The organism is Pseudarthrobacter sp. HLT1-7, from assembly GCF_059383435.1.
The window spans coordinates 54,760-110,713 of record NZ_JBWZCH010000007.1; the positions used below are offsets into that span (position 1 = coordinate 54,760).

Below are 55,954 nucleotides of genomic sequence, written 5' to 3' on the forward strand. Positions count from 1 at the left end.
ATGACGACGGCTTCCACCGCAGTGACATCCCGCTCCTGGGCAGCTGACCTGGCTGTTGGCGTTTCCGGCCAGCGGCGTACTACCACCATCACCGTCTGGTGGCTTTGGTGATTTTGGCTATCCGAAGAGGCATATGGCGAGTTTTCCGCAGAGCGGCCATGAGTCGGGGCGGGTGCCGCGGCTCGCCATCGATGTGTCGTCCAGGTTTGCCACCACGTCCGGGGACAGCCGCCGGACGCAGCCCGACGTTCCAGCCCAGTTACTCGGCTCCGGAACCCGTTTCCGAAAAAAGAAACCTCGGGATCCCGCGGCATTCCACGGGTGCCGGCTGGCGCGCGTGGAAGTAACTGGGCGGGAGCGTCGTGCCGGCACCGCGGAGTTTGCGCGGAACACTGCCGCGGGCCGTCATCTCGGCATACGCTGGCGAGGCACCCACCCATCCGAACCAGCCGCCCGGCACACCGCCACAGGAGACCGCCATGACACCCCACCATCAGCTCGGCCCGGTCGCCGTCGTCACCGGGGCCGGTTCCGGGATCGGCAGGGCGGTGGCCCGGCTCATGCTGGCCGAAGGCTACCGGGTGGCGCTGGCCGGCCGCCGCGGGGAACAGTTGCTCGAGACCGCCGCGGGCCATGCGCAGGCCCTGGCAGTTCCGTGCGACGTCACGGTGCCCGACGACGTCGAGCGGCTGTTTACCGCCGCGCTCCAGCGCTGGGGCAGGGTGGATGTGCTGTTCAACAACGCCGGCGTGTTCGGCCCCTCCGCCGCGGTGGACGAAATCAGCCTCGCGGACTGGGACGCGACCGTGGCCGTGAACCTGACCGGGTCCATGCTGTGCGCCGGGGCCGCGGTCCGGGCCATGAAGGCGCAGTCGCCGCGGGGCGGCAGGATCATCAACAACGGCTCGATCGCCGCGCACTCGCCCCGGCCGCGGACGGTCGCCTACACGGTCACGAAACACGCCATGACCGGGCTGACCAAGAGCATCGAGCTGGACGGCCGCGGCTTCGGCATCACCTGCGGGCAGATCGACATCGGTAACACCGCCACCGGACTGCTCGAGACCATCGGCGTCGGGGACGGGGCGCTCCAGGCAGATGGCGGCCGCCAAGTGGAGCCGACGTTCCCGGTCGCGGACGCCGCCCGTGCTGTGCTGTTGATGGCCGGAATGCCGCCCTCCGCGACCGTGGGATCCGTGCTGATCACGGCGGCCGGGATGCCGTTCATCGGGCGCGGTTAGCTGAACGGTCTTCCGCGGCGTGCCATCGCTTAGGGTTAGGTCATGACGGCTAATAAGGGGCTCGCGCTTTTCCGCGGATGGTTCGCGTTACTTGGCATGGTGGCAGTGGTTTATCAGCTGATATTCCTGAAGATGAATGTCTCCGGTTCCTCAGCGTGGAACTACTTCAGCTACTTCACCATCGAGTCCAATGTCATTGCCTTCGTGACGCTGGCCCTGGCGGGCTGGTATGCGTGGAGGGGGGCGAGCCCCCGATGGCTGGAACTTCTCCGTGGTGCGGCCATGGTTTACATGACTATCACGGGGATTGTTTACTCCCTGCTGCTGAGCGACGTAGAAGTCAATACGCCAATTCCCTGGGTGAATGTTGTCCTGCACTTCACGATTCCCACGGTGATGGTGATCGACTGGCTTGTGGACCTGCCCAGAATCCGGGTCTCGCTGCGTGAATCCCTGATCTGGCTGGCGTTTCCGCTGCTGTATCTGGTGTACAGCCTGCTGCGCGGGCCGATCGTTAACTGGTACCCGTACCCGTTCCTGGACCCTCGGGACAACGGCTACGCGTCCGTGGTGGTCATGTCGGTCCTGATCGGGATCGGATCCTTTGTCTTTGTTGCCATCGCCGCCTGGTCCTCGCGTTTGCAGAACGCCGTCCCGCACCCGGCGTCGGCGAGTCCCTCGAGCCTGGACCGGGCGGTTTAGAGCGGCAGCAGTCCGGACAGGTCGGCGCGCAGTCCCGAGGCCGCCACCTTGCCGGCGGTGACGGCGTCGGCCCAGCTCAGTTGTCCGCTGGCCATCGCCAGCCAGGTGGCGGCGTCGCACTCGATGACGTTGGGTGGGGTGCCGCGGGTGTGGCGGGGTCCCGCCACGCACTGCGTCACGCCGAAGGGCGGAACCCGGACCTCCACCGAGTTGCCGGGCGCCCGGGCGGTGACTTCCTCCAGGGAGTAGCGCACCGCCGTCGCGAGCGTGCTGCGCGGGAGGGGGGCGGCCGCTTCGGCGACTGCGCCGGTTCCCGTGGAGCCCGACGCCGGGGAGTTGGCTTTAAGCCACGCGTCCAGTGCAGCGCGGCCCTCGTCTAGAGCTATCCGCCGTCTTTGAACAACCACAAATCTTCCCTCCCGGCTATTGGCAATAGCCGCCACCGGCGGCATATTCCACCCTACGTCACCCGGCAATTCATCGGATGTTAATGAACTGAACGGCTTTCTGTCCTCAACATACGAAGCTGAGTATTTCGGCCCGAAGCGGGCGAGTAATGCGGGACCTGAATACAAGTGGAATCCGGCATTAATCACGTAGTCGATTTGCTAGCGTGGCTCGCTTTCGGACGGCCATGCTCGAAGTACAGCTCGCCGAAGAGACGGCAGCATTTGACGGCGCGGACGGCACCAGAAGGTGGATCGTGGAGCGCGGCACCGGATATCCAGCCGGGAATAATGGCAGTAATGGATCGAACGACATGGGGGATCACTCGCCTTTTACGTCCCATTTCTCGTTGGCACAGCAGTGAAGGTCCGATTATGCGTACTTTCGACATTTCGCAGAACTCCGCCCAAACGACATTCGACTGGTCCACTCTCAGCGACTTCTACGCCGAGGCGTCACCCTACTTCCCGGTTGCAATCGCCGGCGCCATTGTCTGGGGCCTCTGGCTCTACCGGTTCATTCTCTCGCACCGGGCGCGGCCAATTGTGTCGGATTTCCAGGCCGCCACCTCGGTGATCGTCCCGTCATTCCATGAGGATCCCGACATTCTTATGAGCGCGCTGGAGTCCTGGCGGCAGCAGCGGCCAAACGAGATCATCATTGTGCTTGACGTCGAGGATCTGGCGGCCTACGGTCGCATCACCGCGCTGGGGGACAAGACCATCCGGCCCGTCCTTTTCCACCACGTGGGCAAACGCTCGGCGCTCGGCGCCGGCGTGAGGCTGGCGAAATACGACATCCTGGTGCTCACCGATTCTGATACCTGGTGGAAACCAGGCCTGCTCAGGAACGTGCTGATGCCGTTCGCGGATCCGCGGGTTGGCGCCGTCGGAACGCACCAGAATGTCTACCAGCGGGACACCAGTATCTGGAGGCGCGTCGCGGACTGGATGGTGAACCTCCGGTACCTCGACTATGTGCCGGCCATGGGCCGTGCCGGGGCGGTGCCGTGCATCTCGGGGCGCACGGCGGTCTACCGGCGCGAAGCCGTTCTCCTGGTGCTGGAGCATCTGGAGAACGAGTACTTCATGGGACGGCGCTGCATCTCCGGAGACGACGGCCGCCTGACCTGGCTGGTTCTTGCCTCCGGCTACAAGACAGTCCACCAGTCCACCGCCCAGGCGTTGTCCATGTTCCCCGCCAGCTTCGGGGCATTCGTCAAGCAGCGGATCCGCTGGAGCCGGAACTCGTACCGCTGCTACCTGACGGCAATCGCCATGGGCTGGCTGTGGAAGGTCCCTTTCGTGACCAAGGTGACAGTGCTGCAGATCCTGCTGACCCCGGTCACCATGGGCCTGACACTCTTCTACCTCATCTTCAACAGGCTGGATCCGACCCCCCTCGGGTTCGCCGCAGCCGCGTGCTGGCTCCTCGTGGGCCGGGGTATCCGGGGCATCTCCCACCTGCGCCGGCATCCCAAGGATCTGCTGATCCTCCCTGTTGTGGCCCTGACCGTCATCCTCGTGGCCCTGCCGATCAAGGTGTATGCCTTCGTGACCATGAACAAGCAGGGCTGGCTCACCCGGCACGCCGACCAGACCGGCGGCGACGGCCAGGACGCCCAGAGCCTGCTGCCACGGGAGACCACGACATGAGGCTGACACGGCAGCCGGTGCTCGCCATCCTCGCGGTGCTTCTCCTGGCCGCGTCCGGCACCCTCATCCTCCAGGCCAACAACCTCTGGAACGGAGGCCCTCCGGACCCGGCGGGCCGCAACGAAATTGCGGCCAACGGCAATGTCCAGGGCGAGATCTACCCGGGCGATCCGGGCCGCGAACCGCAGCTGGTGGAGCGGGAATCAGAACGGCTCATCTACGTGCGGACGGTGGCCTCGGCGGCCCGGTGGCGGGTGGACGGGCTGGAAGGTGCCTACCGGCTCCGCACCGGTTCCGTTTACACCCTGGTGCTGCCGGCCCGGGCCGAGCCGTACACGGTGGCGGACCTCGGCCTGCTCACCCCCAGAGGATTCGCCCGCCAGGGGGACGGCGAGTATGTGCTGTCCGAAAACATCGTGGTGCTCCCCGGCGCGAACCTGTCGCTGCTGGCGCCCGCCGGCCCGGAAGGCCTCGACATCCGGCTGGAAAGCAACCGGGATAACTTCGTGTCCATCGTTGCCCTGGGCGGTTCACTCACCGTGGCCGGCTCGGACACGGCGGACGTCCGGCTCACCAGCTGGGACAGCACGGAGCAGGCGGTGGACACGAGCACGGCCGACGGACGCGCCTACGTCCGCGTCCTCGGCGGGCACGCCTCCCTGGCCCGCGCCCACATCTCCAATCTTGGTTTCTGGAGCGGCAATACCGGAGGCTTGTCGCTGACCGGAACGGACGACGTCGGGACGTTCCGGGGAGGTCCATCCGCCCCGCCGTCCGCCACCGAAGCCGAAGCCGACGCCGGCGGCGCGCGGGTGTTGCCGGAGGAGGCGCTGGCCGGCTGGGCGGCCAAAACGGAGCAGAACTACAGCCTGGTGACCGCGGGCATCGACGATGTGACCCTCGACGGCAACGCATTTGGCCTGTTCGTCTCGAACGCCCGGGACCTCGTCATTGAGGACACCGCCATCCGGGGGAGCCTGGTGGACGGCCTTGTCCTCCACCGGGCCGTGACCGACGCGGAGATCAGCAGGACAACATCTTCGGACAACGCAGTGGACGGGTTCACGGTGGGCAGCTCCACCACCCGGATCCTGCTCCAGGAAGTCACGGCGGAACGCAACGGACGCAACGGCATCTCGCTGGACGGGCGTCCGCTCGCGGACGGGCCCAACGCTGTCGGAACGGCCGTGCACTCCTACGGCGGAAACCGGGTTACCGAAAGCACTGTGGCCGGCAACGTCAGGTACGGGCTGGAGCTGAGCGGCGGCAGTAACCTGGACATAGAAAACAACGTCGTCGCGGACAACGAGGTGGGTGTGGTGGTCAACCACGGTGCCACGGGCGTGGGCATCAGCCGGAACGAGTTCAGGAACCAGTTGCTCCAGGCGATCGCCATCCGGGACGCGGACGCCTCAGCCGCGGTGTACCGGAATACGATCGCCGGAGGGGACACCGGAATCTATATCCGGGACGCGAAGGCCGACATCACCGCCAACACCCTGAGCTCCATCTCGAACCACGGCATCACGCTGGTGGGCGAGGTGGGAGGCACCCACGTGGCGGGCAACACTGTGGGCGGGGAGGGAAGCACCGCCATCTGGGCTGAGCACTCCACGGGTGCCACCTTCGCGGAAAACAACCTGCTCAGCTGGGCGCCCGCCTACACCGTGGAGCGGGTCATGGGCTCCGTCTTCCAGCCGCTCACCCTCGTCTGGTTCCTGCTTGGAGGCCTACTCCTGGCCACGGCGCTGATGAGGCGGAAGAAGCCGGCGCGGATCCGCAGTCCCTACGCGGACCGGGTGCCACTGACCTCCCTCAGTAAGGGATTCGTGGTCCCCGAGGACGTCGCAGGACTCCGCCCATGAGCGCGGCCAAGGTGGCCGGCCGGCGGTGGATTCCAGTGTTGGCCGCGCTCATCATACTGGCCATCGGGGCGGTGTTCTGGGCGGCCCTGAGTAACACCTGGGGCTCCACGGGCGGGACGGGCGGTGGCGGTGGCGGTGCCGGTGCCGGTTCCGACGGCGGCGGCGGTGCCGGCGGCGGCACCCCGGGGGCGTCGCCCTCCGCCGCGCCGGCAGGTGACTGCCCGCAGGCCACCGTCAGCGTCGCCAGCGCGACGGAACTGCAGGCTGCGCTCACGAATCCGGCTCCCGGAACCGTCATCGGCCTCGCCGGGGGCGTCTATCCGGGCAACTTCACGGCCACCGGCAACGGGACCCCGGAACGGCCGATCACCGTCTGCGGAACGCGTGGCAGCATCCTGGACGGCGGCCAGATCGACGACGGCTACGTCTTCCATCTGAACCAGGCGTCCCACTGGGTCCTCCAGGGGTTTACGGTTCGCAACGGCCAGAAAGGCATGATGGTCGATGAAACGACGCGCTCGGTGCTGCGCGGACTGTCCGTCAGCAACACCGGGGACGAGGCAATCCATCTGCGGAAATTCAGCACCGACAACAAGGTCCTGGACAATTCGATCAAGGACACCGGGCTGCGCAAACCGAAGTTTGGCGAAGGCGTCTATATCGGGACGGCGGAAAGCAATTGGTGCGACATCAGCAATTGCGAGCCGGACAAGAGCGACCGCAACGAAGTGGCCGGCAACGATATTTCCGGCACCTCGGCGGAATGCATCGATGTCAAGGAAGGAACGTCCGGCGGCGTCGTCCGCGACAACCGCTTTGACGGCTCCGCGATTGTCGGCGCCGACTCCTGGGTCGACGTCAAGGGCAACGGCTGGACCGTAGAAAACAACTCCGGGCGGAATTCGCCCCTGGACGGGTTTCAAACCCATGAAATTCTCGATGGCTGGGGAACCGGGAACGTCTTTAGGAACAACAGGGCCGATGTGAATGGTCCCGGTTTCGGGTTCTCGCTGACTCCGGTGCGCGGCAACATTGTCGAGTGCAGCAACAGCGCCTCGCAAGCAGGAAAGGGCCTCTCCAACGAGCCCTGCAAGTCCGTCTAGGGGTTGCGCTGAGGCCTGTTCAGGGTGAGCACGGGATGTTCGACAGGCCCCGTCCGGCGGCGCTGTCCTTGCAGCGGACGATATTGCCGAGGTCGCGGGACTGGATCCACACCTCGTAGCCGGGCACACCTCCCAGGACGGTGTTTGCGGAGAACACATTGTTCCGGCCCCAGCCGGTCAGGACGCTGTGAACCTGCAGGGCATCGAGCTTGGTGGTGGACCCGGAATTGCCCGTCACCGCGTAGCCGTTTCCCTTGACGTCCACCCAGGAATCGGCGGAGTTGGCCCCGGAGGTACCGGCATCGGAGAACGTGTTCCCGGTGACGGTGCCTCCGGTGGTTCCTTCCTTGATGTCGATCCCTTCAGCGGAAGTCCGGGAGATGCGGTTGTTCCTGATCAGGACCCGGTCCGAGCGGTCCGGCTCCGACGCCGAGCCCATCACTTTGGCCCAGTTGCTCTTCGCGCTGCCTACGTAGATGCCTTCGCCGAATCCCGGCTGTGCCAGGCCGGTGTCGTGGATCGCCGAATCCAGGATGGCGCCGTCGCTGCTGCCGGCGCGGAAGTGCACGGCCTCGTCGCCGATATTTCCGACGTCGAGGTTGCTCAGGACGGTGTGTGTCGAGCCGTCGAGGACGATTCCCTTGGCCGAGGTCGTGACGGAAAGGCCCGTGACGCGCCAATGGCTGCCCGTGATGTGCAGCCCGTAGCCGGAACCCGTTGAGCCGGAGCTGAGGACCGCCGCGCGGGAACCGGACAGCGTGACGGGGGCTTCGGGCGTGCCCGACGCAGCGGCGACGAACTTCCCCAGATACCGGCCGTCGTTCAGCTGGATGGTCTGCCCTGGCCGGGCCGCCGCCAGTGCCGCGGTCAGTTCATCGGCGGTGGACACGGTCACCGTGCCGCCTGGGGCGGGGGCCGGTGCCGGCGCCGGCACCGGAGGTGCCGTTGCCGCAGCCCGCGTCGGAGGGCCCACCGACGCCGTCGGGCCGCCGTCGGACGGTGCGGGGGCTTCGGGCGCCGACGTCCGGGGTTCGGCCGCCGTGGCGGGGGAGGTCCGGGCTGAAAGAACCGTGACGGGGTAGAGCTGGGCGGAGGGAATGGCGCCGAGGGCCAGCACCGTCACGCCGGTGGCAAGGAGGGGCAAGAGCTGCAGCGCGCGGAGCCGCAGCGCAGAGGGCCGCAGCGCAGAGGGCTGATCGGCATTCACCATGCTGCTCCGTCCGGTAGCAGGGTCTCCGTGGCAGGTCCCGCTGCCAGGGGTCGAAGGTTCCAACCACGGCATACCGGGGCCGGAACTATCCAGACTGCCTGATCCCGGTCCATGAGTCCAGCACTGGCCGGACCGTGACGCTAATCCAGCAGTGCCGAGACGGCGCGGCCGAGCCGGATTTTGCCCACCGGCCGGCCGCCGCCCAGCACGGGGTCGACGACCTTTTCCAGCACGCTTGCCACCTCGGGGATATCGACGGCGCCGGCAGCCGCGAGCAGGGTCAGCCCCACCAGCGTCGTCGCCCGGATGTTGCCGTCGAGGATCTTGACGGCAACGGACGCCCCGGTGGGGGTCGCCATCACTAGCACGCCCTCGGCGCCGATCTTCGCGAGGACGCCGAGGTCATCCATGACGATTGTGTTACATCCGCCCTTGCCCTGCACAGCCCACGGGTAGTCCAGCATTGAGGTGGCGATCGTGGCGGCGCGCGCATTGGAGTTCTTGTCCCCTGGGGCCTTGGCCAGTTTTGAGAAGGCACGGGCCAGCCCGGTCAGCGAGACGGCAGCGACGGGGGCGCCGCAGCCGTCGATGCCGAGGTGTGCGATACTTTCGCCGCAATACTCCTCGATGACCGAGCGGATGCTCTGCTGCAGCGGGTGGTTGGGTTCGAGGTAGCTGTGCGTATCCCAGCCGTTTTCGGTGCAGGCCCACAGGAAGGCGGCGTGCTTGCCGGAGCAGTTGAAGGCGAGCCTGGATTTGCCGCGCCCGGAACGGACCAACCAGTTCCGGGCGGTCTCGTCCTCAGGCCAGGCCGCGGGGCACTGCAGCTGCTCTTCCTTGACACCGGCGGCCTTGAGCATGCCCTCGACGACGTCCATATGGTCCAGCGAGCCGACGTGGCTGCCGCAGGCGATCGCCACCTGGGCGCCGCGCAGGGGGACGCCGGACTGCATCGAGGCGAGGGCCTGCAGCGGCTTGAGCGTGGACCTGGCGTAGATGGGGGTGGCGATGTCGCCAAGTTCGGTGACCACAGTGCCGTCGCCGGCTAGAACCACGGCGGAGCCGATATGGCGGGATTCGACGAAACCGCTGCGTTCTACCACTGCCAGTTCGACGGCGGACTCGACGGTGAAGGTGGCACGCGAATTCAGGGGCATGCAGCAAGTCTATGGTGCACTGCGGGGATACCCCGGCTATTCCACGGTCACCATGACGGACTGCCAGCCGGACGCGCCGTCGGGCACCGGATCCGCCCGCTTCTCCGTTTGCACTTCGCCGGTTGCATCGGTGGCGCGCGCCTTGATGTAGTGCGGGCCAGGGGTGGCTTCCCAGTCGAAGGACCACTGCCGCCAGGTGATGACGGAGGCCTCCGCGGAGAGTACAGCCTCGGTCCAGGGCCCGCCGTCGATCTGCACCTCGACCTTGGTGATCCCCCGGGTCTGGGCCCAGGCGGTGCCGCCAATGGCGACCTTACCGGCCGGGACCTTGGCGAAGGATTTTGGCACTTCCACCCGCGCCATGGTCTTGATCGGGCCGCGCTCGGACCAGCCGCGCTGCGTCCAGTAGGCCTTGCTGTCGGCAAAACGGGTGACTTCCAGGTCCACCACCCATTTGGTGGCGGAGACGAAGCCGTACAGCCCCGGGACCACCATCCGCACCGGGTAGCCGTGTTCGAGCGGCAGGGCCTCCCCGTTCATGCCGATTGCCAGCATCGCATCGCGGTCGTCCTGGAGCACCTCCAGCGGGGTGGAGGCGCTGAAGCCATCAATGGAGGTGGAAAGCACCATGTCGGCGCCGTCCTTGGGGCGCGCCATCTTGAGTACCTCGCGGATGGGCATGCCCAGCCATTTGGCGTTGCCGGCCAGGTTCCCGCCAACCGGGTTGGAGACGCAGGTCAGGCTGACGTGGGATTCGATCAGCTTTGCGTCCAGCAGGTCCTGGAAGCTGAGCCGGATTTCCTGCTCCACGAGGCCGTGGACGCGCAGTTCCCAGTCCCGGGCATTGATTTCGGGCACGCTCAGGGCGGTGTCGATCCGGTAGAAGTCTTTGTTGGGTGTGAGCCAGGGCGTGACGCCGGGTGCCGAGGACTGGACGCCGTCAGGCACGGGCGCGGCCGCGATCGCCGGGGCCGGAAGTTGCAGGGACTCGCGGGCCTGGGCCACATTGCTGCGGGCCGCGCTGAGCAGGCGTCCGCCGGTCGCGGCGATAGCTGATGCCGCGGCGGTGATTCCGGTCGCGGCGAAGAAGGCGCGGCGGCTGGTGGCGGGCCGGTCGGGTTCTTTGGCGGCAAGGCCGGCTTCCATGTCCGGCCACTGCCGCATCCGCCATAGCCGCGAGATCAGGAGCCGGAGCACTATCAGCCCGGCCACGGTGCCGATCAGCGAGGGGATCGCGTCCAGCGGCCGGACGCTGGCGCGCGTCACGACGCTGGCAGCGATGACGGCTCCCATGACGAGCACACCCGCGACACCGAGCGCCCACTTGCGGTAGGCCACCATGCCCAGCACGCAGGAGAGCAGCAGGATGGTCACCGCCATGCCGGCGAAGAGCGCGGCCTTGTCGTTGGTGCCGAAGGTGGCGATGGCGAAATCCTTCATCCACGACGGCGTGAAGTCGATAAAGGTCGAGCCGAGGGCGATCAGCGGGGTCGCCCGGGCCGTGAAGAAAGCGCCGATAAGTTCCGCAACGGAGAGGACAACGGCGGCCGCGGCCACGCCGGCCAGCGCGGCCAGCGCAGTGGGACCGGCAAGCCTATTCACGGGCTTCTGCGTGCGGTGCTTCTTCATACAGGGACTTCGTAACGGCCCGCCCCGCGGATTGTCCCCCCGTCCGCGGGACATGTCCATTCTTCGTGCCCGGGGGGTGGGCATGGTGGCATTGTGGCCGGTGCCGGCGGCCAGGGCTGGTGTCGTTTTCCGAAGTCATCTGCGCGAATGGCCAAAGTCGTCTGCACGGTCCACTACATGTCCGTATGGGAAACCCTCTACGGGACGGGTTCATCACTTTCGTCACCTGGCGTAGATAAGACCCCTGAAAAGAGCCGTTTCTGGTCGTATCACCCCACAAATTCGTCGTGCAAGGATGAAGGCATGACACTAAGTTCTGCCGAGTACCTGGCCATGGCTATCGGTGCCGCAATTGGCGGCGGTGGCGCGCGAATTCGAGGCGACACCAACAAGCCAGCACGGGGGCGACGTCGAGCAGTGGGCCATCATGGCCGTTCCGGGAACGCTCTGTTGGTCCGCAAAGAGACTCCGCACAGGAAGAATGCAATCCTTCGATCCGGAAACCCTGTCTTTACACGACGGCGAGGAGTCAAGACAACTATGCCTGCACAGAATCCCGCACTCTTTCCCTGAGCCCGTGAAGCTGGCGTTCCCGCTCTCGCATCCGATTTGGGGTCGGGACCGTGATGAGTACCATCCGATTTCGGCGGAGCAGCAGGACAACGACATCGTGCTCATCCTTCGTCACCAGAAAGCCAAGACAATTTCTAGGAAACTCCCGCTAGATGTACTGCGAGGACTGTCCGGATTGCGATGGTGCCGCTACTATCATCTTCGATGTGGTGCATGCCGATTTTTTCGGCAACACGGCGTGATGCCATATTGTCGGGATGAATGATGGTGACAAGCTGTTGCGCTTTGAGTTCTACGCGGGCGAAGTCCTTGCACGCCGCAGCTGCTTCGGTTGCGTATCCCTGTCCTTGGACGTCGGCGCGCACGTGGTAGCCAACTTCCAGCACGGGGCGGCCATTGACTTCCTGCCAAGTGAGGCCACAGTCGCCCACGAAAGTGCCGTCGAGGGTTTCCACGATCCAAAGTCCGTACCCGTGCTCGGCGTATTTCGCTTCATTCCAGGCAATCCACTGGGCCGCCTCGTCTCGGGTTTTGGGTGCGGGGTAATACATCATGACAACTGGATCACCGAGTAGTGCAGCCATGTTGTCGAGGTCTGCTGTCGTCATCTGCCGGAATCGAAGTCGAGCTGTTCCTTGGGGAATCACCCACGAAGTTTACAGTCGCGCCGTAAGCCGAGCGGCTAACGGACGACGTCGCTCGCGAAGAAGCTAACGATATCTGTGGCGAGCAGCAACGGTTCCTCCGTTGCTGCAAAGTGACCGCCTCGCGGCATGGGGCTCAACTCAACGTGCGCGTAGAGCCGCTCGATCCATTCTCGAGGCGGATCGCCTGCCGGATCTGTAAACACCGCCAGGCGGGTAGGCACGGTGACGCGCTCGCCTCTGCGGAGCGCCGGTGGGTCGGCCCGGTTGTCGGAGTAGTCCAGGATCGATGAGCCGATTGTCCTCGTCAGCCAGTAGAGGCTGATCATGGTGAGCAGTTGATCGCGATCGAAATAGTCTTCGGGGGCACTGCGAGCGTCGCCCCAGCTGATCCACTTTTCCACGATCCATGCAGCCAGACCCGCGGGCGAATCTGTGAGCGCCACGGCAAGGGTCGCTGGTTTCGTCGATTGAATCTGTTTGTACCCGCCTTCGTTCTCCCACCACCGATCGCTTCGTTCGGTAAAGCTGGTTTCTGCGGGTGAGAGTGGCTGATCTGGGTCGATGGGCGGTGAAATCTCCAGGTTGCTCAGATGAAGCCCGAGGAGTCGTTCTGGGTGTTGGATTGCCATCATTGTGACCACTCCGGAGCCGAAGTCGGTGCCACCTGCCGCGAAATGCGCGTAGCCGAGGCTCTGCATCAGATCATGCCATAGATGCGCTGTTTCGGCGTAGTTCCACGGCCGGTCATCTGGCCGGTCTGAGAAGCCGTATCCGGGAAGGGATGGAATGACGACATCAAACGAGGGCCCGTCAAGCCCATACGATTCGGGATCGACCAAGTAAGGAACGATCGGAAGATACTCGGCGAAGGTGCTTGGCCAGCCGTGACCCAGGATCATCGGAGTTCCGTCGCCCCTTGTAGCTCGAACATGAACGAAGTGGACCTTGGCCGCGCCTGCCTGCATGAGGAACTGTGGAAATGCATTCAGACGACGCTCCTGCTGACGCCAATCGAACTCCGTCGACCAGTACGAGCACAGTCTGCGAAGGTAGCCAGCATCGGTACCGAGCTTCCACCCACCGTCACCGCGAGGCTCCGGCCATCGTGTCAGTTCGACTCGGCGGCGCATCTCCTGGACCTCCAGGTCAGAGAATTCAACGAGAAAGGGCAGGGGCTCACTCATGATTACCAGCCTCTCACCGATGATGGTTTCCGCCAACGAGTCTGTCGAACCGTCGCGCAAGCGGAACCCTCCACGGGCAACCCGAGATTGACTGCGGATTCGGCTAGGCGATAGGCGGCCGCCGGGTGAGACCCATCGCGATGGTCCTGATCTGCGACAGTACTGTTTTCACCTTGGCGCTCTCTGCCGCCTATACCCGCAGTCACGGTGATAGCTTGCTCGAGCGGAGCCTTCCTGCACTTCCACCTATGCCTCGTCGTGGAGATCCGCGGATTCGATCCAGGCTTCCGCTGCCAGTAGGTGGTCGCGACTGACGGCGATGTCCAGGGGCTCGAACAGGAGCGGTTCCACACAAACTGACGCCGCCCATGGCGGGCTGCCGACCAGCCGGTGCGCGAGGATGAGGTCGTGGTCGGAGGTGAGTAACGGGGGCGGGGGGAAAGTTTTCTGGGCCCCGTCGAAATTATCCCGGGCATGACATTCGTCATGGGATTGGCACGTGTATCGCTAGAGATCTGATGATGTGGTGCACTGCCCGGATCCGTCCTGTCATCCCCATACTGGAAGGCATGGCCCAGGCCATTATCATCGACGTCGATAACCTTCGACGGACCTACCGCCCGGCCGGCCACGCGCCCTTTGTCGCCGTTGACGGTGTCAGTCTTTCGGTTCGACAGGGCGAATTTTTCGCCCTGTTGGGAACGAACGGGGCTGGGAAGACTTCAACTTTGGAAGTGCTTGAGGGGCTGGCTGTCCCCAGCTCGGGGACAATGAAAGTGCTGGGACGTGATCCCGCAAGGGAACGACGTCTTGTACGCCCGCGAACGGGAGTAATGCGGCAGGAAGGTGGGCTCCCCGCCGGATTGACGGTCACTGAGACCGCACGCATGTGGGCGGGGACATTATCCGTAGTCCGACTGGTGCCAGAAGCACTCGGACTCGTCGACCTGGGTCACCGGGCCGGAGCAACCGTCAAGCAGCTCTACGGTGGTGAAAGGAGGCGGCTCGACCTCGCTCTGGCCATTCTTGGACGTCCGGAGGTACTGTTCCTCGACGAGCCGACCGCCGGGCTGGACCCAGAGAGTCGTCCACGTACGTGGAGGCTCATTCGCGACCTCCTGGACTCGGGCACCACGGTGTTCTTGACCACCCACGACATGGCCGAAGCCGAGGACTTGGCGGTTCGCATCGCCATCATGCATCGGGGGCGGATCATCAGGAGTGGCACGCCGGCTGAGGTTTCCGGTGCACAACCAGCGCGCATCATGCCCGCTCAGCCTCCTTGGAGAAAGCCTTCTTGACCGTGGCAATCTCCGCTGAGGATTCGGACCACGCCGAAGCGGCGCTGCTACGTCGCAACTCAAGCGCCTTCGTCAGCCGGTCGGCATCCGCTTGTCGTTCGGTCTTCTTCTTTTTCTTGTCCGCCATGGCCGAAGTGTGACAGTGGCAGGCTAATGGTCGCTGTGAGTGACGCCAAGTGCATGCTAGGCGCGTTCCAGCCGTGCCGTCCTCGAGGTCCAACCCTGCTCGTGAAGTCGCTCAAACCCGTCGAGTAGGAGGTCGAGCGCGAATTTGAACTCAAATTCGTCGTCGCATCCTTGTCCGACCACAGAGTCGTCATCGTGCGCCGCCGCCATGGCCATCTGCACCAGATTCGGATACCGCACCGCCATCTCCCGCAGCATCGCGGAATTCTCCTCCGCCGGCACCTCCACCGCCTCCGCCTTCTGGGTTGCCGACTCGTCGAACAACTCCTGGGTGAACCCCCACATCCGACCCCCGATGGCGTGCATCATATGATGCACGAGATCGATCGAGAAGCCGCCAGCCAGGAACATGCCGGTGAACGAGTCCATGTAGTCGAGCACTGCCGGCGTCTTAGTAGTGCGCGACTCGATCGCCTGCCGCGCCCAGGGATGGCGCTGGAGCGCAGCCCTGGCGGAGAGCACCCTGAGCCGCACCGCCCTTTTCCAGTCGCCCCTGAACACGGGTGGATCGATCTCGCCAATGATCACCTCGACCATGCCGTCGAGTAGTTCCTCCTTGTTGGCGACGTGCTTGTAGAGAGCCATCGGCACGACACCGAGCTCTCGGGCAAGCCTCCTCATGCTGAGCGCCTCGATACCCACCTCATCAGCGAGTGAAACGGCGGCCTCGAGCACGCGGCTACGGTTCAAGCGAATGCGCCGCCCAGTGTCTAGCTGTTGAGTCATTCCCATCCCTCGCATTTCGTCCACGCTGTTCCCTTGACAGGAGTACAGAGTACACATTATCATGCTCATAAGGTGTACGCCGTATACCTCAATCGAATTGGGAGCCCGCATGAACGCGACAAACGATGATCACTCCCTGACGACAGCGCCCGTGACTGCCAGAGTGACCACGCCTGCGAAGAGGACGCTCCCGCGTGCCCAGTGGCGCGTGCCGACGGCCTTGATTCTCCTCAGCCTCATCCCCGTGATCGCCGGAGCCGCGCGTCTGACGGAGCTCTCAGGCGGCCCCGTCGCCACGCCGCAGAATGCGCGCTTCCTCGACTTCCCCTTCCCGGTGGTCGCTCACATCGTCAGTGTCACCGCGTACTCCCTGCTCGGCGCCTTTCAATTTGTTCCGTCGCTGCGGGGAAGGCGCAGCTGGCATCGCATCGCCGGGCGAATTCTGGTGCCTGCCGGTCTGGTCGCGGCACTGTCCGGAATGTGGATGGCCTCCTTCTCCGCCCTTCCGGCCGGCGATGGCGACCTCCTTCGCGTAATCCGGCTGGTCTTCGGCTCCGCAATGGCCGGAAGTATCATCCTGGGTCTCCTCGCGATTCTCCGCCGAGATTTCGTGCGACACAGTGCGTGGATGACTCGCGGCTACGCCATCGCGCTTGGCGCGGGAACGCAAGCCCTCATTCTCATTCCCAGTTCGCTGTTGTTCGATCGAATCGCCGAACTTCCCCGTGCACTGCTCATGGGCGCCGCCTGGGTGCTCAACCTGGGGCTCGCCGAGTTCGTCATTCGACGGCGTGCCCGGCTGGCGACCCGCCCCTCCACTCCCTTGATGCGAGCAGCCGAGTACCGACAGTTCGGACCCCCCGAGGTCGTCTCGGTTGTCACGACGTCCAGGCCTACGCCGAGCCGAAACGAAGTGCTCGTCAGAGTGCACGCGAGCACAGTCAGCGCAGCCGACCACCGAGCCCGAAGTCGGGATGTGCCACGCGGTCTGCGGGCGCTCGTCGCGTTCACGCTCGGCACCTTCCGGCCGCGACGGCGCATCCTCGGAATGGACGTGGCCGGCGTCGTCGAGGCGACGGGCGCGGACGTCACCATGTTCGCCCCTGGCGACGAGGTGATCGCAATGCTCGGTGCCAGATACGGCGGCCACGCTGAATACGTGTGCGTTCCGCAGGGCGGCGCCATCACCGCCAAGCCCCGCAACATGACGTTCGAGACGGCGGTGACCCTCGTCTTTGGAGGGATCACGGCACGCGGCTTCCTGAACCGTATTGCCCTCACGCCGGGTGACACCGTCCTCATCAACGGCGCCTCTGGCGCAGTTGGAACGGCAGCCGTACAGCTCGCCAAGCACCTGGGCGCGAACGTCACCGCCGTATGCAGCAGTAGCAACCGGGAAATGGTCACCTCACTCGGCGCAGACCGGGTGATCGATTACAGAGCAGTCGACTTCACCGCCGAGGCGAAGACCTACAACGTCATCGTCGACTGCGTCGGCAATACTCAGTTCGAGCGGCTCGAGGCCTCGATCGAGCCCGGCGGAGCACTCCTCTCGGTCATTACGGACCTCGAAGGACTGCTTCGGGCACGGGGACGCAGCCGAAAGAGCGGAAAGCTGGTCGCCACCAGCGGCGGCCCGTACACAGCCGAAAACCTGGCGTTCCTGGTCAACCTTGCAGAGACCGGCCAGTTACGGGCGATCAGCGACCACACCTACGAGCTCTCCGACATCGTTGACGCGCACCGCTTCGTCGACGCAGGGCACAAGAAGGGCAGCGTCATCCTTCGCGTCGCCAGCTGAAAGCCACGGGTGCGCCCCCGGCGCCGTTAGGCAGTGTCGACGAGGTACTGTACGGCCGCGCTCCAGTCATCCGTTGACTCGTCGTCGCGGTCGTCGTCCTCTTCACCGGGTAGGCCCAGGGACTCAGTTGCTGGCCGCTGCACGGAGCCACGGAACAGGCGCCGCCGGGAAATCACGTTGGCAGCGACGCTGGGGGCTTACCGGGACAGGAGCTTCTCGCCGTCGGGACGCAGCTGCCCGGTGGGCGAGACATGCCTGTAGAGGGTCCTGTCGGGTGATGCCGAGTTCGATGCAGAGGTCGCTAACCTTGGTGCCAGGCTTTCCCATAGAGGCCGTAGCGAGTCTGACTTTCGAAGGAATCATTTTGTAGGGGCGTCCGCCGCTGCGTCCGCGGGCACAGGCGGAAGCGAGGCCGGCAATGGTGTGTTCGGAGATGAGCTCGCGTTCGAATTCGGCGTGGCCGCGTCCGCGGGACATGTCCATTCTTCGTGCCTGGGGGCGAGTTCTAGTGGCATTATGTCCGGTGGCCGCGGCCAGGGCTGGGCATGTCCCGTGGCTCGTGAAGGGACTGGGCATGTCCAGCCGTGGTAACAGCTTAGGAGCCTGACGGGTCCGCAAAGTACCCTTGGGGACTGTGAAGGTACTTGTCATCGGCCCCGGCGGCCGCGAACACGCCATTGTCCGGTCCCTGCTTGCCGACCCGAACGTTTCCGAGGTCCACGCGGCCCCGGGAAACGCCGGCATCAGCAAACTGGTCCCCACACACGCGATCGACGCAAGCAACCCCGACGCCGTCGCCGCCCTGGCCACCCGGCTGACAGCCGACCTCGTGGTGGTCGGCCCGGAGGCACCGCTCGCCGCGGGCGTGTCCGACGCCGTCCGCGCGGCAGGCATCGCGGTGTTCGGCCCCAGCAAGGCCGCGGCCCAGCTTGAAGCCTCCAAGGCCTTCGCCAAGGAAGTCATGGCCGAGGCGGAGGTTCCCACCGCGATGGCGCGCGTGGCGTCCAATGCAGAGGAAGCCGCCGACGCCCTCGACACCTTCGGCGCACCCTATGTCGTCAAGGATGACGGGCTGGCCGCGGGCAAGGGCGTGGTGGTCACCAACAACCGCGCTGAGGCCCTGGCCCATGCGCAGAGCTGCTTCGATGCCGGCGGAGTCGTGGTGATTGAGGAATTCCTCGACGGCCCCGAGGTCTCCGTGTTCGTCCTCTGCGATGGCAGCAACACCGTAGCGCTCGCCCCGGCCCAGGACTTCAAGCGGATCTTCGACAATGATGAGGGCCCCAACACCGGCGGCATGGGCGCCTACACCCCGCTGGACTGGGCCCCGGAGGGCCTGGTCCAGGAAGTCATAGACCGGGTGGCCCAGCCCACGGTCAAACAGATGGCCCTCCGCGGCACCCCGTTCGTCGGCGTTTTGTTCGTCGGCCTCGCCCTGACCTCCCGCGGCACCCGTGTCATCGAATTCAACGTCCGCTTCGGCGACCCGGAAACCCAGGCCGTCCTGGCCCGGCTCAAGACCCCCCTCGGCGGGCTGCTTATGGCCGCTGCCAGGGGCGAACTGGACAAGGCCCAGCCGCTGCGATGGTCCAGGGAGTCGGCTGTCGCCGTCGTCGTCGCTGCTGCGAACTACCCGGACGCACCCCGCACCGGGGACCGGATCCGCGGGCTGAAGAAGGCCGGGTCCCTCGAGGGCGTTCACGTCATCCACGCCGGCACAAGGTTCGACGACGAAGGCAAGGTGGTGTCCGCCGGCGGGCGCGTTCTGGCCGTCGTCGCATTGGGAACCGATCTGGTGGAGGCCCGCGAGCGGGCGTACGACGGCGTCGAGCTGGTCCAGCTGGACGGCTGCCAGTTCCGCACCGACATTGGCGGGAAGGCGGCCCGCGGCGAGATCCAGGTGTTGAGCCCCGGGATCCCGTCCGCCTCGAAAGCAAAGGCACAACCGTGAGCGCAACCGAATTCCCGATGCCCAACGGCGGCCTCACTACCGCGACGCTGGATCTGCCTGGCTGGAAGCACATTTACTCCGGCAAGGTCCGTGACCTTTACGTGCCGGTGGATCAGTCCATCTCCGAGCGCTTCGGCCGGGAGTGCGTCCTGGTAGTGGCCAGCGACCGCATCAGCGCCTACGACCACGTGCTTGCCAGCGAGATCCCGGACAAGGGCCGCATCCTGACCCAGCTGAGCCTGTGGTGGTTCGAGCAGCTCGGCGTGGAGCACCACGTGCTCGCGTCCACGGTCGGGGGAGGCGTGCCGGCGGCGGTGGACGGCCGTGCGATGATCTGCATGAGGCTGGACATGTTCCCGGTCGAATGTATTGCCCGCGGCTACCTCACCGGCTCGGGCCTGGCCGAGTACAAAGAGTCCCGCACCGTGTGCGGTATCCCGCTTCCGGAAGGCCTGGTGGACGGGTCCCGCCTCACCGAGGCCATCTTTACACCCTCCGCTAAGGCAGCGGTGGGTGAGCACGACGAGAACATCAGCTACGACGCCGTTGTAGAAATCGTGGGCGAGGACATCGCGGCCCGGCTGCGGGAGCTGACCCTGGAGATCTACACCAAAGCTGAGGAAATCGCCCGCGGCCGGGGCATTGTCCTGGCCGACACTAAGGTGGAGTTCGGCTTCGACGCCGCCACCGGCATCATCACCCTCGGCGACGAGGTGCTCACCCCGGACTCCTCACGGTTCTGGGATGCCGCCACTTATGAGCCGGGCAGGGCCCAGCCGTCCTACGACAAGCAGTACGTCCGTGACTGGCTGACCTCGCCGGAGTCCGGCTGGGACCGGGCCTCCGCTGTGCCGCCGCCGGCGCTGCCGGCCGACGTCGTGGCCCGCACCCGCAGCCGCTACCTCGAGGCCTACGAAAAACTCACCGGCCGAGCGTTGGGCTAGGCGCGTTGGGTTAGGCGTTCGCCTGGGTCCCAGATGCGGCGGCGGCTTCGGCGCGGCGCCGGGCAAGCCTGATCTCCAGCACGGCGTCCATTGCCTGCTGGACCCGGTCCGAGGCCCCGGCCGCGCTGAACTCCTTCTGCGCTTCTTCAAGGTACGCGAGGGCCTCGTCGGATTCGCCGGCGGCCTTGAGCGCCCGGCCGAGCAGGAGCGCCACCTCACCGGCAGTGTGCCGGGCGAGCGTCCCGCGCTCGGCATGGATCTCCCGCAGTTTCTGCACAGCCGCGACGATGTCGCCGGTCAGGTAGAGCCAGCGGGCGCGGATGAAGGCAACCTCGAGCTCGTCTGCCCTGTTGCCGCCCACGATCGAGAGGGCCAGTTCCGCACGCTCGATCGATTGCAGCGTTTCAGGTTCCACGATTCCGGAGGAAAGGCGTACTGCAGCGGACGCCTTGTTGAACCGGGCCCAGAGGTCAATGTCGTTCGCGGGCGAGAGCAGCTTGGCGGCCCGCTCGTGAGACTTGATCCCCTCGGGGTAGTCGTGGCGCATGAAGGCGACGTTCCCGATGACCCAGGCTACCTCGCCGGCCAGTTGGGGCATGGACTGGTCATCAATCTGCGCGTTCATGTCCCGGCAGTACCGCCAGGCCTCCTCGAGCCTGCCGCTTTCGGCCAGCGCGCCGATCAGCGCACGCAGGGCGCCGATGATGAGAGTGGAGCCTTTGGGCAGCTCGGCGCAAAGGCGCACCGCTTCCTGCGCATGTTCGACGGCGGCGGTCAACTGCCCTTGGCCCTGCGAGGCGGCGGCAAGCATCTGCTGCGCTCTTACGCCAAGGCCCGCCGATTCCGCGGCCATGGGATGTTCCAGTAGGTGCTGGACGATGTTCTTGCACTCCTGCCACAGCCCCTGCTTGATCAGGCATTCGGCCTGCATGTAGGTCATGTTCCACCAAGCGCTGGTGTTCCTGCCCTCCTGGGCGATCCGTGCGGCACTCGCCGCGTGCGTCGCGGCTAGCGGATAGTCCCTCAGGTCCCAGGCCTGGCGGGCATACAGCCCGGCCAGCACGTATTCGGCGTCGCTGACGGACACCGGCTGGTTCCACGCCTCCAGTGCCTTGGGCGCGAGCTCGAGCCTGCGGGCGAGCTCCTCGATGACCACTGGCGTGGGTTCGCGGCGCCCGGTTTCGAGCAGCGAGATGTAGCTGGCCGAGTAAACGCCCCCGCCCAGCACCGCTTGGGTCAGGCCCCGTTCCAGCCGTTCCGCGCGGAGCTTCTCCCCAAATCCGTTCCCCACGGATACCTCCTAATTCCGGACATTCTTTGTACCGAATGCTTGACAGCCTCTGTGGAAATCATTTTACAATGTGTGTCAACAAGGGCAGTGCTGACTTGGTAAATGGACTCAACCCATATTGAGGAACTCTATGTTGAAGAAGATTGCAGCCGGCGCCGTCCTGGCGGGCGCCCTGGCTTTCTCCGCTGCGGCTCCGGCCGTTATTTCCGCTGGTTCCATCGCCGACAACGCAGGCATCACGGCTGTCGGCAACTGGCCGGACCCGATGCAAGCCCCCCAGGCGGTTGGCAACTGGCCGGACCCGATGACCTACTCCACCAACGTCGGCAACTGGCCGGACCCGATGTAAGCAGTACCTCTTTGGCAGCCCCGGGACACGTACCAACCGTGTCCCGGGGCTGCTTTTTGCCGCTTGCCCCGCAGATCGGGTTCACAAGAGCCGGGGTTCGCAAAAGTCGGCGCTTACTAAGGCGCGGGGTGCACACAAAAGAGGGCCTTCCGGTGGAAGACCCTCTTTCTGGCTGGTCGGGATGACAGGATTTGAACCTGCGACCTCGTCGTCCCGAACGACGCGCGCTACCAAGCTGCGCCACATCCCGATCCGCTGCTACAAAAGCAACTTCACAAGACTAGCCGATTGGTGCCCCGGATGCGAAATCGCCGCCGGCTTGCCGCTGAAACGCGGCGAAACGGCCGCGGAAAAACTCAGACGAGCGAATCCTTCCACGCCCCGTGCAGTTGCGCGAAGCGCCCGCCGCCGCCAATCAGATCCGCCGGCGATCCGTCTTCGACCACACGCCCGTCGTGGACCACAAGCACCCGGTCCGCGCTCTCCACGGTGGACAGGCGGTGCGCAATAATGAGCGCGGTCCGTCCGGGCCCGGCGTCGGTACCCTCGAGGAGCCTGGCGAGACCGCTCTGCACGAGGCGCTCGGAGGGGATGTCCAGCGAGGAGGTCGCCTCGTCCAGGATCAGTACCGCCGGCCGTGCCAGGAAGGCCCGGGCGAAGCTGATCAGCTGGCGCTGCCCGGCCGAGACGCGGCCACCGCGCTTGTTAACGTCGGTGTCGTAGCCCTCGGGAAGAGCCCGGATGAAGCCGTCGGCACCCACGGCCTCCGCCGCTGCCTCGATCTCCGCACGGGCGGCGTCCGGCCGCCCCAGGGCAATGTTGTCCGCGACAGAGCCGCTGAACAGGAAGGCCTCCTGGGTGACCATCACAACGTTCCGCCGCAGATCCGCCGTCGTGAGCTGCCGCAGGTCCACGCCGTCGAGTGTGAGTGAACCGGCAGAGACGTCGTAGAACCGGGCGATCAGCTTGGCGAGGGTGGATTTTCCGGCGCCGGTCTGCCCCACCAGGGCCACCGTCTGCCCGGCGGGGATATGCAGGTCCATCGGTGGGATGATCACCGGTCCCTCGCCGTAGCGGAACTCGACGCCGGTGAAGTCGATGGCCCCCTCTGCCTCGCGCAGGGCTACCGGGTTCTTGGGCGGCCGGACCGTGGGTACCTCCTCCAGCAGCCCGGACACCTTTTCGAGCGCCGCCTGGGCGCTCTGGAACGAGTTGTAGAACATCGCCATCTGGTCCACGGGCTGGAAGAAGCGCTTGGTGGACAGGATCAGTGCCAGCAGCACACCGACGGCGAGTTCGCCGCCGAGCACCCGGAAGCCGCCGAACAGCAGCACGACGGCGACGCAGACGTTTCCGATCAGCACCAGGCCGGGCTGGAAGACGCCGCTGAGGTTGATGGTGCGGACGGTCACCTTGCGGTAGTCCTCGGAGAGATCGGCGTACCGTGCGGCGTTCTCGCGTTCCTTGCGGAAGGCCTTGACCGCGCGGATCCCCGTCATGGTTTCGACGAAGTGGACGATCAGCCGGGCCGAGACCACGCGGGATTCGCGGAAGGCGATCTGGGAGTGCTTCTGGTACCAGCGGGCCAGGAGGTACATCGGCACACCGGCGGCCAGCAGAAGGAGTCCGCTGCGCCAGTCCAGCGCGAACACCGTGGCGGCTGTGAACACCATAAACACCAGCCCGGAGGCCAGCGAGCTGCCGCCGGAGTCCAGGAGCTCGCGCAACGCCTCGAGGTCCGAGGTCTGCCGTGCGATGATGCGGCCGGAGGTGTACTTCTCGTGGAACTCCAGGCTCAGGCGCTGGGTCTGCCGGAAGACCCGGACGCGGAGGTCCAGCAGCATGGCCTGGCTGAGCTTCGCCGTCGAGTTCACGTACAGGGCGGTGAGGGCTCCCGCCGCGACGGCGGCAGCGAGGTAGGCGACGCCGGCGAGCAGGAGCAGGAGGTTATCGCCTGCGCGCAGGGCAGGCAGGGCCCGGTCGATCCCGAAGGCGATCAGGGCCGGTCCGGCGACGCGGGCTGCCTGGGAGAGTACGACGGCGGCGATTGTGAGCCAGAACCGGCGGCGGACGGGGCGGATCAGGGAGCCCAGCAAGGCCAGCGAGCGACGCCTGACAGTCTTGCTTTCGCTCTTGGTCAGGTGCGCGTTGTCCTCGTTGGCGGTGCCGAAGGTTGCGCTGCTCATCGGGAAATCTCCTCCGCATTGAGGTCGGACAGTTCGGAGTCCAGCAGGTCCGTGTCCAGGTCCCGGGGTTCCGGGTCGAGGCTGGCGATCACGTGGCGGTAGTGGCTGTTCCCGGCGAGCAGCTCGGCGTGGGTACCGACGGCGCTGATCCGGCCGTCCTCCAGCAGCGCCACCCGGTCCGCCAGCGCGACGGTGGACGGGCGGTGGGCGACGATCAGGGTGGTGGTATCGGAGAGGACTTCCCGCAGCCGGGCCTCGACCAGTTCCTCGGTGTTGACGTCCAGGGCCGAGAGCGGGTCGTCGAGGACCAGCACTTTGGGCCGGGCAGCGATGGCCCGGGCCAGGGCGATGCGCTGCCGCTGGCCGCCGGACAGGCTCAGGCCTTCCTCGCCGATCAGGGTGTCCGGGCCCTCCGGCAGGGAGTACGCGAAGTGGGCCTGGGCGACGTCGAGTGCTTCTTTCAGGGCTTTCTCGCGGTCTTCTGCAAACGGGATGGGGGCTAGGCTGCCGGATGCTGACATGCCGGGGGCTGACGCGCCGGGGGCGCCGAGCATCACGTTGTCGCGGACCGAGCTGGAGAACAGGGTGGTGTCCTCGAACGCGACGGCGACTACGGACCGCAGTTCCTCGACACTGAACTCGCGAAGGTCCACGCCGTCGATCGTGATGGAACCGTCCGTGACGTCGTAGAGGCGGGGGACCAGCTGGAGCAGGGCGCTTTTGCCGCTGCCGGTGATGCCCACCAGTGCCATGGTCTCGCCCGGCCTGATGTCCAGGTTGATGTCCTTGAGGATCGGGGTGTCCGGGGCGTCCCCGTAGGCAAACGTGGCGTGGTGGAAACTGAGGGCGCCCTTGAGCCGGGCGGGGCTGCGCGGGTGGTGCGGGCTGGTGATGGTGTTCACCGAGTCCATCACCTCGAAGTGCCGGTCCAGCACACTCTTGGCGTTGAGGGCCATCGCCAGCAGCATGCCGCAGAACTCGACGGGGGCGGCGATCACGGCCGCCGTGGCGAAGAACGCCACCAGCGCGCCGATGGAAAGTTCGCCGGTGGAGGCCAGCAGAATCCCGACGACGAGCCCGGTGCCAAGGGCGAGTTCGGGAAGCAGTGTGACGACGAGGCTGAAGGCGGCCAGGTGCTTGGCTTTGGCAACCTCGGTCTGGCGGAGTTCCTCGGCCTGTTCATTGAAGTTTTCCAGCGCCTCGCGGCTGCGGCCGAACGCCTTAAGCACGCGGATGCCGTGGACGGACTCCTCAACCGTGGTGGCGAGGTCGCCGGCCTGGTCCTGGCTGCGGCGGGCCACCTTGCCGAAGCGGGTGCGGAAACGGTAGCCGTAGATCATGATCGGCACGGCGGCGGCCGTGAAAATGAGCGCCAGCTGCCAGCTCATCGAGAACATAACGCCGACGCCGATCAGCACCGTCAGGGTGGTCACCACCAGCATGATGGCGCCGAAGGCCATCCAGCGGCGCAGGAAGTTCAGGTCTGTCATGGCGCGGGAGAGCAGCTGCCCGGAGCCCCAGCGGTCATGAAAGGAAACGGTCAGGTCCTGCAACTGGCCGTAAAGGGACACCCGCATCCGGGTCTCCACGGTGGTGGCGGGGTTGATGACGAAGGTGCGGCGCAGCGCGACCAGGCCAGCCTCGGCGATGCCCAGGCCTAGGATGGTGAGGGAGGCGATCCATACCGCGTCCGTGCTCCCGCCCGGCTGCAGGGAATCGTTGACGAGCACCCGCAGCACCTGGGGGATGGCCAGGGCCACCACGCTCGCCAGCAGCGCACATAGCAGGCCCATGATGAGACGCGGCATAATCGGCAAGACGAGCGGATAGAGTCGGCTGATTGACGCGAAAAACGGGGTTTGCTTGGCCATGCCTGCTTCTTAAAAACGCGACGGCTTCAGTCGCGACGGCGAATTGTCAGACGCAATGTCAGACGAAACTGGAGGTAGTTTCCTGTAGCAACTACCCTAGGCCATCGGGTGACCGGGTTCACATGAATTGCGACAGCTTCAGGATCTCGCCCAGTCATTACATACCGCAATGACCGCCCGGCGCCCCGCCCGCGGGACATGTCCAGTCCTCGCGGCGAGGGGCGGGCACCAGCCAGCCGCCGGCGGGGACATGCCCAGTCCTGGCCGCGGGGAGTAGACATAAACCCACTATGTCCATTTGTCACACCCGGGGGAGGGCATGTCCCGTGGTGGCGGGGGAGCGGGCGGGCTCAGGAACGGGAGGTGAGCGTGAGCAGCACGGCCTCGGGCCTGCAGGCGATGCGGACCGGGGCGAAGCGCGAGGTGCCGATCCCGCCGGAGACGTTCACCGGCGTCGTGCGCCCGTTGCTTTCCCACGTGTTCAGGCCCTTGGCGCGCCAGGTGGGGAGGTCGCAGTTGGCGAGGAGGGCGCCGTAGCCCGGGATGCAGATCTGGCCGCCGTGGGTGTGCCCGGCGAGGAGGAGATCGGCGCCGTCCTCGGTGAAGTGGTCCAGCACGCGCTGGTAGGGGGCATGGGCGACGGCCACCCGCAGATGCGGTGTTGCGTCCTGGCCCGTGGTGCCGCGTGGCCAGCCGGCGTACCGCTCGAGGCCCAGGTGCGGATCGTCAACGCCGGAGAAGTCGACGCGCAGCCCCTTGAGCACCACGGACTGGCAGCGGTTGGTGAGGTCCACCCAGCCGGCCATGCCGAAGCCGGCACGCAGCCGTGGCCAGTCCAGTGTGCCCGGGTCTTTTGGTGCCGAGGACGGCCCTAGGAGGTAGCCGGCCGGGTTCGTCGGCCGGGGGGCGAAATAGTCGTTTGAGCCGGGCACAAAGACCCCGGGGAACTCCATCAGCGGGCGCAGCGCCGCCAGCACGGGGTCCACCGCCTTGGCATGGCTGAGGTTGTCGCCAGTGTTCACCACCAGATCGGGCTTCAGCTCCGCGAGTGATGCCAGCCATTGGGCCTTTTTGTTCTGGCCCGGGACGAAGTGGATGTCGGACAGGTGCAGCACCCGGAAGGGGCCGAAGCCGGCCGGAAGGACCGGGAGGGTCTCCTCGCGCAGCACAAACTGGTTCTTCTCCCACAGGCCGTAGCCGGTGGCGGCGGCACCTGCCGCGGCGCCAACCGCGGCAGTTACGGCGAGGCCGCGCCCGATGCTTCGGGCGCGGCCTGCCAGGTCATTCCCCCGGGCCACCGGATACTACTTCTGTTCTTTCGGCGGTTCGGGTGCGGGGGCGGGAGGTGCGGGCGGAGCCGGGCTGGACGGAGCAGGGCTGGACGGCGCCGGCGTCGCCTGCGTCGACGGCCTGGGCACGGGTGCCGGTGCCGGTGCCGGCCCTGTGACCAGGTTCGACGGCGGCGCCGGGAACGGGTTGGTGCCGTACGCCGGTGCCACCTGGGTCATGTAGTTCGAGAACTGCGGGCCAGCGATCATGTAACCGTCAATGCCCTTATAGAACTTGTCGTTCACTGTGACGTTCTGGCCAGGCCGGTCCTGGCCGCCCAGAGCGTCGCCGAACCAGGTCGCCGTCGCCAGGCCCGTGGTGTAGCCCACCACCCAGGTGGAGTTGTTGGTATCGTTGGTGCCCGTCTTGGCGGCGATCGGAAAGCTGGTCCGGGTGGAGATCCGCGGTTGGATCAGCGCGCCGGAGCCGCGGTTGAGAACTTCCTGCAGCGCGAAGCTCACACCGCGGGCCACCTCCGGTTTGATCGCGTCGCGGCAGCTCGTGGCCTGGGCCGGGAGCTGGGCGCCAGTCGCATCCGTCACCGAGGCGATGGCGATCGGCTCGCAGTACTTGCCGTCATTCGCGAAGGTGGCGAAGGCGCTGGCCATGGTCAGCGGGGAGGTCTGGAGGGCGCCGATCAGGTTGGATAGACGCGTCATGGGAACGGGCTCATTGGTCTGGCCGGCGTGGATACCCACGGCGTCGACGATCTTCTGGATGCCGCAGAGGTCCACCTGGGCCGCGGAAGCGAACGTCATCGTGTTGATCGAGTTCGCCAGACCGTCGACGACTCTCATGGGCTTGTAATATCCCTCCTCGGCGTTTTGCAGATCCTTGGCAGCGCCCAGGCCCTCTTCCGCCGTGTTGTAGGCGCCATCCACGGGTGTAGGACAGGTGTTCTTCCACCGGTAGTTCAGGGGATAGCGCCGCACTGCGCCGTTGAGGACGGTGTTCATGGATTTTCCCTCGTCGAGCCACTGCGCGAAGGTAAACGGCTTCATCGTGGAACCGGGCTGGAAACCGCCCAGGCCGCCAAGGTCGTTGCCCTGGGTGTCCTTCATGTCAACGTTGAAGTTGATGACGGTATTGAACTTTCCCTCGGCCTCAAGGACCTGGGTGTTCTGAGCCATCGAGATGATCTTGCCCGAGCCCGGCTGCACGGAGACCAGCGAGGCGCCCCACTTGTCCGGGTTCGCCCCGGCGGAGCCGTCAACCTGGGCCTGTGCCACGGCCTGGGCATTCGGGTCCAGCGTGGTTTTGATGGTCAGGCCGCCGCGGAACACCTTCCGCTCGCGTTCCTTCGCGTCGGCGCCATAGGCGGGGTTGTTGAGCAGCAGGTGCAGTACATAGTCGCAGAAGTACGGGGCCGTCTGCGAATAGGGGCAGCCCTGGCGTGCCGGGGTGACCTTGGTTTCCACCGGGGTGGCGACGGCGGCGTCGTAGTCGGCCTGCTGGATCTTGCCCTGGGTCAGCATCAACTCGAGGACCAGGTCACGGCGGACCTTGGCGTTCTCCGGGTTGTTGATCGGGTCGAAGAAGGACGGGCTGTTAACCAGACCGGCCAACAGGGCGGCCTGCGGAAGGGTCAGGTCCTTGGCGGTGGTGCTGAAGAAGAACTTGGAGGCGGCTTCGATGCCGTAGGCGTCCCGGTTGAAGAACACGATGTTGAGGTAGCCCTCAAGGATCTGTTCCTTGGTGAACTTCTTCTCCAGCGCGATGGCGAGCTTCATTTCGCGGAGCTTGTCCCCGACGCCCTTGTTGACACCGTTCAGCAGGACTTCGTCGCCCTTGCCCTCGGCCTCGAGGGAGGAGTTGATGACGTTGTTGACGTACTGCTGCGTGATGGTCGACGCGCCCTGCTTGTTGCCGCGGGCGGTGCTGACAAGGGCACGCATGATGCCGGTGGTGTCCACGCCGCCGTGCTCGTAGAAGCGGTTGTCCTCGATGGCGATCACCGCGTCCTTGACGTACGGCGACATCTGGTCCAGGGACACCCGGGTGCGGTTCTCTGCGAACAGATTCGCGATCACGCTGCCGTCGGCCGCAAGGATAGTGGTCGACTGGCTGGGCGGATCCACCTGCAGCTCCGCCGGAAGGGTGTCAAAGAATTTGATCGATCCGCTCGCCGTGTTGCCGGAAACCGCCGCGGCCGGGACTAGCAGCCCCGCCACCAGGACGCCACACATGGCGCTCACACCCAGGAAAAGAAAGATCTTTCCGAGAGTGGTGGCCGTGTCGAATAAAGGGTTCTTGCCTGTCGCCATGTTTTCCACTTTACCGGCAAGTACTAGGCTTTAGCTCATGACCAAATGGGAGTACGCCACGATTCCGCTCATTATCCACGCCACGAAGCAGATTTTGGACCAGTGGGGAGACGACGGCTGGGAGCTTGTCCAGGTTGTTCCGGGCCCCGAGGGAAACGGCCTGGTTGCCTACCTGAAGCGGGAGAAGCAGTAGCCATGGGCACCCCAGCATCGGCCGCGCAGGACGCCTCGGCTGCCGCGGGTAACACCACGGCCGCCGCGGGTACCGCCGGAATCGCCGCTGGCGCGTCGTCGGGCGCGGGCGCATCGTCCGCCGTCGAACAGCGACTCGCCGAACTCGGCCTGACGCTGCCGGAGGTCGCCGCGCCGGTGGCCGCCTACGTCCCCGCCGTGATTTCGGGCAACCATGTGTACACCTCCGGCCAGCTGCCGTTCATCAACGGCGGGCTGGAGGCCACGGGTAAGGTGTCCGCCGGCACGGAGGCTGCCGCCGACGAGGCCACCGTGTCCCCGGAAGCGGCGAAGCGCTACGCCGCGGTCTGTGCCGTCAACGCCCTGGCCGCCGTGAAGAGCGTCATCGGGGACCTGGACCGCATCACCCGGATTGTCAAGGTGGTGGGCTTCGTCTCCTCCGATCCGTCCTTCACCGGCCAGCCCGGCGTCATCAACGGCGCCTCTGAGCTGCTGGGCAAGGTCCTGGGCGACGCCGGCCAGCACGCACGGTCTGCCGTCGGCGTCGCTGTCCTGCCGCTCGACTCTCCGGTTGAGCTCGAACTGATCGCCGAATTCGCCTAGAGCGCCGGTCACTTCCCATGCCTAAGTTAGTCCGACGCCTGTTTGTCCTTCCCCCGGATCTTGAGGGGGCGGCCCGCAGCTGGCGTGAACATGGCGAACGGACGCCCCGTGCGGCCCGTTTCGCGTCTTCCGTGATACTCCTTCGGGATTCACCCACGGGTCTGGAAACCTGGCTGGGCTACCGGCCGGGCACTTCGCCGCTGGGCGTGCTCGCCTTTCCCGGCGGATCGCTGCAGGCCTCCGACGACGACGCGGTCGGCTGGCTGGGCCCCTCGCCGCAGCATTGGGCCGAGCAGATGGGAACGGCCGACGTCGGGCTGGCGCGCCGCCACGTGGTGGGTGCCATCCGGGAACTGTTCGAGGAGACCGGCATCCTGCTGGCCGGGCCGGACCTCACCAGCACCGTGGAGGCGACCTCGACGGGCGAGTGGATGCGCGCCCGGGTGGCCGTGGCGGAGCAGGAAAAATCCTTCACCGAGGTGCTCGCCAAGCGCGGGCTCTCGGTGCGGACAGACCTGCTCAAGCCGCTGGTCAACTGGCTCAGTCCGGCCTTCGCGCACAGCCGCTTCAACACCCGGTACTTCGCAGCCACCCTGCCCATGAACCAGAAGCCCTCGCTGCTGGCCGGCAAGGGTGTCTGGGGCCGCTGGGTCTGCGTCCGCGGCGTGATCAACGAGCGGGAGACCACCGTGCTCGGCGACGAGGTGGGCCAGGCGAACACGGCCGGCCGGCCCCTCGGCGAGCTCCTGGTGCCGGGTTCTGAGATCATGCTGGAAAAGATGGCCGGGGCCAACGGCTGCATCGCCTACCTCAGCTATAAGCGCAAGGCCCACGTGTACCAGCCCGAGCTCGTCGAGGAAGACGGCAGGCTCATGCTCGAAGTCGAGGCAGCAACAACCGTCGCAGGCGACCCGCAGCGCGAGCGCTAGCGCGGTTCCGCGCCACACGGTGGCCGGGCCGCGGCGGCGCCCTCGGGCGGGGCGGGGGGTGCGGCAGCCGGCTCGGGGACATGCCCGCGGGCATGTCCCGTCTTCGGCCCTACCAATGGACATGCCCCGGCTCAGGCCGCGGACCTGGGGGACATGCCCCGCGCTTGCCCGGGCCGGTGGACATAGTGACATTGTGCCCATTCCTCCCCGCCAGGACTGGACATGTCCCGCGGACCAACCCGCCAGGACTGGACATGTCCCGCGGACCAACCCGCCAGGACTGGACATGTCCCGCGGACGGTGCGCCGTTCCAGACGCCGAAGGCCGGCCCCGTTTCCACGGGCCGGCCTTCGAGGTCTGCTGCTGAACCGTTTAGCGCGAGCGCTGGCGGAGCCGCTGCATGTCGAGGATGACGACGGCCCGGGCCTCGAGACGGAGCCAGCCGCGCTGCACGAACTCGGCGAGTGCTTTGTTGACTGTCTCGCGGGATGCGCCGACCAGCTGGGCCAGCTCCTCCTGGGTGAGCTCGTGGGCTACCAGGACGCCGTCGGTCGCGGGACGGCCGAAGCGGTCGGCCAGGTCCAGCAGCGCCTTGGCGACACGGCCGGGAACGTCGGAGAAGACGAGGTCCGAGAGCGAATCGTTGGTGCGGCGCAGGCGCCGGGCCAGGGCCTGCAGCAGCTGGGCGGAGACCTCCGGGCGGGTGCGCAGCAGGGCGTTGAGGCTCTCGTTCCTCAGGCCGGCGAGCCGCGTTTCCGAGACGGCTGTTGCCGTGGCGGTGCGCGGGCTCGGATCGAACAGTGCCATTTCGCCGAACAGCTCGCCCGGACCGAGGATGGCGAGCAGCGATTCACGGCCATCCGGGGACGTGCGTCCGAGCTTCACCTTGCCGGAGACGATGAAGTACAGCTGGTCACCCTGGTCGCCTTCCCGGAAAACCGAGGCTCCGCGTGAGAGGTCCACCTCGGTAAGCTCATCCGTCAACAAACGGAAAGCCTCGTCGTCGAGCGTGGCGAAAAGGGGTGCGCGGCGCAATACCTCGATGTCCATAAAATCTCCTGACTAACTGTGTCGGCTGGGGCGCTTCAGCCATTGTTTCAGAATTTTGGCGTCTCTGTGACGTACTTGGCACCGAAACGCTCTAGACGACGCCAGACGGACCACAGACGGACCACACATGGACCACGCCGGGAGGTTGCCGGGCGCCTGCGTCCGATCGGTAATCCGCTCGGTAAACTGTCAGCCTGCGCCGGTAGAATCGGGGCTTACCTGCCTATAAGGAGCACCGGTGTTCGGCTTGACCATCTTGGACCTCGTGTTGATACTAACGTTGCTGTCCTACCTGATCCATGGCCTGCGCAACGGCTTCGTGGTAACAGTCGGCGGCATCGCGGGGTTCGCCGCGGGGGCCGTGGCGGCGTTTGTGTCTGTCCCGATTGTCAGCGATTTTGTGGACGACAGCGGCTGGCGGCTCACTGCGATCATCGCCGCCGCCGTGCTGCTCATGTTCCTGGGCCACGGCCTCGGCACAGCGATCGGGCGTCGAATCCGCAGCGTGGTCAGGATCAGCCCGCTCCGGGCCGTGGACCGGGTGGCCGGCGGCGGCGTGAACGTGGTGGTGTCCGCCCTGGTGATGTCGATGCTGGCGTTCAGCATCGGCGCGCTCGGCGTCCCCCTGGTCTCCCAGCAGCTCGCCGAGTCCAGAGTGATCCGGTTCATCGACGGCATGACGCCCACCCCGCTGAAGACATCGATGGCCCAGCTGCGGTCCACCGTGATCGGCGAGGGCATTCCGACGCTGTTTGCGGGCATCGGGCAGGGCCAGCCCGTGGCCGTCCCGGACGCCAGCACTGACACGCCCGCGCTGAACAGTGCAGCGGCGTCGGTGCTGAAGATCGCCGGAACCGCCTTTCAATGCGGGCAGAACCAGACCGGTACCGGCTTTGTGGTCTCGCCCGGCCGCGTCGTAACCAACGCCCACGTCGTCGCCGGAGTGCCGGAACCCGTGGTCGAAATCCCGGGCGGGGGTGCGCTGCCCGGCCGCGTCGTGTACTTCGATAGCCAGCGCGACCTCGCCGTGCTGGCCGTGGACGGGCTGCGTTCCGCCCCGCTGCCGCTCAGCTCCGATCTGCCCGCCGGGAGCGCCGCCGCGTTCGCCGGCTACCCGCATGGCGGCCCGTTCCAGTCCAAGCCGGCCACTGTGCAGGACATCGCCACCGTGCTGGTCCCGGACATTTACGGCAACAACCCGGCGCCCGCGGACGTCTACCGCCTAGCCGGCGATGTCCAGCCGGGCAACTCCGGGGGCCCGCTGCTGACCGTTGACGGCCGGGTGGCCGGCGTGATCTTCGCCAAGGCCACGAGCGAGTCCTCACTCGGCTTCGCCATCACGATGACCGATCTGGGCCCCGTCGCCGCCCAGTCGCCCGGACTCGGTAACCCGGTCTCACCGGGCCAGTGCGTCAAGAAGTAGCGTCAAGAAGTAGCGTCAGGAAGTAGCGTCAAGAAGTAGCGTCAGGAAGTAGCGTCAGGAATTCCAGTGCACCACGAAATGGCCGGCATCAGGAAGTAGCAGCCTGGAGCCACTCCAGGCTCTGGCCGTGCGGGCCCGCGATGGCCACGGGCTGCCCGTTGTGGGTCAACAGGAACCGGCCGCGGAGCCGCTCAGCATCCATCTCGGGCACAACACTGGAGCCGTCCGCCTGCAGGATCACGGTGTGGCCCTCGTTGGAGAGCCAATGGCACCCGCGGCCCGCGGTGAGTTCCGCGATGATGCCGCGGAACTGTTCCCGGCCCTCGGCGTCGAGATAGGCCATGACCGCGCTGTGGAACACCACGAGCGTGGCGTCCGACGGCGCCCGCCCGGCCAGGGCGACGAGCTGTTCGTTGAGGTCCCCGGCCACCAGCAGCGGCGGATCGGCCTGGGCAACGGCGATGGCCTGCCGCAGCCGCTCCCGGCGGAAGTCCTGCTCCGGCCAAATCAGCGCCTCCAGCCAGGCGACGTCGTCGGGATTACGGACATTCAGGGGATTGAGGTCAATGCCGGCGCGCCACACCACCCGGGGGAGCCGCACCGGCAGCGGGACAGGGCCGGTGGTGGTGCAGCGAAGCAGCGGGAAGGTGCCCGGCTGTGCGCCTGCCGGGTTCAGACGGGTCACCGGGGCGCGGCCGGGATCCGCGCCGCCTGCAGCCGGGTCTCCGGGATCCGCGCAGCCGGCGTCGAACTCATAGCCGTAGCGGTCCGGGAAGAGCGCGAGCCCGGCCGAGGCGCCCACTTCGATGAGCGCCAGCGGCCGGCCCTCGGTGGCCGCAATCCGGGCGAGGGAGGGCAGCAGCGTCGCGCAGCGCCCGGCCTCGTTGGTCTGGGTGGCGCGGGCGAGCACGGTCCGCGATATCTGTTCCCAATTCTCGTCCAGGAAGCTTCGGAACTCCCGGTAGTGGCTGATCTGCGCACCCAGGAAGCGCGCCGCGGCAAGCAACAGCAGCGGCTGGCGCTTGTTGTGCGGCCACTCATCGATCCGCCGGATCAGCTCCGGATCCTCCGCGATGCCCACCGACCACTCTTCGTAGCACAAGGAGTTGCCGGGCGCGTCGACGGTGCCGAAGTGCCGATACCACTGCGCGGTGGCCGTTTCCGCGGCGGGATCCGGTTCGGCTGCGGGATCAGCGGGGGACATGCTCAGTCCTGGCCGGTCTGCAGCCCGGCGAGGTATTCGATGCCGAAGCGGTAGCCCAGGATCCCGGCGCCGGCGATCACGGCCTTGCTGATCTCCGAGAGATAGGAGTGGTGCCGGAACTCCTCGCGGGCGTGGACGTTGGTGATGTGGACCTCGACGGCGGGCAGTTGCACTGCCGAGATGGCGTCACGGATCGCGACCGAGGTGTGCGTGTAGGCGCCGGCGTTGATGACGATGCCGATCGCCTTGCCCCTGGCCGCTTGGATGGCGTCGACGAGGGCACCCTCGTGGTTGGACTGGAAGCACTCGACGTCCAGCCCGTGCGCCGCGCCGGCGTCTTTGGCGAGCTGTTCGACGTCGGCCAGCGTGGCGGTTCCGTATTTCTCGGGTTCGCGGGTGCCGAGCAGGTTCAGGTTGGGTCCGTTGAGGACCAGGATGGTGCCGCGGCCGGCACCGGCGGGGGTGGCTTCGCTCATGCTTGCCAATGTATCGCGTTGCGCCGGGTGGCGGGCCCATCTCGCCGCCGCCCCGGCACTTTTTTGGGACCGGGGTTGCCGCCGGCCGCGGTTTCTACCGCGTGGCGAGCCGCTCGATCCGGCGCAGCGCCAGGGCGCAGACCGGCAGATAGGCCGGCGCCCACCAGGGGACGGTGAACGTCACGAGAGCGCCGCCTTCCTGCGGAATGACCCGGTGGCCGGTGGCGGGAATTCCGGCAACGGACCACGACCAGTACCGTCCCGCCTCGAACCCGGTCACGATGTACGGCAGCGCCACACCCAGGATGGTGCGCACCCTGCCACGGCTGCCGCTTTGGAACCCGCTGGCCGCGGGTCCGGTTGCGGGTCCGGTTGCGGGTCCGGCAGAAGGACCGGCTGCGGGTCCCCGGGGGTCCGCCGGGGCGGGCTCCACGCCGGTGATCGACGGCCCCCAGCTGGGCCACTGCCGGACATCGGTGAGCAGGGCCCATACCTTGTCGGCGGGTGCGGCGACCCGGCGCGAAACGGAGAAGGCCATCCGGCTAAGCCAGGATCGCCTGAGCGGCGCGGTGGCCGCTGGCGAGGGCGCCCTGAATGGAAGCCGTCTCACGGTGGTCGCCGCAAATGATCAGCCCGGACGGGTTTTGAACGGCTTCCCGGGGCCGCAGCGGGGGAAGCTGCACCGGCAGGGCGTGCGGTACCTCCTGCCGAACCACAAGTTCCCAGCCGCTTGTGGGGGCGCCGAAGATCTCGCCGGCGTGGCGGCGGACCTCGTCGTCCGTCGGGACCGGCCGCCCCGCGCCGAAAAGCGCGGATGTCTGGATGAGGTGCCGTCCGGCAGGGGCGTAGCTGGGCGCCGCATTGGAGATAACCGCAGTGTTGACCAGCGGCCCGCCCCTGCGGGCACGGCCGTCAACGCAGAGCATGTCCACCTCGCTGGGGGCCGCATCGGCCGCAAACCAGTGCGTGAGCACCCCCTTCATGGCCGGCACGGCGCTGCCTGTCAGCCTGCCGGCGGTGAGCGGATCGGTGGCGACGACGACTTGGCGGGCCCGGAGCGCGGAATCCGCAGCGGTGACCAGCAGCGCGTTCCCGGCCGGCGTGATCGAGTCCACCCTGGTCGAGGTGCGGACCAGGGTGGACAGTCCGGCGGCCAGCTGACGGGGGAGCGCCTGCATGCCGTCGCGCGGCAGTCCCGGCACGCCACTCGCGAACACCCGGACAAGCTGCAGGGCGAAGTCGTTGGAAGTGCTGCCGCGGTCTTCCAGCAACACCCCGGCGAGGAACTGGTCCACCACCCGGCGGAGTTCGCCGGAGCAGCGGGCCCGGTCCAGGGCCTCCCGCAGCGGAGCATCCGTGCCGCGCCCGCGCCGGGGCAGGCCAAGGGCCGGGGTGGCCCACCGCAGCAGCCCCGCGACATCGCGGGGCTTAAGGATGCCGCTGCGCAGGGTCTGCGGGATGAGGCGGGGCTCGCGCACGGGGTGGGCGAGGACTGCGAGGGAGTCCTCCCGGCGGACCCGGACGCCGGCGCCGAAGGACTGAAGCTTCAGCGCGTCGACGTCGACCCACCGGCGCACCGCGGGGTACGCGGGATTCAGCACCTGAAAGCCGCGGTCCACCAGGAACCCGTCGATCCGGTCCGTCCGGATTCTGCCTCCGACGTCGTCGGACGCTTCCCACACCAGCACCCCGCGGCCGGCGGCTTCCAGCTCGCGGGCACACTGCAACCCCGCCAGGCCTGCACCTACCACCAGAACGTCACAAGTCTCGGTCATGGCTCATCCTTTCACGGCGTCGCATTCCCCGGTCCGGCGGCCTCAACGGCAACATCGCTGGGACAGCGTGAGCGGGCAGCAGACGACGGCGGCGCCGCCCACTGAAGTGGGCAACGCCGTCGTCGAACTGTGGCCGCCAGGACCCGCGTCCGCCGAAGAACGACGCGCGCTACGCCAGGTTACTTCCGGAGCGACTGCGCGATCTGGGCCATCACTGTGTTGTCGGCCAGGGTGGTGGCGTCTCCCACTTCGCGGCCTTCGGCGACGTCCTTGAGTAGGCGGCGGATAATTTTTCCGGAGCGGGTCTTCGGCAGCTCCGGGACCACCAGGATGGTCTTGGGCTTGGCGATGGGCCCGATTTCCTTGCTCACGTGGTTGCGGAGTTCCTGCACTATCGCGTCTCCGGTGTCCACGGCGTCCCCGCGCAGGATCACGAAGGCCACGACGGCCTGGCCGGTGGTCTCGTCCGCGGCGCCCACCACGGCGGCCTCGGCAACGGCGGGGTGGCTGACCAGCGCGGATTCGATCTCGGCCGTGGAGAGCCGGTGGCCGGAAATGTTCATGACGTCATCGACCCGGCCTAGGAGCCAGATATCGCCGTCGCCGTCCTTTTTGGCGCCGTCGCCGGCGAAATACATAGTCTCGAAGCGGGACCAGTAAGTTTCCTTGAACCGCTCCGGGTCGCCCCAGATGCCGCGCAGCATGGCCGGCCACGGTTCGCGGATGACCAGGTAGCCACCGGAGCCGTTGGGCACGGATTCGCCGAGTTCATCCACAACGTCCACGGCGATGCCGGGGAGCGGGACCTGGGCGGAGCCGGGCTTGGTGGCCGTCACGCCGGGCAGCGGGGCGATCATCTGCGCGCCCGTTTCGGTCTGCCACCAGGTGTCCACGACGGGGGCCGGGGTTTCCTTGCGTTCGCCGTTCTTCCCGGCGTTGGCGCCGATGACCTCGCGGTACCACATCCAGGCCTCGGGGTTGATCGGTTCGCCCACGGAACCCAGGACGCGGATCGAGGAGAGGTCGGACTTGGCCGGGATCTCCTTGCCCCACTTCATGAACGTCCGGATGGCGGTGGGGGCGGTGTAGAGGATGGAGACCTTGTACTTCTCCACGATCTCCCACCAGCGGCCCTGGTGCGGGGAATCCGGTGTGCCCTCGTAGATCACCTGGGTGGCGCCGTTGATAAGCGGGGCGTAGGCGACGTAGGAGTGGCCGGTGATCCAGCCGACGTCGGCCGTGCACCAGTAGACGTCGGTCTCCGGATGCAGATCGAAGACGGCCTTGTGCGTGTAGGCGCCCTGGGCGAGGTAGCCGCCCGTGGTGTGCAGGATGCCCTTGGGCTTACCGGTGGTTCCGGAGGTGTAGAGGATGAACAGCGGGTGCTCGGAGTCATGCCCGACGGCGGTGTGCTCGGCGGAGGCGGTCCCTACGGTGTCGGCCCACCAGTGGTCGCGGCCGTCATGCCAGTCGACATCCTGGCCGTTGCGCTTGACTACCACGACGTTCTGGACGGTGTGGCCGTCGCGGGCCAGGGCCTCATCAACGGCGGGCTTGAGCGTGCTGGGCTTGCCGCGGCGGTAGGTGCCGTCGGCGGTGACGACGAGCTTGGCCTCGGCGTCGTCGATCCGGGAGCGGAGCGCTTCGGCGGAGAACCCGCCGAAGACCACCGAGTGGATGGCGCCGATCCGGGCGCAGGCAAGCAGCGTGATGACAGCCTCGGGGATCATGGGCAGGTACACGGCGACGCGGTCACCCTTGGCGACGCCGAGGGACTCGAAAGCGTTGGCGGCCTTCTTGACCTCCTCGGTCAGCTGCGCGTAGGTGTACGTGCGGGTGTCGCCCGGCTCGCCCTCGAAGTAGATGGCGACGCGGTCCCCGTGGCCGGCCTCCACATGGCGGTCCAGCGCATTGTAGGCCGCGTTGATCTCGCCGCCGACAAACCACTTGGCGAACGGCGGCGCGGACCAGTCGAGGGTCTGCGTGAAGTCTTTGCTCCACGTCAACAGCTCGCGGGCCTGCTTCGCCCAAAAGGCGGGACGGTCGGCGTCCGCCTCCGCGTAGTCGGCGGCGGTGACGACGGCGTTCGCCGCGAACTCGGCGGACGGGGCAAACTTGCGGTTCTCCTGGGACAGGTTTTCAAAGGCGTCGCCCTGGGGCCGGGCGCTGGAATCCTGCGTGGTCGTGGAGCCTGGGATGTGCTGGGACATGGTGAACCTCATCATTCATCGATCCGTGCTGCGCAGGACCTCCGTTCCGCCGCCATGCCGGCCGTTTGTGCGGCGTCGGGCATCGGCTGGTCACGGAGGGACCGCAAAGAGCTGTTCCGAAATACACACTAACGCCTGGGCGGCCCTCGACGTGTGCCGCGTCACACAGTGAACCGTGAGCGGTGTTTGTTAAGCGACGAATGGTGGCCAAACGGCTACTTGCGCGCCATAAGGCGGCGCATGCGGCGCTGCACCAGCAAAGCCCATCCGCTGAGGAGCAGGGTGATGATGATCAGCACGATTGCGACGGCGGGCGTCCCCGGCAGGAGGATCCCCGCCACGACGGCGGCCACGGCAAAGGCGCAGACAGCCCGCCAGAGAAACATTGGGGTCCCGTTCAGCAGTTCCATGCCCACACCCTACGCCCAGTGCCGCGTCGCCGGCGCAGTGGGAGGCCCGCTGGCGCCGCGCCTGGCAGAGGGCGTGGGAAAGGTAGGCGTGGAGGAACAGGATCCGGCAATCCACCAGACGCCGGCCTATATCCGCGCCGTGTCGCGGCCCGGCATCTGGCCGTCTCGGCTGCCACCCGTAACAACCTGTCAAGCTACAGCGAAGCGCTGGCGGTATCCGCTGACCCCGGCGGCTCCACACACTGACGCTGATCTTGCCGCGTCCGCCCACGGCTTGTCAGCTAGTGATCGGCCATGCACTTGGCTAGGCTGAGATGAAGTTGTGACATCCCGATGGAGGCGAGGGGACCGTGCGCGGTCCTCTATCTGCCTGCCTTTAGGCGGCACCGCCCAGGGTGGCGCCATGCTAAGGAGAACAGTAATGAACGAGCAAGCGAACGGGCAGCTCCAGACGCCGTCCCAGAGCCAGGGCAACCGCCAGAGCTCCAGCGGCGGGAGCACACCGGCCGGCTACGGCGAACCGCCCCGGTTCACAATGGACAAGGCGAACGGCCGGACGGCCGGCAAGAAGAACGAGGCGGTTCTGGGGCCCTTCACCATCCGCGATCTCACCGTTTTCGGCTCGACGCTGATTCTCTTCATCGCATCGCTGATCCCGATGTTTGCCGTCCGCTACAACCTGTGGAACCTGGGCAGCCTCTTCTTCCTGGGCCTCGGCGTCCTGCTTCCGCTCATCGTTGCCGCCCTGTTCGTCGCGCGCCGGGTCAGCCCCGGGACGAAAGTCCGGATCGGCTCGCTTTCGGTGGACCAGTTTGCCTCCGTGGTGGCGTCGTTCACGGTGGCGTTCTTCTTCCTGGCCGTCGCAGGTGCCTTCGTGCCGAGCATGCTGCTGGCGCTCGTGGGCGCGCTGGGGCTCTTTGCCGCCACCGTGCTGGGCCGCCTGATCCCTTACTTCGCCGGTGATTTCCTGGGCCGCGAGGAAGCACCCGCCCACATCGTGGCCCGCGAGACGGCAGAGCCCGTCCGCAAGCCCCGGGCCCCCAAGGCTCCGAAAGACACCAGCGAACCGAAAGCCCCCAAATCGGCCGGCATCGGCCAGCTCTCCGGCTGGGCCAAGCGCCTGAAATCCGGCGGTCAGGGAACTGCCCCGGGCGCGGATACCCGTGGCAATGGGTCCCACAGTGCTGCGCCGGGTGGCGGTCCCGACGCCAGACCGGAAGCGGCCCCGGCAGCACCGTCCCCCGCAGCACCGTCCCCCGCAGCATCTGCCCCGGTCGCTGGCTCAACGGCGACCCAGATCGCCGGCATCGCGCCCGCCGCAGCCGCGGCCGCCGCGCCCGCCGAAGAACAGACCCGGGCCGCCGGCGTCGTAACGACCCCTCCGGCTGCGTCCGCGCCGGACGCAGCCTCGGCTCCGGACACCACGGCAGGCCGGCCGGCCCCGGATGCCCGGCTCCGGTCAGCCGCAGCGGCCGAGGAAACCCGGGCGGCCGAGGTTCCCGCTGCCGCGGGAAACAGCGCGCCCACCACCGTGAACCCGCAGGTGCGCTCGCAGGAGCCGATCGGCGCCACCGTGGATCCGGCAAGCCGCCCCGAGGAACACCAGATCCAGCCTGTCCACGAGGCGTTCTGGTTCGCCGTCGCCCAGCCCCGGACGGCCGTTGACGAGCACACCGGTGCTCCGGCGTTCGTGATTGAGCCCGGCGGCTGGGTCCTCGCCCTCGAGGACCGGGGCCATGAATTCCTGGTCCAGCACACCGACGGCCGCGCCGGCCTGCTGCGCGACCTCAGCAATATCGAACGCGGTTAGCCAGACCCCGGTGTCCGCGGAATCCGGAGATTCACTACTGGCGCGCAAGCGCCGTGCCCGCAGGATCAACCGGGCGCTCGCCGAACAGTACCCCTACGCGCACGCGGAGCTCGATTTCCGCAGCCCGTTCGAGCTGGTGGTGGCCACCGTGCTCTCCGCCCAGACAACCGACGTGCTGGTCAACCAGATCACGCCGCTGCTCTTCGCCCGGTACCCGGACGCGCGGAGCATGGCCGAGGCGGACCCTGCCGAGCTGGAAGCCATCATCAAGCCCACCGGGTTCTTCCGCGCCAAGGCCAGGAACCTGATGGCGCTGTGCACCCGCCTTGTGGACGAGTACGACGGCGAGGTGCCGGGACGGCTTGAAGACCTGGTGACGCTCGCTGGCGTCGGGCGGAAGACCGCCAACGTGGTGCTGGGGAACGCCTTCGGCATCCCCGGCATCACGGTGGACACGCACTTCGGCCGGCTGGCGCGGCGCTTCGGCTGGACGGCGTCGGACGATCCGGTCCGGATCGAGTCCGACGCCGCCGAACTGTTCGAGCCCAAGGACTGGACCATGCTCTCGCACCGGGTGGTGTTTCACGGCCGGCGGGTCTGCCATTCCCGCAAGCCGGCCTGCGGGGCCTGCTCGGTGGCCAACTGGTGTCCCAGCTACGGGATGGGCGAGACCGACCCGGAGAAGGCAAAGAAGCTACTGAAGTATGAGCTGGCCCCCGGCCGGGAAGAGCTGCTGGCGAAACTTCTCGCCGAGACGCATCGGGCCGCCGAAATCCGGATGGAATCGCAGAGGAAGCCCGGGTGACGGCGCGCCAGGACCTCATCGACCTCGTCGCCGCTGTGGAGGCGGGCACCGCGCCGGCGGCCGATCCGCGCTGGCGCGAACTCGTCGTCGAGCCCGGCGACCGGATCCGCCGGGCCGCCGTGCTGATGCTCCTTGGCTCGCTCGACGATGTCCCGGCGACGTCCGTCAAGTTGCTGGCCCCGGCCGATCTGGACGTCCTGCTCCTGCAGCGCGCCCAGACCCTGGACGACCACCCCGGACAGGTTGCCTTCCCCGGCGGCGGCATCGACCCTGGAGAATCGGTGATTGGCGCCGCGCTGCGCGAAGCGGAAGAGGAAACGGGGCTGGACCCTGCCGGCGTCGAGGTGCTGGGCATCATGCCTGAACTTGCGCTGCCGCGGGGGAACTTCCTGGTGACGCCCGTCCTCGGCTGGTGGGCATCGCAGTCGCCCGTGCGCGTGGTGGACTACGGCGAATCCGCCCAGGTGTTCCGGGTCCCGGTGCGGGATCTGCTGGATCCGGACAATCGGGTGATGGCGACCGTCACCCGGGCCGGGCAGACCTTCCAAAGCCCCGCCTTCACCGTTAACGGGGTGGTGGTGTGGGGTTTCACCGGGATGATCCTGAACCAGCTGTTCGAGCAGCTAGGCTGGGCGGTTCCCTGGGACCGCACGCGGCTGCAGAGCGTCGACACCTGGAGCAGGCTCGACGGCTGAGCCGAGCCGCACACATTCGGGTGGCCCCGGCCGACGCTGGCCTGGCGCCGCGCGGGACCTTAGCCCGTTGCCAGGCGGCCGCTTGGCAACGGCCTCCTTCTTGATCGTGACTTATCCACGATCAGTCCGGTCGCGGCGTTCTCCCGCACGGCAGTGATACCCGCTGCCGCGGCCTTGATGGAGTTGAACAGCGGCGAAACGGCGACGACCGTTCCGTCCGGCGCCGTCAGCCTGAAGAAATACGTCTTCCCGCCGGCTTCGGCGATCTCAAAAATGCCAGCCATTGTCCTGCCTCCCCAAGTTCTTGCGTCATTGCAACAGCCGGCGGAAGTGTCGAAACAACCACCGGTCTTTTCGAGGGTAGCTGGCGCCTCCGACACAGCACAACTCTACTGACGGGTACGTTCCGGCGGCCGGCCCCGGACGATTATTTGGCGTTGTCGTAGGAGTCCACCACCGCCACGCTGACCGGGAATTCCACCGGGATCCGGCCGAACAGCAGTTCCTTGGCGGCAGCCGCGGCCTCTTCGATGGCGCGGATGCAGTCCTCTACGGCGTCGTCCGGGCAGTGCACCATGACTTCGTCGTGCAGGAAGAAGACGAGTTCCCCGGCGGGGGTTCCGGCCGAACGCATGGCGCGCAGCCGCCGTCGTAATTCCGCGAGCCAGCAGGCCGCCCAGTCCGCCGCGGAGCCCTGCACCACGAAGTTGCGGGTGAACCTGCCCCGCGAACGGGCAATCGAACCGGCCCGGCGCTGTTCCTCTGCGGTGGCGGACTGCTGGCTCTGCAGCCACTGCGCAGACGGCGGCGGGCTGCTGCGGCCCAGCCGCGAGGTGACCGTCCGTCCGGCCTCGCCCTCGCGGGCCGCCTGCTCCACGAAGCCGACGGCGCGGGGATAAGTGCGGGTCAGCTGGGGCATCAGGCGCCCGGATTCTCCGGTGGTGGCTCCGTAGATCGCGCCGAGCAGCGCTATTTTGGCCTTGGCCCGGTCACCGCTGAAACCCTGCGCGGCGATGCCGGCGTACAGGTCCTTGTCCCGCGCAGCCTCGGCCATCCTGGCATCCTGCGCCAGCGCCACAAGCACCCGGGGTTCCAGCTGTGAGGCGTCGGCAACGATCAGCTTGTGGCCGGGATCGGCATGCACGGCGCCGCGGATCTGGCGCGGAATCTGCAGCGCCCCGCCCCCGCGGGACGCCCAGCGGCCCGAGACCACGCCGCCCACCACATACTCGGGCTGGAACCGGCCGTTCTTCACCCAGGCGTCCAGCCAGGCCCAGCCGTTGGCCGCGTGCAGGCGGGAGAGCTTCTTGAACGCCAGCAGCGGCTCGATCGCCGGGTGGCTGGACTCCTTCAGCTCCCACTGCCGCGTGGTCTTGACCTCGATCCCGTTCCGGTGCAGGGCGCGCATAAGCTCCTGTGGGGAGTCCGGGTTCAGCGAGGGGGAGTTCAGTAGCCGCCGCAACTCACCGGTGAGCTCCTCGAGTCTGGCCGGGCGGTGGCCTTGGGGCGGGCGCGGACCGAGGTAGTCCGCGAGGATCTGCTCGTGCAGTTCCTCCTGCCAGGGAACGCCGGTGTGCTGCATTTCGGCGGCGATCATGGCGCCCGCGGATTCGGCGGCGAGCAGGAGCTGGAGGCGCTGTTTGCGGCTATCGGTGGGGCGTTCGACGCCGGCCGAACCCACCTGGCTGAGCGCCTCCTGCTGGGCGGTGTATTCGGCGCGGAGCTCAGCCGGGGTGTGGCGGGGCGCCCGGCGCAGCCCTGGATCTTCAAACAGGGCGCCCTGCTCGGCGGGCGGGGGCGGCGGTTGCAGCGCCCGGGGCGGCTGGTGCAGCTCATCGTCCTGGGTCAGCTTCTCCGCGTGCTGTGCATACGGAGTGTGGGCGGTGAACTCCGAGTGTGCCAGGATCGCGCCGCACAAGGTCAGGTCATAGCAGCGTTCCAGCTCCACCCCGGCAGCGAGCAGAGCCGGGTACCAGTCCTGGGTGCGGTGCCAGATCCAGCGCGGACGCCGCTCTTCGACTTCACGCACGACGCCGGCCAGACCGGCGGCGCTGATGACACGGGGTTCGGGGGCGGCCGGGTGCGGGGCGCCGTCGGCGGTGAGTTCCTGGAGGGCTGCGCCGTCAGCGTGGGCGGCGAGCAGCATGTACATAGGGTCAATTCTGCCCTGTGGTGCGGCGGCGGTTGTCCACACAGCTTGTCCTTTGCTTATGCGTGTTTCCACGCGGTTGTCCACGCGGCTTGTCGTTTGCTTGGCGCCGGTTATCCACATAGCGCGGGGCGCCGGTTACTGCGATCCCCCGGGGGGCGGCACAGTGGTGGTATGAGCAAGCACCAGCTACCGGATGCCGTCCCGGGACCGCCCCGGGATCCGGAGCGGTGGCTGCCGGGCGAGTCGTCCGAGACGCTGCTGGTGACAGGCTTAGAGATACTGCGCGACGAGGTGGAACGCATCGTGGCAGCGGCCGGAGGCCACCTGACGACGGTGCCGGATGCCAGGGAGGCGGCGCCGTACTGGGACACGTCGGCCGCGGTATTGGTAGGCAGTGACATCCGCGATCTGCCGCCGCGGCGCCGTGCCCCGGCCGTGCTCGTTGGCCTGAACGGGGACGGGGACAGCCTGTGGCACCTGGCAGTCGCCATCGGGGCCGAACGGGTGGCTGTCCTGCCCGACGCCTCTGCCTGGCTGGCCGAGTATCTGAGCCGCTCCCGCTCGCCCGCGGCCGGCGGACGCGTGCTCGGCATCACCGGCGGCTGCGGCGGGGCCGGCGCCACCACGGCAGCCATCTGGCTGGCTCAGTCGGCCGCCCGGCATGGAGCACGGGTGCTGCTGGTGGACGGCGACCCGTGGGGCGGGGGACTGGAACTGGCGCTTGCCGCCGAGGAAACCCCCGGACTTCGATGGCCGGACCTGGCCCAGGCCAGCGGGAGCATCGATCCGCGCCAGCTCGCGGATTCCCTGCCAGTGGCCGGCGGATTCTCGTTTCTGTCGTGGCCGGGCAATAGGGATCGATACACCGGGGTGGACGCCGGAACGGTGGCCGGTGTCCTCGATGCGGCCCGGCGCGGCTTCGAACTCGTGCTCCTGGACATCGGACGGGGACGTGAGGCGTTGCGGGCATTCGCCTGGGAGTGTGACCGGATAGTTGTCGTTGCTCCAGCCCAGCTGCGCGCGGCCGTGGCAACGGCGCGGCTTCTGCAGGAACTTCCTCCGGTGGACACCGCCCTGGTGGTCCGGGGGAAACCGGGGGCCGCGCTGGACGGAGCCCTGATTGCCGAGTCTGTCGGGCTGCCCTTGCACGGGATCATGCCGGAAGTCAGGGGCGCCGCCGCCGCGACCGAGCTCGGACGACTGCTGGACACCGGGTGCCGGCGCAGGGTCCGGCGGTTCGCCGATGTGGTGCTCCACCTCGGCAGAGAAGATACAGGATGAGCGCTTCTTTGGGGCCGCGGCGGCCCGATTGGGCGCTTGAGGCCAGCACCGGCGTCCCGCAGTTCGGTGCGGGTGCCCGCAGCCCGGTAGATGCACGGCTGCTGGAGTCGGTCCGCGAGTCCGTGATGTCCGACGCCGGGCCCGTCACCGCGTCCCGGGTCGCCGCCGCCGTGCAATCGACTGGACGGCTTCTCGGAACGGCCGGCGCGCTGGCCGCCGTCGAGAGTATCAGTGCCGAACTGAACGGCCTGGGCCCGCTGCAGGCCCTCACCCGGGATCCCGCCGTGACGGACATCTTCGTCAACGCACCGGATGCCGTCTGGCTCGATCGCGGCAACGGCTTGGAAAGGGCACCTGTTACCTTCACCGGGGAGCCGCAGATCCGCGCCCTCGCAGCCCGGCTGGTGGCAGCCGGCGGGCGCCGCCTCGATGACGGCTCTCCGTGCGTGGATGTCAGGTTGGCAGGCGGCTACCGGATCCATGCCGTGCTGCCGCCGATCTCCACCGCGGGAACCCTCCTCAGCATCAGGATCCGGCGCGAAAAGGTGTTCTCGATGGAGGAGCTGCGGACGCTCGGTATGTTCGGCCAGCTCATCCGGCAGATACTGGAACGCCTGGTCGAGCGGCGTTTGAGCTTCCTTATCAGCGGTGCCACCGGTTCGGGCAAGACGACGCTTCTCGCCACGCTGCTTGGCCTGTGCCAGCCGGGCGAACGACTCGTCCTGATCGAAGACGCGTCCGAGCTGAACCCCGTCCACCCACATGTCGTCTCGCTGGAGTCCCGGCACGGGAACCTCGAGGGCGGGGGAGTGGTGGATCTGGGCGAGCTCGTCCGGCAGGCCTTGCGCATGCGTCCCGACCGGCTGATTGTGGGGGAGTGCCGGGGCTCGGAAGTCCGGGATCTGCTGACGGCCATGAACACCGGTCACTCCGGCGGGGGCGGGACGATCCACGCCAACACCGCAGCCGCCGTTCCCGCCCGGCTGACGGCGCTGGGGGCGCTCGCCGGCATGGCTTCGGATGCAGTGCGCCTGCAGGCGGTCAGTGCCCTGGACGCCGTGATCCACGTGGAACGGGCCGGAAACCGGCGGCACGTGGCAGCCGTTGGAGTGCTGCAGGAAAACGACGCGGGGCTGGCCGTCAGCGCAGCGTTGGACGTCCTGGCCGGCGGCATCCGCTTCGGGCCGGCGTGGCCGCAACTGGCGGACAGGCTGGGGCTGGACCCCTCTGCCGCTGCGAATGCCGCCGTGCCGGACGAAGCGCGTGCGCCGGACGTAACAGTAGTTCCGGAGGGCATAGTTTTTCCGGACGGCACAGGATCGCCTACGGGACCTCGCCGCGGCCGCCGCTCCGGGAGACCGGGGTGACGGCCGCCCTGGTCGGGGTCCTGGCTGTCGCGGTGTTCCTGGCGCTCTCACCGCCGGCGATTTCAGGCAGCCGGATCCGGGCGGCGCTTGCCGGCCCGTGCGGCTCGTCGGCGGGGACAGCGGTTTCCCGGCCCGGTCGGTGGTTCGCAGGCAGGACTCTGCCGGGGCGGATGCGCCGGGCGGAGCCACACGTGCCCATGACGGTGGTCGTCCAGCAATTAGCCGCACTTCTCAAGGGCGGCCGCATACCCTCGAGGCTGTGGGATGAGTTGTGGACCCTCTACGGATGGGATTCTTCGCCGGACACACGGATGGAGCGCAACTCCGGCCGCGGAGCCGAGCTGGCCCCGGCCTCTGTGTCCATGCTTGCCGCCGCCCGCTCGGCGGCAATGCGCGGGTCTCCCGTTGGCGCGGCTATCCGCACCGCGGGTGCCGGGCCCGGCGGAAGGGGCACGCGGAAGGTGGGTCGGGCCGGCCTCGCAGGAAACGATCGCAGGGTGTGGGCCGAACTCGCCGCATGCTTCGACATTGCCGAGGCGAGCGGCTGCCCGCTGGCGGACGTGCTGACGCGGTTCGCGGCGCAACTCGACGCCGAGGACGATGCAGAGGCCGCCCGCCAGACGGCTCTTGCCGGGCCCAGGGCGACGGTCCGGCTGCTCACCTGGTTGCCGGTCCTGGGTCTGGGACTGGGTATGTTGCTGGGCGTTGATCCTCTGCGGAGCCTGCTGGGCACCCCGCTCGGAACGGCGGCGCTCGCCGCGGGCCTTGCCCTCACCGCTGCGGGACGGATCTGGTCCGCCAGACTGGTCCGGTCGGCGGCTGGGTCGCAGCGGTGACTGCTGGCGTCGGCGGTCTCGCACTGATGGCGATTCTGCTGGCCGCAGCCGTGACTGCGTATGGCGGCCGCCGCCGGGTTCGCCGGAGACTCAACCGCCAGCTTGTGGATCGTGCTGACGCCTCAGACCCTCGAGTCTTCGGCGAGGGGTCCAAGACCGTAGTCATCGGCGACGCCGGCCTGCGCGACACGGCCATGCTCCTGGAACTGATCGGCGCCATGCTGGATGCGGGAGCGGGCATCGGCCGTTCGCTGGAATTGGTGGCTGCGCTGGCTGCACCTGAAATCGGTGTCCCGCTGAGGCCCGTCGTCTCGGCGCTAGCCATTGGCGCCGGCTGGGACACGGCCTGGCACAGCTCAAGCGTCCGCTCACCCGGACTTCTTGCCCTGCGCGACGCCGTGGGCTTTGCCGCGCTCACCGGGGCACCGTCCTCGGCCATTCTCTATGCCCAGGCTGCCCGGATACGCCGCGAACAGTTCAGGGCTGCCGAGAAACAGGCGGCAGCCCTGGGCGTGAAACTGGTCGTCCCGCTGGGTCTTTGTTCTTTGCCGGCCTTCGTGTGCCTCGGCGTTGTGCCCGTGCTGCTGGCGATGCTGCCGTCGTAGGCCGGAATAACGTTGAAGCCAGAGCCGCCGCCACGCATCCCGCCGCCATATCCCGCCCGGACGCCGCCACCTGGACTCGCTCGCGCCAGTCCAAACCACTCCTCCACAAGACGTGCGTCCACCACCCCGCCATTGAGGTGGTTATCCACTTGGCCCGGATCGGCACTTACCCGCCGGTGCCCGAGCCGGAAGAGTCGAAGCAACCGGCGGTTCCGCCGGGGATCCAAGAAAGGAAAGCACATGCCGATCAACCAGGATGTCTCCGCCCGCAGCCGCACCGCCGCTGCCGAAACAGGAGCCGCCGAGGTGCGTGAGATCTATCCGGGCGCCAGCGCCGCGGGGCCGGTCCCGGCTGGCCGGCCCGGAAAGCTCTTTGGTTCCGAGACCGGGATGGCAACAGCCGAATACGCGATCGCCACCTTGGCAGCGGTGAGCTTTGCGGGGATTCTCGTGTTCATCATGCGCAGTGACGAAGTCCGCGGGTTCCTGCTGAATCTCATCCGCACGGCGCTCGCCTTGCCATGAGCTGCAGGTGGCAGGACCGGGAGGAAGTACCGTCGGACGATCCCCGGCCCCCGGGGCTCCTCGGATGTGCGGTCCCCACCGGGCTCTGGGCGTGTGGCCGAACATCCGGGCGCCTGGCCATGGGTGGCCATGCCCCACCTCGAAGGACCCCGGGACGGCGGGCATGCCGCGGGGCAGCGGCGATGCCTCCGGCCGGCCGCGTCTCGTGGCGGTCGTGCTCGGGCGGCGGTAGATGCCGCGGCGCGGTGACGGCCGAGTTCGCCGTGGCACTGCCGGCCGTGCTGCTCCTGCTCGCCCTGCTGTTGGCCGGTTCGGCCGCGGGAGTGACACAGCTGCGGCTCGAGGAAGCGGCACGGGCCGGCGCGCGTGCACTGGCCCGCGGTGAGGATGCCGCGGCCGTGGACGCCATCGTCCGCCGTCTTGCCGGCGATTCGGCAGCTTCAGCCGTGGCATTCGAGGGTGAATGGCTCAGTGTTACGGTTTCCGGCCGCGTTTCCGGAACTGTCGGTTCGCTACTGCCGTGGACCCTCTCGGCCCGGGCCTGGGCCCGGGGCGAACCGTCCGAGCCTTTCGCCGCGGCCCCTGTTGACGACACCGCGCAGGACACCGCGGACGATACTGCGCACGACACTGTGCATGCGCAGCCAAGAAGGCGGGCTGCGTGAACTGGCAGAGACGTCCGGGCACAACCCGCGGGCAGCCGCAGCGCGGCTCCGGGACAGTGCTGGCGCTCGGACTGGGGCTGGTGGTCATCATGGCGTCAGCCCTGATCGTTTTGCTGGCGCAATCGGCGGCAATGGCATCCCGGGCAGCGGCTGCCGCCGATCTGGCGGCACTGGCGGCCGCGGATGCCGCACGCGGAATCACGCCGGGCGAGCCCTGCGCCGTCGCCGGGGAGGTGGCGGGCCGGAACAACGCCGCAGTCCTCAGCTGTTTCGAAGGGGCCGGGGGAACGGTGCAGGTCCGCACCGAACTCCAGGCCAGAACGTTCCTGGGTGCGGCCACCGGACAAGCCAGAGCCGGGCCGCCGCCGTAGTCTGCATCGATCGTGTTCCGGCCGCGTTGCACGGCGGTGACGGGGAGCAGCCCGCTCAGCGGGGGCGGCCCGCCGGCTGCACCGCAGCGGCCTGGTCCGGCTGCCCGGCCCGCATCTGGTCTGTGGCGTCCTGAAGCAGCACATCGATCAACGTGACGGCGGCGTCCTTGTCGAGGGGGTTGTTCTTGTTCCCGCACTTGGGCGACTGCACGCAGGAGGGGCAGCCGGACTCGCATTCGCAGGCCTTTATCGCATCGCGAGTGGCGGACAGCCACACCCGGGCCTTGTCGTAGCCGCGCTCGGCGAAGCCGGCACCGCCGGGATGTCCGTCGTACACAAAGATGGTGGGCACACCGGTGTCGGCGTGGATGGCCGTTGATACCCCGCCGATGTCCCAGCGGTCGCTGGAGGCTACCAGCGGAAGGAGCCCGATAGCCGCGTGTTCGGCGGCGTGCAGGGCGCCGGGGAACTGTGCCTCGATAAGCCCGGCGCCGGTCAGCGAGCGGTTGTCCATGACAAACCACACGGCCTTGGTGAACAGGTCCCTGGCGCCCAGCTGCAGGGGCTCTTCACCGAGGATCTCATTCGAGATCAGTGCCTTGCGCTGGAAGGAGACCACCTGCGTGGTCACCAGCACGTCCCCGAAATGCACGGCCACGTCGCCCCACTGCGTGGTGCGCTGTGTTTCGAGGACCTCGATCTGGGTCACGTCCCGCGCCGTGGTGTAGTAGTCCGGGTTCGCCCGGCGCACGATCACGCAGTGGTCATCCTCGTTCAGCTCCTCCACAACATAGCTCTCGCCCTGGTGGACATAAACGGCACCGGTGTGGGCCTGGTAGTGCGTCTGCGGGGAATCCATCGTCCCGAGCAGGGAACCGGTATCGGCGTCGACGATGCTTACCGGGCCGCCGCCGTCGGCCCTCAGGTTCACCATGGCTGCCGCGCTCTGCGGATGGGTCCAGAACCATCCGGCGGGGCGCCGGCGCAGGTACCCCTGGGCCACCAGCTGGTCAAGGAGCCCCTCGGCTGTCCCGCCGAAGAGGTCCAGTTCGGCGTACCCCAGCGGCAGCTCGGCGGCGGCGGCGCACAGGTGCGGCCCCAGGACATAGGGGTTGGAGGGATCGAAGACCGTTGCCTCGACCGACACATCAAAGATCGCCTCGGGGTGGTTCACCAGATAGGTGTCCAGCGGGTCATCGCTCGCCACGAACGCCGCGATGGCGTCCTGCCCGGCGCGGCCCGCCCGGCCGATCTGCTGGAACAACGACGCGCGCGTACCCGGCCAGCCGGCGACCAGCACCGCGTCGAGCCCGGAAATGTCGATGCCGAGTTCCAGGGCCGAGGTGCTGGAGACGCCCAGCAGCTCGCCGGAGCGGAGGGATTTCTCCAGGGCCCGCCGTTCCTCCGGCAGGTAGCCCGAGCGGTAGGCCGCCACCCTCTGCGGCAGGCTTGGATCCACCTCGTCCAGGAGGCGTTTCGTGATCGACGCGATGGTCTCGGCGCCGCGCCGGGACTTGATGAAGGCAATGGTCCGGACCCGGGAGGACACCAGGTTGGCCAGCAGATCCGCGGTTTCAGCCACAGCGGATCGGCGTTCCTTCGCGCCGTTCTCGCCGCGGAGCTCGGTCAGGGCCGGCTCCCAGAACGCCACCGTGGTGGAGCCGTGCGGCGAGGTATCCTCGGAGACGGCCCGCACCGGCGCCCCGATAAGCCGGCCGAAGGAGGTCCCGGGCTCGGAGGCCGTTGCGGAGGCCGCGATGAACACAGGCCCGGACCCGCCGGGGTTGTAATAGGCGCAGATGCGGCGCAGCCGGCGCATCAGGTTGGCCACGTGCGATCCGAAAACGCCGCGGTAGCTGTGGGCCTCGTCGACGATCACATAGCGAAGCCGGCGGAAGAACCGCGCCCACCAGGGATGGTTCGGGAGTATTCCGAAGTGCAGCATGTCCGGATTGGCCAGGATGAAATTCGCGTGGTCCCTGATCCATCGCCGGGAGGCGGGATCGGTATCCCCGTCGTAGGTCTCGGCCCGGACGGTCGGGAGCCCCAGCGCCCGGAGGGCGGCCAGCTGGTCGGCGGCGAGGGCCTTCGTCGGGGACAGGTAGAGGGTGACGGCGCCGTCGTCGTGGATCTTGCCGGGATCGGCGAGGACCCGCAGCTCTGACCGGTGGATCGCGTCCAGCGCCGGCAGCTGGTAGGCGAGCGATTTTCCGGAAGCGGTGCCGGTGGCTATGACCACGTGCCCGCCGGCGTGGGCCAGCTCGGCGGCCTGGATCTGGTGGCGGTACGGCTCGTGGATCCCCAAGGCTCCGTAGGCGGTGACCAGATCCGGGTGGGCCCACGCTGGCCAGGCCGCATGGACGGCCTGACGGGCGGGGATGGTGCGCACATGACGGAGCTGTTCCGGGTTCTGGCCACGGCCCAGCAACGGAATCAGGGACTCATGTGGGTTCACTTGTACATTCTTTCACCCCGGCTGCAATCGCCCGGGCGAGGTGCAACCCTTACCCGACCGACAGGTCTGCGCCCTCATCCGAGGCGGAGAGCATCAGGACGTGGCACACCGTGCGCCAGCCGAGGTGTGAATACAGCTTCTGGCCGTCGAGCGAGGCGAGCAGCAGTCCGGTTTCGACATCGTGCTCGAATGCCTGGGCGGCGAGAGCCCGCATGATGAAGCTGCCGAGCCCGCGGCGCTGGTAGCCGGGCCCGGTGACGATCTTGTCGAAAATCGCCGCGTGGTCCACCACCAGGACGCGTCCGCTTGCGGCCTCCTCCTCGCCGGCGTAGACCACTGCATGGTGCACGCCGTCCGCTTTTGACGGCACCCACGTGAGGTCGTCATCCGGAAGCCAGGGGTCCTCGGAATCCTGGGTCTCCATGTCAACGATCATCATTGTCTGGGAGGCCGAGGTGACATTGAGACCGTGTTCCTGTGCCAGGAAGGTGTACCGCGCTGCATCGTTGGTGAGGATGGTCAGGATCCGGGCGGGAACTTCGGCCGTCGCCGAGGCCAGCGCCGCGAACTCCGCTGCGGAGGGATCATGAGCGAAGAATTCCCACTCGTGGGTGGTGTCCGCACGCAGGGCGGCAGGGAAGCGGCCCTCTCTGCGGGTCTCATAGCCCCGGCAACCGGCCCAGCCGGTGACCCAGATTTCCAGCAGGTGGGTGGTGTCTTCAACCATGGCGTCCAGACTCATGAGATGAGCGTATTCCAGCCCCGCCGCAAGCAACAGGGGCCGGGTCGGGGAACCGGGCCTGCGTAGGCAATTGTGACCGCGGCGGCGGCCGCGGTTGGAGCCGGGTCTCCGGTTGTTGCCGGCCGGTACCCATAAACCGGTACCCTTAAGTACGTGGCTTTGAACCGAATTGTGCTCTTTTACGGGTTTACCCCGCTGCCGGATCCGGACGCCGTCCGGCTCTGGCAGCGCGCCCTGTGCGAGAAACTCGGACTGACCGGGCGCATCATCATCTCCAAGGACGGCATCAACGCGACTGTCGGCGGCGGGCTGAACGCGGTCAAGCAGTATGTGAAGACCACCCGCGAATACAAGGGCTTCCACGGCATCGACGTCAAGTGGTCCGACGGCGGGGCTGAGGACTTCCCGCGGCTGAGCGTAAAGGTGCGGGACGAGATCGTTTCCTTTGGCGCCCCGGGCGAGCTCAAGGTCGATGCCAACGGCGTGGTGGGCGGCGGCGTACACCTCGCGCCAGAGGAACTGCACGAACTTGTGGCGGCCAGGAAGGACGCCGGCGACGAGGTGGTGTTTTTCGACGGGCGCAACGGCTTTGAGGCCCGGATCGGCAAGTTCAAGGAAGCTATTGTCCCGGACGTCGCCACCACGCATGACTTCATCAAGGAACTCGACTCCGGCAAGTACGACACGCTCAAGAACAAGCCGATCGTCACCTACTGCACCGGCGGCATCCGTTGCGAGGTGCTTTCCAGCCTGATGGTGAACCGCGGCTTCAGAGAGGTCTACCAGCTCGACGGCGGGATCGTCCGCTACGGTGAGGCCTTCAAGGACCAGGGTCTCTGGGAGGGCTCCCTCTATGTTTTCGACAAGCGCATGCACCTCGAATTCAGCGAGGACGCCACGACCATCGGCGAATGCGTCCGCTGCTCCGCGCCCACGAGCAAATTCGAGAACTGCTCCAACCAGGCCTGCCGGACCCTCACCCTCTACTGCTCCGGGTGTGCCGCCAACCCGGAGACGCTGCGTTGCCCGGAAGGCTGCGCCGCCTGATTTCCCGGGGACCCCGGGCCCGCGCAATTTCCTGCGGACCCAGGGCCCGCGCAATTTCCTGCGGACCCAGGGCCCGCGCAATTTCCTGCGGACCCAGGGCCCGCGCAACTTCCCGCGGACCCTGGACCCGCGCACAGGCGCCGTTCACACCTGGATCCCAGCCGGACCTGCGTCAGATCCGGCTTACGCGGTAGGCGAAGTTTGCGGCCGCGTCCGCATCGACCGTGACGGTGAGGATGGCGTCGGCGGACAGATGTACCACATTTACCCGTGAGGTCCCGCACCGCAGGCTCAGGTCCACCAGATCGTCGTCACCCTTGCCGACGCTGAACGAAACACGCTTCGTGCTCCGGCAAGCGAGGGTCAGCGCGTAGCTTCCTTTGGGCAACAGGGTGGTATTTTGCCGGTGTTCCTCGTCGGCTTCCAGGGAGCCGTGGCCGGTCTGGAAGACCTGGCCCTTAGCGTCGGGCAACACTTGCGCAACCCACACGTCCAGTTCCGCCCCGGTGACAGGCTGGTTCAGCCCGGGGTCCCGTGGAAGGGCCGCATTCGTGAACGCAGTGGCCGACGGTAAGGAGGCACCTTCTTTCGAGAGGCCTTCGTCGTATTCGTACGCGCAACCGGCCAGTCCTGCGCCAAGGGTCAGCACAGAACAGACTAGGACGGCGGTTGCCGCGATGCGCGTCCGCGGTCCCCGCGTTGCCGACGCAAGGG

At 67.3% G+C, this 55,954-nt stretch carries 51 protein-coding genes, 1 tRNA gene and 1 pseudogene (2 of these 53 running past the window's edge); 26 read left to right on the forward strand and 27 right to left on the reverse strand.

Going from position 1 to position 55,954, the window contains the following annotated elements; all coding sequences use genetic code 11:
- From AC50X6_RS08805 to AC50X6_RS08815, 3 genes are all read left to right on the forward strand, one after another.
- Nucleotides 1–47, forward strand: the 3' end of a protein-coding gene (locus tag AC50X6_RS08805; RefSeq protein WP_494965851.1) for a glycoside hydrolase family 15 protein. The gene continues 1,747 nt to the left of window position 1, outside the view; only the last 47 of its 1,794 coding nucleotides appear in the window; its start codon lies beyond the left edge, outside the window; its stop codon occupies nucleotides 45–47.
- 432 nt (nucleotides 48–479) lie between these two features.
- Complete coding sequence (locus AC50X6_RS08810; RefSeq protein ID WP_494965852.1) at nucleotides 480–1,241, forward strand: SDR family oxidoreductase; 762 nt, start codon at nucleotides 480–482, stop codon at nucleotides 1,239–1,241.
- A gap of 42 nt (nucleotides 1,242–1,283) precedes the next feature.
- Complete coding sequence (locus tag AC50X6_RS08815) at nucleotides 1,284–1,943, forward strand: Pr6Pr family membrane protein (protein ID WP_494965853.1); 660 nt, start codon at nucleotides 1,284–1,286, stop codon at nucleotides 1,941–1,943.
- On the opposite strand, the gene AC50X6_RS08820 is transcribed toward AC50X6_RS08815, so the two are convergent.
- Complete coding sequence (locus AC50X6_RS08820) at nucleotides 1,940–2,350, reverse strand: sterol carrier family protein (RefSeq protein WP_494965854.1); 411 nt, start codon at nucleotides 2,348–2,350, stop codon at nucleotides 1,940–1,942. The two genes, AC50X6_RS08815 and AC50X6_RS08820, sit on opposite strands and share 4 nt — an antisense overlap.
- A gap of 414 nt (nucleotides 2,351–2,764) precedes the next feature.
- Here AC50X6_RS08820 and AC50X6_RS08825 point away from each other — a divergent pair, with 414 nt between their 5' ends.
- Genes AC50X6_RS08825 through AC50X6_RS08835 form a run of 3 tightly spaced genes read left to right on the forward strand, consistent with a single transcriptional unit; the run spans nucleotide 2,765 to nucleotide 7,013 of the window.
- A complete protein-coding gene (locus AC50X6_RS08825; RefSeq protein WP_494965855.1) occupies nucleotides 2,765–4,045 on the forward strand; it encodes a glycosyltransferase in 1,281 nt (426 codons plus the stop codon).
- On the forward strand, nucleotides 4,042–5,910 hold the full coding sequence (locus AC50X6_RS08830) for a right-handed parallel beta-helix repeat-containing protein (RefSeq protein ID WP_494965856.1): 1,869 nt from the start codon (nucleotides 4,042–4,044) through the stop codon (nucleotides 5,908–5,910). Before AC50X6_RS08825 ends, AC50X6_RS08830 begins: the two co-directional genes overlap by 4 nt.
- Nucleotides 5,907–7,013, forward strand: a complete 1,107-nt coding sequence (locus tag AC50X6_RS08835) for a right-handed parallel beta-helix repeat-containing protein (protein ID WP_494965857.1) — start codon at nucleotides 5,907–5,909, stop codon at nucleotides 7,011–7,013. Before AC50X6_RS08830 ends, AC50X6_RS08835 begins: the two co-directional genes overlap by 4 nt.
- A 19-nt stretch (nucleotides 7,014–7,032) precedes the next feature.
- On the opposite strand, the gene AC50X6_RS08840 is transcribed toward AC50X6_RS08835, so the two are convergent.
- From AC50X6_RS08840 to AC50X6_RS08860, 5 genes are all read right to left on the reverse strand, one after another.
- Nucleotides 7,033–8,223 carry a NosD domain-containing protein gene (locus tag AC50X6_RS08840; protein ID WP_494965858.1) on the reverse strand — a complete coding sequence of 397 codons (1,191 nt, stop codon included), beginning with the start codon at nucleotides 8,221–8,223 and terminating at the stop codon, nucleotides 7,033–7,035.
- A 140-nt stretch (nucleotides 8,224–8,363) separates the two neighbouring features.
- Nucleotides 8,364–9,380 (reverse strand): asparaginase, encoded by a 1,017-nt coding sequence (locus AC50X6_RS08845; RefSeq protein WP_494965859.1) that lies wholly within the window; start codon nucleotides 9,378–9,380, stop codon nucleotides 8,364–8,366.
- 36 nt (nucleotides 9,381–9,416) lie between these two features.
- Nucleotides 9,417–11,009 carry a molybdopterin-dependent oxidoreductase gene (locus AC50X6_RS08850; protein ID WP_494965860.1) on the reverse strand — a complete coding sequence of 531 codons (1,593 nt, stop codon included), beginning with the start codon at nucleotides 11,007–11,009 and terminating at the stop codon, nucleotides 9,417–9,419.
- Nucleotides 11,010–11,716: 707 nt separating this feature from the next.
- Nucleotides 11,717–12,229, reverse strand: a complete 513-nt coding sequence (locus tag AC50X6_RS08855; protein WP_494965861.1) for a GNAT family N-acetyltransferase — start codon at nucleotides 12,227–12,229, stop codon at nucleotides 11,717–11,719.
- Nucleotides 12,230–12,264: 35 nt separating this feature from the next.
- Complete coding sequence (locus tag AC50X6_RS08860) at nucleotides 12,265–13,413, reverse strand: epoxide hydrolase family protein (RefSeq protein ID WP_494965862.1); 1,149 nt, start codon at nucleotides 13,411–13,413, stop codon at nucleotides 12,265–12,267.
- A gap of 569 nt (nucleotides 13,414–13,982) precedes the next feature.
- On the opposite strand from AC50X6_RS08860, the gene AC50X6_RS08865 reads away from it, so the two are divergent.
- On the forward strand, nucleotides 13,983–14,714 hold the full coding sequence (locus AC50X6_RS08865; RefSeq protein ID WP_494965863.1) for an ABC transporter ATP-binding protein: 732 nt from the start codon (nucleotides 13,983–13,985) through the stop codon (nucleotides 14,712–14,714).
- Here the strand turns inward: AC50X6_RS08865 and AC50X6_RS08870 are convergent.
- Entirely contained in the window at nucleotides 14,677–14,841 is a 165-nt protein-coding gene (locus AC50X6_RS08870; protein ID WP_494965864.1) for a hypothetical protein, read from the reverse strand. The two genes, AC50X6_RS08865 and AC50X6_RS08870, sit on opposite strands and share 38 nt — an antisense overlap.
- Before the next feature lie 56 nt (nucleotides 14,842–14,897).
- Nucleotides 14,898–15,626, reverse strand: a complete 729-nt coding sequence (locus AC50X6_RS08875; protein WP_494965865.1) for a TetR family transcriptional regulator — start codon at nucleotides 15,624–15,626, stop codon at nucleotides 14,898–14,900.
- A gap of 109 nt (nucleotides 15,627–15,735) precedes the next feature.
- On the opposite strand from AC50X6_RS08875, the gene AC50X6_RS08880 reads away from it, so the two are divergent.
- Nucleotides 15,736–17,427: a DUF2306 domain-containing protein gene (locus tag AC50X6_RS08880; RefSeq protein WP_494965866.1), complete on the forward strand. Its 1,692-nt coding sequence runs from the start codon at nucleotides 15,736–15,738 to the stop codon at nucleotides 17,425–17,427.
- A 197-nt stretch (nucleotides 17,428–17,624) separates the two neighbouring features.
- On the opposite strand, the pseudogene AC50X6_RS08885 reads toward AC50X6_RS08880, so the two are convergent.
- Nucleotides 17,625–17,883: pseudogene (locus AC50X6_RS08885) on the reverse strand (recombinase family protein); the annotation flags it as partial.
- Between the two features lie 178 nt (nucleotides 17,884–18,061).
- Here AC50X6_RS08885 and purD point away from each other — a divergent pair.
- A complete protein-coding gene (gene purD, locus AC50X6_RS08890) occupies nucleotides 18,062–19,378 on the forward strand; it encodes a phosphoribosylamine--glycine ligase (RefSeq protein WP_494965867.1) in 1,317 nt (438 codons plus the stop codon).
- A 17-nt stretch (nucleotides 19,379–19,395) separates the two neighbouring features.
- Nucleotides 19,396–20,322 carry a phosphoribosylaminoimidazolesuccinocarboxamide synthase gene (locus tag AC50X6_RS08895; protein ID WP_494966002.1) on the forward strand — a complete coding sequence of 309 codons (927 nt, stop codon included), beginning with the start codon at nucleotides 19,396–19,398 and terminating at the stop codon, nucleotides 20,320–20,322.
- 10 nt (nucleotides 20,323–20,332) lie between these two features.
- Here the strand turns inward: AC50X6_RS08895 and AC50X6_RS08900 are convergent, their stop codons facing one another.
- A complete protein-coding gene (locus AC50X6_RS08900; protein WP_494965868.1) occupies nucleotides 20,333–21,613 on the reverse strand; it encodes a helix-turn-helix domain-containing protein in 1,281 nt (426 codons plus the stop codon).
- Nucleotides 21,614–21,743: 130 nt separating this feature from the next.
- On the opposite strand from AC50X6_RS08900, the gene AC50X6_RS08905 reads away from it, so the two are divergent.
- Nucleotides 21,744–21,962 carry a hypothetical protein gene (locus tag AC50X6_RS08905; protein ID WP_494965869.1) on the forward strand — a complete coding sequence of 73 codons (219 nt, stop codon included), beginning with the start codon at nucleotides 21,744–21,746 and terminating at the stop codon, nucleotides 21,960–21,962.
- 173 nt (nucleotides 21,963–22,135) lie between these two features.
- On the opposite strand, the gene AC50X6_RS08910 is transcribed toward AC50X6_RS08905, so the two are convergent.
- The 5 genes from AC50X6_RS08910 to AC50X6_RS08930 all read right to left on the reverse strand — a co-directional run bounded on the left by AC50X6_RS08910 (nucleotide 22,136) and on the right by AC50X6_RS08930 (nucleotide 29,612).
- Nucleotides 22,136–22,212: transfer RNA gene (locus tag AC50X6_RS08910), tRNA-Pro, on the reverse strand.
- A 106-nt stretch (nucleotides 22,213–22,318) separates the two neighbouring features.
- A complete protein-coding gene (locus AC50X6_RS08915; protein ID WP_494965870.1) occupies nucleotides 22,319–24,148 on the reverse strand; it encodes an ABC transporter ATP-binding protein in 1,830 nt (609 codons plus the stop codon).
- Nucleotides 24,145–26,019 (reverse strand): ABC transporter ATP-binding protein, encoded by a 1,875-nt coding sequence (locus tag AC50X6_RS08920; RefSeq protein ID WP_494965871.1) that lies wholly within the window; start codon nucleotides 26,017–26,019, stop codon nucleotides 24,145–24,147. The genes AC50X6_RS08915 and AC50X6_RS08920 overlap by 4 nt, the downstream gene beginning before the upstream one ends.
- Nucleotides 26,020–26,369: 350 nt before the next feature.
- Complete coding sequence (locus tag AC50X6_RS08925) at nucleotides 26,370–27,317, reverse strand: metallophosphoesterase (RefSeq protein ID WP_494965872.1); 948 nt, start codon at nucleotides 27,315–27,317, stop codon at nucleotides 26,370–26,372.
- A gap of 6 nt (nucleotides 27,318–27,323) precedes the next feature.
- Nucleotides 27,324–29,612, reverse strand: a complete 2,289-nt coding sequence (locus AC50X6_RS08930) for a transglycosylase domain-containing protein (RefSeq protein WP_494965873.1) — start codon at nucleotides 29,610–29,612, stop codon at nucleotides 27,324–27,326.
- A 37-nt stretch (nucleotides 29,613–29,649) separates the two neighbouring features.
- Between AC50X6_RS08930 and sp36 the strand changes: the two genes are divergently transcribed.
- Genes sp36 through AC50X6_RS08945 form a run of 3 tightly spaced genes read left to right on the forward strand, consistent with a single transcriptional unit; the run spans nucleotide 29,650 to nucleotide 31,336 of the window.
- Complete coding sequence (gene sp36 / locus AC50X6_RS08935; protein ID WP_144671455.1) at nucleotides 29,650–29,805, forward strand: Sp36 family protein; 156 nt, start codon at nucleotides 29,650–29,652, stop codon at nucleotides 29,803–29,805.
- A 2-nt stretch (nucleotides 29,806–29,807) separates the two neighbouring features.
- Nucleotides 29,808–30,407: a RidA family protein gene (locus tag AC50X6_RS08940; protein WP_494965874.1), complete on the forward strand. Its 600-nt coding sequence runs from the start codon at nucleotides 29,808–29,810 to the stop codon at nucleotides 30,405–30,407.
- A gap of 17 nt (nucleotides 30,408–30,424) precedes the next feature.
- Nucleotides 30,425–31,336, forward strand: a complete 912-nt coding sequence (locus AC50X6_RS08945; protein WP_494965875.1) for an NUDIX hydrolase — start codon at nucleotides 30,425–30,427, stop codon at nucleotides 31,334–31,336.
- Nucleotides 31,337–31,708: 372 nt separating this feature from the next.
- On the opposite strand, the gene AC50X6_RS08950 is transcribed toward AC50X6_RS08945, so the two are convergent.
- Nucleotides 31,709–32,386: a Crp/Fnr family transcriptional regulator gene (locus AC50X6_RS08950; protein WP_214961308.1), complete on the reverse strand. Its 678-nt coding sequence runs from the start codon at nucleotides 32,384–32,386 to the stop codon at nucleotides 31,709–31,711.
- A gap of 238 nt (nucleotides 32,387–32,624) precedes the next feature.
- Here AC50X6_RS08950 and AC50X6_RS08955 point away from each other — a divergent pair, with 238 nt between their 5' ends.
- Nucleotides 32,625–33,809 carry a MarP family serine protease gene (locus AC50X6_RS08955; protein WP_494965876.1) on the forward strand — a complete coding sequence of 395 codons (1,185 nt, stop codon included), beginning with the start codon at nucleotides 32,625–32,627 and terminating at the stop codon, nucleotides 33,807–33,809.
- A gap of 88 nt (nucleotides 33,810–33,897) precedes the next feature.
- Here the strand turns inward: AC50X6_RS08955 and AC50X6_RS08960 are convergent, their stop codons facing one another.
- The 6 genes from AC50X6_RS08960 to AC50X6_RS08985 form a co-directional block, all read right to left on the reverse strand.
- Nucleotides 33,898–35,013 carry a DUF2332 domain-containing protein gene (locus AC50X6_RS08960; RefSeq protein WP_494965877.1) on the reverse strand — a complete coding sequence of 372 codons (1,116 nt, stop codon included), beginning with the start codon at nucleotides 35,011–35,013 and terminating at the stop codon, nucleotides 33,898–33,900.
- A gap of 2 nt (nucleotides 35,014–35,015) precedes the next feature.
- Nucleotides 35,016–35,489, reverse strand: a complete 474-nt coding sequence (gene aroQ / locus AC50X6_RS08965; protein WP_494965878.1) for a type II 3-dehydroquinate dehydratase — start codon at nucleotides 35,487–35,489, stop codon at nucleotides 35,016–35,018.
- Between the two features lie 94 nt (nucleotides 35,490–35,583).
- Complete coding sequence (locus AC50X6_RS08970) at nucleotides 35,584–36,027, reverse strand: SRPBCC family protein (protein WP_494965879.1); 444 nt, start codon at nucleotides 36,025–36,027, stop codon at nucleotides 35,584–35,586.
- 4 nt (nucleotides 36,028–36,031) lie between these two features.
- Nucleotides 36,032–37,264, reverse strand: coding sequence for a protoporphyrinogen/coproporphyrinogen oxidase (locus tag AC50X6_RS08975; protein WP_494965880.1), 1,233 nt, complete (start codon nucleotides 37,262–37,264; stop codon nucleotides 36,032–36,034).
- A 179-nt stretch (nucleotides 37,265–37,443) separates the two neighbouring features.
- Nucleotides 37,444–39,474 carry an acetate--CoA ligase gene (gene acs, locus AC50X6_RS08980; protein ID WP_494965881.1) on the reverse strand — a complete coding sequence of 677 codons (2,031 nt, stop codon included), beginning with the start codon at nucleotides 39,472–39,474 and terminating at the stop codon, nucleotides 37,444–37,446.
- 215 nt (nucleotides 39,475–39,689) lie between these two features.
- On the reverse strand, nucleotides 39,690–39,884 hold the full coding sequence (locus AC50X6_RS08985; protein ID WP_494965882.1) for a hypothetical protein: 195 nt from the start codon (nucleotides 39,882–39,884) through the stop codon (nucleotides 39,690–39,692).
- Between the two features lie 421 nt (nucleotides 39,885–40,305).
- Here AC50X6_RS08985 and AC50X6_RS08990 point away from each other — a divergent pair, with 421 nt between their 5' ends.
- Genes AC50X6_RS08990 through AC50X6_RS09000 form a run of 3 tightly spaced genes read left to right on the forward strand, consistent with a single transcriptional unit; the run spans nucleotide 40,306 to nucleotide 43,194 of the window.
- Complete coding sequence (locus AC50X6_RS08990; protein WP_494965883.1) at nucleotides 40,306–41,694, forward strand: hypothetical protein; 1,389 nt, start codon at nucleotides 40,306–40,308, stop codon at nucleotides 41,692–41,694.
- Entirely contained in the window at nucleotides 41,621–42,499 is an 879-nt protein-coding gene (gene nth / locus AC50X6_RS08995) for an endonuclease III (protein WP_494965884.1), read from the forward strand. The genes AC50X6_RS08990 and nth overlap by 74 nt, the downstream gene beginning before the upstream one ends.
- Complete coding sequence (locus AC50X6_RS09000) at nucleotides 42,496–43,194, forward strand: NUDIX hydrolase (protein WP_494965885.1); 699 nt, start codon at nucleotides 42,496–42,498, stop codon at nucleotides 43,192–43,194. The genes nth and AC50X6_RS09000 overlap by 4 nt, the downstream gene beginning before the upstream one ends.
- Nucleotides 43,195–43,253: 59 nt before the next feature.
- On the opposite strand, the gene AC50X6_RS09005 is transcribed toward AC50X6_RS09000, so the two are convergent.
- Both AC50X6_RS09005 and AC50X6_RS09010 read right to left on the reverse strand, forming a co-directional pair.
- Nucleotides 43,254–43,478, reverse strand: a complete 225-nt coding sequence (locus AC50X6_RS09005) for a YegP family protein (RefSeq protein ID WP_494965886.1) — start codon at nucleotides 43,476–43,478, stop codon at nucleotides 43,254–43,256.
- 143 nt (nucleotides 43,479–43,621) lie between these two features.
- The gene (locus AC50X6_RS09010) at nucleotides 43,622–45,346 is read right to left on the reverse strand and encodes a bifunctional 3'-5' exonuclease/DNA polymerase (RefSeq protein WP_494965887.1); all 1,725 of its coding nucleotides are present in this window, start codon (nucleotides 45,344–45,346) and stop codon (nucleotides 43,622–43,624) included.
- A 171-nt stretch (nucleotides 45,347–45,517) separates the two neighbouring features.
- On the opposite strand from AC50X6_RS09010, the gene ssd reads away from it, so the two are divergent.
- From ssd to AC50X6_RS09045, 7 genes are all read left to right on the forward strand, one after another.
- The gene (gene ssd, locus AC50X6_RS09015) at nucleotides 45,518–46,627 is read left to right on the forward strand and encodes a septum site-determining protein Ssd (protein ID WP_494965888.1); all 1,110 of its coding nucleotides are present in this window, start codon (nucleotides 45,518–45,520) and stop codon (nucleotides 46,625–46,627) included.
- 125 nt (nucleotides 46,628–46,752) lie between these two features.
- Entirely contained in the window at nucleotides 46,753–47,994 is a 1,242-nt protein-coding gene (locus tag AC50X6_RS09020; RefSeq protein WP_494966003.1) for a TadA family conjugal transfer-associated ATPase, read from the forward strand.
- Nucleotides 47,991–48,830 carry a hypothetical protein gene (locus tag AC50X6_RS09025; RefSeq protein WP_494965889.1) on the forward strand — a complete coding sequence of 280 codons (840 nt, stop codon included), beginning with the start codon at nucleotides 47,991–47,993 and terminating at the stop codon, nucleotides 48,828–48,830. The genes AC50X6_RS09020 and AC50X6_RS09025 overlap by 4 nt, the downstream gene beginning before the upstream one ends.
- Complete coding sequence (locus AC50X6_RS09030) at nucleotides 48,827–49,435, forward strand: type II secretion system F family protein (protein ID WP_494965890.1); 609 nt, start codon at nucleotides 48,827–48,829, stop codon at nucleotides 49,433–49,435. The genes AC50X6_RS09025 and AC50X6_RS09030 overlap by 4 nt, the downstream gene beginning before the upstream one ends.
- A 132-nt stretch (nucleotides 49,436–49,567) precedes the next feature.
- On the forward strand, nucleotides 49,568–49,960 hold the full coding sequence (locus AC50X6_RS09035; RefSeq protein WP_494965891.1) for a DUF4244 domain-containing protein: 393 nt from the start codon (nucleotides 49,568–49,570) through the stop codon (nucleotides 49,958–49,960).
- A 245-nt stretch (nucleotides 49,961–50,205) separates the two neighbouring features.
- Entirely contained in the window at nucleotides 50,206–50,625 is a 420-nt protein-coding gene (locus AC50X6_RS09040) for a TadE family type IV pilus minor pilin (protein ID WP_494965892.1), read from the forward strand.
- Nucleotides 50,622–50,996, forward strand: coding sequence for an Rv3654c family TadE-like protein (locus tag AC50X6_RS09045; protein WP_494965893.1), 375 nt, complete (start codon nucleotides 50,622–50,624; stop codon nucleotides 50,994–50,996). The genes AC50X6_RS09040 and AC50X6_RS09045 overlap by 4 nt, the downstream gene beginning before the upstream one ends.
- Before the next feature lie 55 nt (nucleotides 50,997–51,051).
- Here the strand turns inward: AC50X6_RS09045 and AC50X6_RS09050 are convergent, their stop codons facing one another.
- Together AC50X6_RS09050 and AC50X6_RS09055 are read right to left on the reverse strand one after the other, a co-directional pair.
- On the reverse strand, nucleotides 51,052–53,451 hold the full coding sequence (locus tag AC50X6_RS09050; RefSeq protein ID WP_494965894.1) for a DEAD/DEAH box helicase: 2,400 nt from the start codon (nucleotides 53,449–53,451) through the stop codon (nucleotides 51,052–51,054).
- Between the two features lie 49 nt (nucleotides 53,452–53,500).
- Nucleotides 53,501–54,193: a GNAT family N-acetyltransferase gene (locus AC50X6_RS09055; RefSeq protein ID WP_494965895.1), complete on the reverse strand. Its 693-nt coding sequence runs from the start codon at nucleotides 54,191–54,193 to the stop codon at nucleotides 53,501–53,503.
- A gap of 153 nt (nucleotides 54,194–54,346) precedes the next feature.
- On the opposite strand from AC50X6_RS09055, the gene trhO reads away from it, so the two are divergent.
- Nucleotides 54,347–55,240, forward strand: a complete 894-nt coding sequence (gene trhO, locus AC50X6_RS09060) for an oxygen-dependent tRNA uridine(34) hydroxylase TrhO (protein WP_494965896.1) — start codon at nucleotides 54,347–54,349, stop codon at nucleotides 55,238–55,240.
- A 172-nt stretch (nucleotides 55,241–55,412) separates the two neighbouring features.
- On the opposite strand, the gene AC50X6_RS09065 is transcribed toward trhO, so the two are convergent.
- Nucleotides 55,413–55,954: the 3' portion of a DUF6023 family protein gene (locus AC50X6_RS09065; protein WP_494965897.1), read on the reverse strand. It continues 4 nt past the right edge of the window; only the last 542 of its 546 coding nucleotides appear in the window; its start codon lies beyond the right edge, outside the window; it ends in the stop codon at nucleotides 55,413–55,415.

Excerpts from the sequence above, each read along its gene's own strand:
- AC50X6_RS08945 (WP_494965875.1), top strand. The coding sequence starts at position 30,425 with ATGCCTAAGTTAGTCCGACGCCTGTTTGTCCTTCCCCCGGATCTTGAG.
- AC50X6_RS08920 (WP_494965871.1), bottom strand. The coding sequence starts at position 26,019 with ATGGCCAAGCAAACCCCGTTTTTCGCGTCAATCAGCCGACTCTATCCG.
- AC50X6_RS08810 (WP_494965852.1), top strand. The coding sequence starts at position 480 with ATGACACCCCACCATCAGCTCGGCCCGGTCGCCGTCGTCACCGGGGCC.
- AC50X6_RS08975 (WP_494965880.1), bottom strand. The coding sequence starts at position 37,264 with ATGACCGAGACTTGTGACGTTCTGGTGGTAGGTGCAGGCCTGGCGGGG.
- AC50X6_RS08830 (WP_494965856.1), top strand. The coding sequence starts at position 4,042 with ATGAGGCTGACACGGCAGCCGGTGCTCGCCATCCTCGCGGTGCTTCTC.
- AC50X6_RS08845 (WP_494965859.1), bottom strand. The coding sequence starts at position 9,380 with ATGCCCCTGAATTCGCGTGCCACCTTCACCGTCGAGTCCGCCGTCGAA.
- AC50X6_RS09055 (WP_494965895.1), bottom strand. The coding sequence starts at position 54,193 with ATGAGTCTGGACGCCATGGTTGAAGACACCACCCACCTGCTGGAAATC.
- AC50X6_RS08850 (WP_494965860.1), bottom strand. The coding sequence starts at position 11,009 with ATGAAGAAGCACCGCACGCAGAAGCCCGTGAATAGGCTTGCCGGTCCC.
- AC50X6_RS08960 (WP_494965877.1), bottom strand. The coding sequence starts at position 35,013 with ATGTCCCCCGCTGATCCCGCAGCCGAACCGGATCCCGCCGCGGAAACG.
- AC50X6_RS08895 (WP_494966002.1), top strand. The coding sequence starts at position 19,396 with ATGCCCAACGGCGGCCTCACTACCGCGACGCTGGATCTGCCTGGCTGG.
- AC50X6_RS08840 (WP_494965858.1), bottom strand. The coding sequence starts at position 8,223 with ATGGTGAATGCCGATCAGCCCTCTGCGCTGCGGCCCTCTGCGCTGCGG.
- AC50X6_RS08905 (WP_494965869.1), top strand. The coding sequence starts at position 21,744 with ATGTTGAAGAAGATTGCAGCCGGCGCCGTCCTGGCGGGCGCCCTGGCT.
- AC50X6_RS09010 (WP_494965887.1), bottom strand. The coding sequence starts at position 45,346 with ATGTACATGCTGCTCGCCGCCCACGCTGACGGCGCAGCCCTCCAGGAA.
- AC50X6_RS08990 (WP_494965883.1), top strand. The coding sequence starts at position 40,306 with ATGAACGAGCAAGCGAACGGGCAGCTCCAGACGCCGTCCCAGAGCCAG.
- ssd (WP_494965888.1), top strand. The coding sequence starts at position 45,518 with ATGAGCAAGCACCAGCTACCGGATGCCGTCCCGGGACCGCCCCGGGAT.
- AC50X6_RS08950 (WP_214961308.1), bottom strand. The coding sequence starts at position 32,386 with ATGGACATCGAGGTATTGCGCCGCGCACCCCTTTTCGCCACGCTCGAC.
- AC50X6_RS09020 (WP_494966003.1), top strand. The coding sequence starts at position 46,753 with ATGTCCGACGCCGGGCCCGTCACCGCGTCCCGGGTCGCCGCCGCCGTG.
- AC50X6_RS08865 (WP_494965863.1), top strand. The coding sequence starts at position 13,983 with ATGGCCCAGGCCATTATCATCGACGTCGATAACCTTCGACGGACCTAC.
- AC50X6_RS09005 (WP_494965886.1), bottom strand. The coding sequence starts at position 43,478 with ATGGCTGGCATTTTTGAGATCGCCGAAGCCGGCGGGAAGACGTATTTC.
- AC50X6_RS08870 (WP_494965864.1), bottom strand. The coding sequence starts at position 14,841 with ATGGCGGACAAGAAAAAGAAGAAGACCGAACGACAAGCGGATGCCGAC.
- AC50X6_RS08930 (WP_494965873.1), bottom strand. The coding sequence starts at position 29,612 with ATGGCGACAGGCAAGAACCCTTTATTCGACACGGCCACCACTCTCGGA.
- aroQ (WP_494965878.1), bottom strand. The coding sequence starts at position 35,489 with ATGAGCGAAGCCACCCCCGCCGGTGCCGGCCGCGGCACCATCCTGGTC.
- acs (WP_494965881.1), bottom strand. The coding sequence starts at position 39,474 with ATGTCCCAGCACATCCCAGGCTCCACGACCACGCAGGATTCCAGCGCC.
- nth (WP_494965884.1), top strand. The coding sequence starts at position 41,621 with ATGAATTCCTGGTCCAGCACACCGACGGCCGCGCCGGCCTGCTGCGCG.
- AC50X6_RS08825 (WP_494965855.1), top strand. The coding sequence starts at position 2,765 with ATGCGTACTTTCGACATTTCGCAGAACTCCGCCCAAACGACATTCGAC.
- AC50X6_RS08985 (WP_494965882.1), bottom strand. The coding sequence starts at position 39,884 with ATGGAACTGCTGAACGGGACCCCAATGTTTCTCTGGCGGGCTGTCTGC.
- AC50X6_RS08860 (WP_494965862.1), bottom strand. The coding sequence starts at position 13,413 with ATGAGTGAGCCCCTGCCCTTTCTCGTTGAATTCTCTGACCTGGAGGTC.
- AC50X6_RS08815 (WP_494965853.1), top strand. The coding sequence starts at position 1,284 with ATGACGGCTAATAAGGGGCTCGCGCTTTTCCGCGGATGGTTCGCGTTA.
- AC50X6_RS08940 (WP_494965874.1), top strand. The coding sequence starts at position 29,808 with ATGGGCACCCCAGCATCGGCCGCGCAGGACGCCTCGGCTGCCGCGGGT.
- AC50X6_RS08835 (WP_494965857.1), top strand. The coding sequence starts at position 5,907 with ATGAGCGCGGCCAAGGTGGCCGGCCGGCGGTGGATTCCAGTGTTGGCC.
- AC50X6_RS08915 (WP_494965870.1), bottom strand. The coding sequence starts at position 24,148 with ATGAGCAGCGCAACCTTCGGCACCGCCAACGAGGACAACGCGCACCTG.
- sp36 (WP_144671455.1), top strand. The coding sequence starts at position 29,650 with ATGACCAAATGGGAGTACGCCACGATTCCGCTCATTATCCACGCCACG.
- AC50X6_RS08880 (WP_494965866.1), top strand. The coding sequence starts at position 15,736 with ATGAACGCGACAAACGATGATCACTCCCTGACGACAGCGCCCGTGACT.
- AC50X6_RS08875 (WP_494965865.1), bottom strand. The coding sequence starts at position 15,626 with ATGACTCAACAGCTAGACACTGGGCGGCGCATTCGCTTGAACCGTAGC.
- AC50X6_RS08970 (WP_494965879.1), bottom strand. The coding sequence starts at position 36,027 with ATGGCCTTCTCCGTTTCGCGCCGGGTCGCCGCACCCGCCGACAAGGTA.